Source organism: Sphingopyxis sp. H115 (assembly GCF_001468465.1).
Taxonomy (GTDB): domain Bacteria; phylum Pseudomonadota; class Alphaproteobacteria; order Sphingomonadales; family Sphingomonadaceae; genus Sphingopyxis.
In genome coordinates, this window is the sequence record NZ_LNSA01000026.1 from 1 (window position 1) to 53,675 (window position 53,675).

Annotated in this window: 62 protein-coding genes and 1 tRNA gene (1 of these 63 running past the window's edge); 30 read left to right on the forward strand and 33 right to left on the reverse strand. The window is 65.7% G+C overall.

Annotation, left to right across the window (positions count from 1 at the left end):
• From ATE71_RS16270 to ATE71_RS16285, 4 genes are all read right to left on the reverse strand, one after another.
• Positions 1–339: pseudouridine synthase (locus ATE71_RS16270; RefSeq protein ID WP_235588049.1), on the reverse strand; the 339-nt coding region annotated here is incomplete at its 3' end.
• 217 nt (positions 340–556) lie between these two features.
• The gene (typA, locus tag ATE71_RS16275; RefSeq protein ID WP_058804369.1) at positions 557–2,389 is read right to left on the reverse strand and encodes a translational GTPase TypA; all 1,833 of its coding nucleotides are present in this window, start codon (positions 2,387–2,389) and stop codon (positions 557–559) included.
• A 107-nt stretch (positions 2,390–2,496) separates the two neighbouring features.
• A complete protein-coding gene (locus ATE71_RS16280; protein WP_058804370.1) occupies positions 2,497–3,108 on the reverse strand; it encodes a D-Ala-D-Ala carboxypeptidase family metallohydrolase in 612 nt (203 codons plus the stop codon).
• On the reverse strand, positions 3,105–3,755 hold the full coding sequence (locus tag ATE71_RS16285; protein WP_058804371.1) for a purine phosphorylase: 651 nt from the start codon (positions 3,753–3,755) through the stop codon (positions 3,105–3,107). Before ATE71_RS16285 ends, ATE71_RS16280 begins: the two co-directional genes overlap by 4 nt.
• Positions 3,756–3,818: 63 nt before the next feature.
• On the opposite strand from ATE71_RS16285, the gene ATE71_RS16290 reads away from it, so the two are divergent.
• The 5 genes from ATE71_RS16290 to ATE71_RS16310 all read left to right on the forward strand — a co-directional run bounded on the left by ATE71_RS16290 (position 3,819) and on the right by ATE71_RS16310 (position 9,244).
• Positions 3,819–4,778: a bile acid:sodium symporter family protein gene (locus ATE71_RS16290; protein WP_058804372.1), complete on the forward strand. Its 960-nt coding sequence runs from the start codon at positions 3,819–3,821 to the stop codon at positions 4,776–4,778.
• Positions 4,779–4,841: 63 nt separating this feature from the next.
• The gene (locus ATE71_RS16295; RefSeq protein WP_058804373.1) at positions 4,842–6,053 is read left to right on the forward strand and encodes a toxic anion resistance protein; all 1,212 of its coding nucleotides are present in this window, start codon (positions 4,842–4,844) and stop codon (positions 6,051–6,053) included.
• A 14-nt stretch (positions 6,054–6,067) separates the two neighbouring features.
• Positions 6,068–6,781 carry a hypothetical protein gene (locus ATE71_RS16300; protein ID WP_235588050.1) on the forward strand — a complete coding sequence of 238 codons (714 nt, stop codon included), beginning with the start codon at positions 6,068–6,070 and terminating at the stop codon, positions 6,779–6,781.
• A gap of 63 nt (positions 6,782–6,844) precedes the next feature.
• Positions 6,845–7,471, forward strand: a complete 627-nt coding sequence (locus tag ATE71_RS16305) for an OB-fold-containig protein (protein WP_058804375.1) — start codon at positions 6,845–6,847, stop codon at positions 7,469–7,471.
• 63 nt (positions 7,472–7,534) lie between these two features.
• Complete coding sequence (locus ATE71_RS16310) at positions 7,535–9,244, forward strand: flotillin family protein (protein WP_058804376.1); 1,710 nt, start codon at positions 7,535–7,537, stop codon at positions 9,242–9,244.
• An 18-nt stretch (positions 9,245–9,262) separates the two neighbouring features.
• Here ATE71_RS16310 and ATE71_RS16315 read toward each other — a convergent pair whose 3' ends face one another.
• The 4 genes from ATE71_RS16315 to ATE71_RS16330 form a co-directional block, all read right to left on the reverse strand.
• On the reverse strand, positions 9,263–9,586 hold the full coding sequence (locus ATE71_RS16315) for a hypothetical protein (RefSeq protein WP_058804377.1): 324 nt from the start codon (positions 9,584–9,586) through the stop codon (positions 9,263–9,265).
• Complete coding sequence (locus tag ATE71_RS16320) at positions 9,583–10,164, reverse strand: RNA polymerase sigma factor (protein ID WP_268801436.1); 582 nt, start codon at positions 10,162–10,164, stop codon at positions 9,583–9,585. Before ATE71_RS16320 ends, ATE71_RS16315 begins: the two co-directional genes overlap by 4 nt.
• A complete protein-coding gene (locus ATE71_RS16325; protein ID WP_152998816.1) occupies positions 10,103–10,696 on the reverse strand; it encodes a hypothetical protein in 594 nt (197 codons plus the stop codon). Before ATE71_RS16325 ends, ATE71_RS16320 begins: the two co-directional genes overlap by 62 nt.
• A 475-nt stretch (positions 10,697–11,171) precedes the next feature.
• Positions 11,172–11,245 (reverse strand) — tRNA-Gln (locus tag ATE71_RS16330).
• Between the two features lie 155 nt (positions 11,246–11,400).
• Between ATE71_RS16330 and ATE71_RS16335 the strand changes: the two genes are divergently transcribed.
• Positions 11,401–12,693 (forward strand): FAD-dependent oxidoreductase, encoded by a 1,293-nt coding sequence (locus ATE71_RS16335; protein WP_058804379.1) that lies wholly within the window; start codon positions 11,401–11,403, stop codon positions 12,691–12,693.
• Positions 12,690–13,091, forward strand: a complete 402-nt coding sequence (locus ATE71_RS16340; protein ID WP_082665262.1) for a DoxX family protein — start codon at positions 12,690–12,692, stop codon at positions 13,089–13,091. Before ATE71_RS16335 ends, ATE71_RS16340 begins: the two co-directional genes overlap by 4 nt.
• A 3-nt stretch (positions 13,092–13,094) precedes the next feature.
• On the opposite strand, the gene ATE71_RS16345 is transcribed toward ATE71_RS16340, so the two are convergent.
• Positions 13,095–14,366 (reverse strand): dipeptidase, encoded by a 1,272-nt coding sequence (locus tag ATE71_RS16345; RefSeq protein WP_058804380.1) that lies wholly within the window; start codon positions 14,364–14,366, stop codon positions 13,095–13,097.
• A 93-nt stretch (positions 14,367–14,459) separates the two neighbouring features.
• Here ATE71_RS16345 and ATE71_RS16350 point away from each other — a divergent pair, with 93 nt between their 5' ends.
• Positions 14,460–15,635 (forward strand): acyl-CoA dehydrogenase family protein, encoded by a 1,176-nt coding sequence (locus ATE71_RS16350; RefSeq protein ID WP_058804381.1) that lies wholly within the window; start codon positions 14,460–14,462, stop codon positions 15,633–15,635.
• Here ATE71_RS16350 and ATE71_RS16355 read toward each other — a convergent pair.
• Both ATE71_RS16355 and ATE71_RS16360 read right to left on the reverse strand, forming a co-directional pair.
• The gene (locus ATE71_RS16355) at positions 15,632–16,228 is read right to left on the reverse strand and encodes an HAAS signaling domain-containing protein (RefSeq protein WP_058804382.1); all 597 of its coding nucleotides are present in this window, start codon (positions 16,226–16,228) and stop codon (positions 15,632–15,634) included. The genes ATE71_RS16350 and ATE71_RS16355 overlap by 4 nt on opposite strands.
• On the reverse strand, positions 16,225–16,551 hold the full coding sequence (locus ATE71_RS16360) for a PadR family transcriptional regulator (protein WP_058804383.1): 327 nt from the start codon (positions 16,549–16,551) through the stop codon (positions 16,225–16,227). The genes ATE71_RS16355 and ATE71_RS16360 overlap by 4 nt, the downstream gene beginning before the upstream one ends.
• A gap of 75 nt (positions 16,552–16,626) precedes the next feature.
• Here ATE71_RS16360 and ATE71_RS16365 point away from each other — a divergent pair, with 75 nt between their 5' ends.
• Positions 16,627–17,259: a ferric reductase-like transmembrane domain-containing protein gene (locus tag ATE71_RS16365; RefSeq protein WP_058804384.1), complete on the forward strand. Its 633-nt coding sequence runs from the start codon at positions 16,627–16,629 to the stop codon at positions 17,257–17,259.
• A gap of 12 nt (positions 17,260–17,271) precedes the next feature.
• Here the strand turns inward: ATE71_RS16365 and ATE71_RS16370 are convergent, their stop codons facing one another.
• Positions 17,272–17,586 (reverse strand): metalloregulator ArsR/SmtB family transcription factor, encoded by a 315-nt coding sequence (locus ATE71_RS16370; RefSeq protein ID WP_058804433.1) that lies wholly within the window; start codon positions 17,584–17,586, stop codon positions 17,272–17,274.
• Positions 17,587–17,673: 87 nt separating this feature from the next.
• Here ATE71_RS16370 and ATE71_RS16375 point away from each other — a divergent pair, with 87 nt between their 5' ends.
• The 3 genes from ATE71_RS16375 to ATE71_RS16385 are packed head-to-tail and all read left to right on the forward strand — an operon-like array spanning position 17,674 to position 20,061.
• On the forward strand, positions 17,674–18,645 hold the full coding sequence (locus tag ATE71_RS16375; RefSeq protein WP_058804434.1) for an acyl-CoA desaturase: 972 nt from the start codon (positions 17,674–17,676) through the stop codon (positions 18,643–18,645).
• A complete protein-coding gene (locus ATE71_RS16380) occupies positions 18,614–19,819 on the forward strand; it encodes a M20 metallopeptidase family protein (protein WP_058804385.1) in 1,206 nt (401 codons plus the stop codon). The genes ATE71_RS16375 and ATE71_RS16380 overlap by 32 nt, the downstream gene beginning before the upstream one ends.
• Complete coding sequence (locus tag ATE71_RS16385) at positions 19,816–20,061, forward strand: GlsB/YeaQ/YmgE family stress response membrane protein (RefSeq protein ID WP_058804386.1); 246 nt, start codon at positions 19,816–19,818, stop codon at positions 20,059–20,061. The genes ATE71_RS16380 and ATE71_RS16385 overlap by 4 nt, the downstream gene beginning before the upstream one ends.
• Positions 20,062–20,064: 3 nt before the next feature.
• Here ATE71_RS16385 and ATE71_RS16390 read toward each other — a convergent pair whose 3' ends face one another.
• The 3 genes from ATE71_RS16390 to ATE71_RS16400 form a co-directional block, all read right to left on the reverse strand.
• Entirely contained in the window at positions 20,065–20,838 is a 774-nt protein-coding gene (locus ATE71_RS16390; protein WP_058804387.1) for an AAA family ATPase, read from the reverse strand.
• Positions 20,839–22,425 carry an L-aspartate oxidase gene (nadB, locus tag ATE71_RS16395; protein ID WP_058804388.1) on the reverse strand — a complete coding sequence of 529 codons (1,587 nt, stop codon included), beginning with the start codon at positions 22,423–22,425 and terminating at the stop codon, positions 20,839–20,841.
• A gap of 98 nt (positions 22,426–22,523) precedes the next feature.
• On the reverse strand, positions 22,524–23,447 hold the full coding sequence (locus ATE71_RS16400) for an ABC transporter ATP-binding protein (protein ID WP_058804435.1): 924 nt from the start codon (positions 23,445–23,447) through the stop codon (positions 22,524–22,526).
• 135 nt (positions 23,448–23,582) lie between these two features.
• On the opposite strand from ATE71_RS16400, the gene ATE71_RS16405 reads away from it, so the two are divergent.
• The 13 genes from ATE71_RS16405 (at position 23,583) to ATE71_RS16465 (ending at position 35,310) form a co-directional block, all read left to right on the forward strand.
• On the forward strand, positions 23,583–24,110 hold the full coding sequence (locus ATE71_RS16405) for a DUF4402 domain-containing protein (RefSeq protein WP_235588051.1): 528 nt from the start codon (positions 23,583–23,585) through the stop codon (positions 24,108–24,110).
• A gap of 136 nt (positions 24,111–24,246) precedes the next feature.
• A complete protein-coding gene (locus tag ATE71_RS16410) occupies positions 24,247–24,444 on the forward strand; it encodes a zinc-finger domain-containing protein (protein WP_058804390.1) in 198 nt (65 codons plus the stop codon).
• Between the two features lie 123 nt (positions 24,445–24,567).
• On the forward strand, positions 24,568–25,122 hold the full coding sequence (locus ATE71_RS16415; protein WP_160328058.1) for a DUF4402 domain-containing protein: 555 nt from the start codon (positions 24,568–24,570) through the stop codon (positions 25,120–25,122).
• A gap of 39 nt (positions 25,123–25,161) precedes the next feature.
• Complete coding sequence (gene tldD, locus ATE71_RS16420; protein WP_058804392.1) at positions 25,162–26,604, forward strand: metalloprotease TldD; 1,443 nt, start codon at positions 25,162–25,164, stop codon at positions 26,602–26,604.
• Positions 26,605–26,819: 215 nt separating this feature from the next.
• Complete coding sequence (locus ATE71_RS16425) at positions 26,820–28,052, forward strand: hypothetical protein (protein WP_058804393.1); 1,233 nt, start codon at positions 26,820–26,822, stop codon at positions 28,050–28,052.
• 81 nt (positions 28,053–28,133) lie between these two features.
• Positions 28,134–28,535, forward strand: coding sequence for a hypothetical protein (locus ATE71_RS16430; RefSeq protein WP_058804394.1), 402 nt, complete (start codon positions 28,134–28,136; stop codon positions 28,533–28,535).
• Positions 28,536–28,626: 91 nt separating this feature from the next.
• The gene (locus ATE71_RS16435; protein ID WP_058804395.1) at positions 28,627–29,205 is read left to right on the forward strand and encodes a DUF924 family protein; all 579 of its coding nucleotides are present in this window, start codon (positions 28,627–28,629) and stop codon (positions 29,203–29,205) included.
• 28 nt (positions 29,206–29,233) lie between these two features.
• Positions 29,234–29,800: a pyridoxamine 5'-phosphate oxidase family protein gene (locus ATE71_RS16440; protein WP_058804396.1), complete on the forward strand. Its 567-nt coding sequence runs from the start codon at positions 29,234–29,236 to the stop codon at positions 29,798–29,800.
• Positions 29,800–30,030: a DUF2007 domain-containing protein gene (locus tag ATE71_RS16445; protein WP_058804397.1), complete on the forward strand. Its 231-nt coding sequence runs from the start codon at positions 29,800–29,802 to the stop codon at positions 30,028–30,030. The genes ATE71_RS16440 and ATE71_RS16445 overlap by 1 nt, the downstream gene beginning before the upstream one ends.
• Before the next feature lie 18 nt (positions 30,031–30,048).
• Positions 30,049–30,747 carry an endonuclease/exonuclease/phosphatase family protein gene (locus tag ATE71_RS16450; protein ID WP_058804398.1) on the forward strand — a complete coding sequence of 233 codons (699 nt, stop codon included), beginning with the start codon at positions 30,049–30,051 and terminating at the stop codon, positions 30,745–30,747.
• A 170-nt stretch (positions 30,748–30,917) separates the two neighbouring features.
• Positions 30,918–31,256 (forward strand): P-II family nitrogen regulator, encoded by a 339-nt coding sequence (locus ATE71_RS16455; protein WP_054590471.1) that lies wholly within the window; start codon positions 30,918–30,920, stop codon positions 31,254–31,256.
• Positions 31,257–31,274: 18 nt separating this feature from the next.
• Complete coding sequence (locus ATE71_RS16460; protein WP_058804436.1) at positions 31,275–32,639, forward strand: ammonium transporter; 1,365 nt, start codon at positions 31,275–31,277, stop codon at positions 32,637–32,639.
• A 313-nt stretch (positions 32,640–32,952) separates the two neighbouring features.
• Entirely contained in the window at positions 32,953–35,310 is a 2,358-nt protein-coding gene (locus ATE71_RS16465; protein WP_058804399.1) for a TonB-dependent receptor, read from the forward strand.
• Between the two features lie 233 nt (positions 35,311–35,543).
• On the opposite strand, the gene ATE71_RS16470 is transcribed toward ATE71_RS16465, so the two are convergent.
• A complete protein-coding gene (locus ATE71_RS16470) occupies positions 35,544–36,005 on the reverse strand; it encodes a hypothetical protein (protein ID WP_058804400.1) in 462 nt (153 codons plus the stop codon).
• A gap of 14 nt (positions 36,006–36,019) precedes the next feature.
• Positions 36,020–36,394: a VOC family protein gene (locus ATE71_RS16475; RefSeq protein WP_058804401.1), complete on the reverse strand. Its 375-nt coding sequence runs from the start codon at positions 36,392–36,394 to the stop codon at positions 36,020–36,022.
• Between the two features lie 96 nt (positions 36,395–36,490).
• Here ATE71_RS16475 and ATE71_RS16480 point away from each other — a divergent pair, with 96 nt between their 5' ends.
• Positions 36,491–37,036 (forward strand): winged helix-turn-helix transcriptional regulator, encoded by a 546-nt coding sequence (locus ATE71_RS16480; protein ID WP_058804402.1) that lies wholly within the window; start codon positions 36,491–36,493, stop codon positions 37,034–37,036.
• 24 nt (positions 37,037–37,060) lie between these two features.
• Here the strand turns inward: ATE71_RS16480 and ATE71_RS16485 are convergent, their stop codons facing one another.
• The 7 genes from ATE71_RS16485 to ATE71_RS16515 form a co-directional block, all read right to left on the reverse strand.
• On the reverse strand, positions 37,061–38,647 hold the full coding sequence (locus tag ATE71_RS16485) for a GMC family oxidoreductase (protein ID WP_058804403.1): 1,587 nt from the start codon (positions 38,645–38,647) through the stop codon (positions 37,061–37,063).
• A gap of 94 nt (positions 38,648–38,741) precedes the next feature.
• On the reverse strand, positions 38,742–39,047 hold the full coding sequence (locus tag ATE71_RS16490) for a hypothetical protein (protein ID WP_058804404.1): 306 nt from the start codon (positions 39,045–39,047) through the stop codon (positions 38,742–38,744).
• The gene (locus ATE71_RS16495) at positions 39,044–39,958 is read right to left on the reverse strand and encodes a sterol desaturase family protein (protein ID WP_082665264.1); all 915 of its coding nucleotides are present in this window, start codon (positions 39,956–39,958) and stop codon (positions 39,044–39,046) included. Before ATE71_RS16495 ends, ATE71_RS16490 begins: the two co-directional genes overlap by 4 nt.
• The gene (locus ATE71_RS16500; RefSeq protein WP_058804406.1) at positions 39,951–40,355 is read right to left on the reverse strand and encodes a hypothetical protein; all 405 of its coding nucleotides are present in this window, start codon (positions 40,353–40,355) and stop codon (positions 39,951–39,953) included. Before ATE71_RS16500 ends, ATE71_RS16495 begins: the two co-directional genes overlap by 8 nt.
• Complete coding sequence (locus tag ATE71_RS16505) at positions 40,352–40,786, reverse strand: TIGR01244 family sulfur transferase (protein WP_058804407.1); 435 nt, start codon at positions 40,784–40,786, stop codon at positions 40,352–40,354. The genes ATE71_RS16500 and ATE71_RS16505 overlap by 4 nt, the downstream gene beginning before the upstream one ends.
• A 126-nt stretch (positions 40,787–40,912) precedes the next feature.
• Positions 40,913–41,149, reverse strand: coding sequence for a hypothetical protein (locus ATE71_RS16510; protein ID WP_058804408.1), 237 nt, complete (start codon positions 41,147–41,149; stop codon positions 40,913–40,915).
• A complete protein-coding gene (locus ATE71_RS16515; RefSeq protein WP_058804409.1) occupies positions 41,149–42,201 on the reverse strand; it encodes a Leu/Phe/Val dehydrogenase in 1,053 nt (350 codons plus the stop codon). Before ATE71_RS16515 ends, ATE71_RS16510 begins: the two co-directional genes overlap by 1 nt.
• A 125-nt stretch (positions 42,202–42,326) precedes the next feature.
• Between ATE71_RS16515 and ATE71_RS16520 the strand changes: the two genes are divergently transcribed.
• A complete protein-coding gene (locus tag ATE71_RS16520; protein ID WP_058804410.1) occupies positions 42,327–42,791 on the forward strand; it encodes an Lrp/AsnC family transcriptional regulator in 465 nt (154 codons plus the stop codon).
• A 23-nt stretch (positions 42,792–42,814) separates the two neighbouring features.
• On the opposite strand, the gene trmB is transcribed toward ATE71_RS16520, so the two are convergent.
• From trmB to ATE71_RS16540, 4 genes are all read right to left on the reverse strand, one after another.
• On the reverse strand, positions 42,815–43,528 hold the full coding sequence (trmB, locus tag ATE71_RS16525; RefSeq protein ID WP_058804411.1) for a tRNA (guanine(46)-N(7))-methyltransferase TrmB: 714 nt from the start codon (positions 43,526–43,528) through the stop codon (positions 42,815–42,817).
• 84 nt (positions 43,529–43,612) lie between these two features.
• Complete coding sequence (metK, locus tag ATE71_RS16530; RefSeq protein WP_058804412.1) at positions 43,613–44,833, reverse strand: methionine adenosyltransferase; 1,221 nt, start codon at positions 44,831–44,833, stop codon at positions 43,613–43,615.
• A gap of 66 nt (positions 44,834–44,899) precedes the next feature.
• The gene (lnt, locus tag ATE71_RS16535; protein ID WP_058804413.1) at positions 44,900–46,663 is read right to left on the reverse strand and encodes an apolipoprotein N-acyltransferase; all 1,764 of its coding nucleotides are present in this window, start codon (positions 46,661–46,663) and stop codon (positions 44,900–44,902) included.
• A gap of 259 nt (positions 46,664–46,922) precedes the next feature.
• On the reverse strand, positions 46,923–47,474 hold the full coding sequence (locus ATE71_RS16540; RefSeq protein ID WP_058804414.1) for a hypothetical protein: 552 nt from the start codon (positions 47,472–47,474) through the stop codon (positions 46,923–46,925).
• A gap of 192 nt (positions 47,475–47,666) precedes the next feature.
• Between ATE71_RS16540 and ATE71_RS16545 the strand changes: the two genes are divergently transcribed.
• Complete coding sequence (locus ATE71_RS16545) at positions 47,667–48,803, forward strand: beta-ketoacyl-ACP synthase III (RefSeq protein WP_058804415.1); 1,137 nt, start codon at positions 47,667–47,669, stop codon at positions 48,801–48,803.
• A gap of 45 nt (positions 48,804–48,848) precedes the next feature.
• Here ATE71_RS16545 and ATE71_RS16550 read toward each other — a convergent pair whose 3' ends face one another.
• From ATE71_RS16550 to hisB, 5 genes are all read right to left on the reverse strand, one after another.
• A complete protein-coding gene (locus ATE71_RS16550) occupies positions 48,849–49,937 on the reverse strand; it encodes a calcium:proton antiporter (protein WP_058804416.1) in 1,089 nt (362 codons plus the stop codon).
• Between the two features lie 51 nt (positions 49,938–49,988).
• On the reverse strand, positions 49,989–50,753 hold the full coding sequence (hisF, locus tag ATE71_RS16555; RefSeq protein ID WP_058804417.1) for an imidazole glycerol phosphate synthase subunit HisF: 765 nt from the start codon (positions 50,751–50,753) through the stop codon (positions 49,989–49,991).
• 115 nt (positions 50,754–50,868) lie between these two features.
• Entirely contained in the window at positions 50,869–51,603 is a 735-nt protein-coding gene (hisA, locus tag ATE71_RS16560; protein ID WP_058804418.1) for a 1-(5-phosphoribosyl)-5-[(5-phosphoribosylamino)methylideneamino]imidazole-4-carboxamide isomerase, read from the reverse strand.
• A complete protein-coding gene (hisH, locus tag ATE71_RS16565) occupies positions 51,591–52,199 on the reverse strand; it encodes an imidazole glycerol phosphate synthase subunit HisH (RefSeq protein WP_058804419.1) in 609 nt (202 codons plus the stop codon). Before hisH ends, hisA begins: the two co-directional genes overlap by 13 nt.
• A gap of 9 nt (positions 52,200–52,208) precedes the next feature.
• The gene (hisB, locus tag ATE71_RS16570; RefSeq protein ID WP_058804437.1) at positions 52,209–52,796 is read right to left on the reverse strand and encodes an imidazoleglycerol-phosphate dehydratase HisB; all 588 of its coding nucleotides are present in this window, start codon (positions 52,794–52,796) and stop codon (positions 52,209–52,211) included.
• Between the two features lie 98 nt (positions 52,797–52,894).
• Between hisB and ATE71_RS16575 the strand changes: the two genes are divergently transcribed.
• Together ATE71_RS16575 and ATE71_RS16580 are read left to right on the forward strand one after the other, a co-directional pair.
• A complete protein-coding gene (locus tag ATE71_RS16575; RefSeq protein ID WP_058804420.1) occupies positions 52,895–53,377 on the forward strand; it encodes an SspB family protein in 483 nt (160 codons plus the stop codon).
• 4 nt (positions 53,378–53,381) lie between these two features.
• Positions 53,382–53,675, forward strand: partial view of a hypothetical protein gene (locus tag ATE71_RS16580; protein ID WP_152998817.1) — the 5' portion only. The gene runs 18 nt beyond the window's last position; the window shows 294 of its 312 coding nt (coding positions 1–294); it begins with the start codon at positions 53,382–53,384; the stop codon falls past the right edge of the window.

Genomic DNA, 53,675 nt, shown 5'->3' on the forward strand with positions numbered 1-53,675 from the left:
GCGGCGGACGGTCGCGGGGCGGGTCGGGCCGTCGTTCAGCGTGACGCCGCGGGCGAGCGCCGCCAGCGCGTCGTCGTCGGGCTCGCCCTCGACCTGCGCCAGATAGGTTTTGGGCGTCTTGTGCTTCGGCGACGAAATTCGCGCCTGCAGCGCGCCGTCGTCGGTCAGGATCAGCAGGCCTTCGCTGTCGCGATCGAGCCGCCCCGCGGGATAGACGCCGGGCACGTCGATATAGTCCGACAGCGTCGCGCGCGGGCCATCCGCGGGTGCGGTCATGCCCATGTCGGTGAATTGCGACAGCACGCCATAGGGCTTGTTGAACAGGATCAGGCGGCTCACGGCTTCGCTCCTCGCATGGGCCTTGCCCCTCTTCCTTCGTCACCCTCGAACGAGACAGGTGGCTCGGTCGACTTCATCCGGGGTCCATGACTTCAGCGCTGCGATGGATCCCGGGTCAACCCCGGGATGACGAAGGCGGGAAACGACCGGAACAAGCCGCCAGAAAGAAAGGGGGCGACCATCGCTGGCCGCCCCCCTCAATTCTTAACAGCGATCCTTACGCCGCTTCCTTCTTGCGCGACGCCTTCTTGCGTTCATGCGGGTCGAGCAGCGCCTTGCGGATGCGGATATTCTTGGGGGTCACTTCGACCATCTCGTCATCGTCGATATAGGCGATCGCCTGTTCCAGCGTCATGCGGCGCGGCGGGGTCAGGCGGATGGCGTCGTCCTTGCCGGTCGAACGAAAGTTCGTCAGCTGCTTCGACTTCATCGGATTGACTTCCAGGTCATCGGGCTTGGCATTTTCGCCGATGATCATGCCTTCGTACAGCGCTTCGCCCGGCGACACGAACAGGATGCCGCGCTCTTCGAGCGGGCCCAGGGCGTATGCAACCGCTTCGCCATTGCCGTTCGAGATGAGGACGCCGTTCTTGCGGCCCTCGATCACGCCTTTGTAGGGCCCGTATTTCTCGAACAGGCGGTTCATGATCCCGGTGCCGCGCGTGTCGGACAGGAATTCGCCATGATAGCCGATCAGGCCGCGCGACGGGCCGCTGAAGGTGATGCGCGTCTTGCCGCCGCCCGACGGGCGCATGTCGGTGAGGTCGGCCTTGCGGATCTGCATCTTCTCGACGACCGTGCCGCTATGCTCGTCGTCGACGTCGATGACGACGGTTTCATAAGGTTCGGTGCGCGCGCCGCTCTCGTCGGTACCGTACAGCACCTTGGGGCGGCTGATGCCCAGTTCGAAACCTTCGCGGCGCATCGTTTCGATGAGCACGCCGAGCTGGAGCTCGCCGCGGCCCGCGACGTCGAAGCTGTCCTTGTCGGCGCTTTCGGTAATGCGGATCGCGACATTCGTCTCGGCTTCGCGGTACAGGCGGTCGCGGATCATACGGCTCGTGACCTTGCTGCCTTCGCGGCCCGCCATCGGGCTGTCGTTCACGGCAAAGCGCATCGACAGCGTCGGCGGGTCGATCGGCTGCGCGGCGATCGGTTCGCTGACGCTGGTGTCGGCGATCGTGTTCGCGACGGTCGCGTTGGTCAGGCCCGCGATCGCGACGATGTCGCCCGCTTTCGCTTCCTCGACGGGCACGCGGTCGAGCCCGCGGAACGCCAGCAGCTTCGACGCGCGGCCGGTCTCGATGACCTTGCCATCCATGTCGAGCGCGTGGATCGGCTGGTTGACCTTGACCGTTCCCGACTGGACGCGGCCGGTCAGGATGCGGCCGATGAAATTGTCGCGGTCGAGCAGGGTCGCGAGGAAGGTGAAGGGCGCATCTTCGTCGAGCCCCGGCGAGGGCACGTGACGGACGATCGTCTCGAACAGCGGGGTCAAATCGCCTTCGCGCGCGTCGGGACTTTCGGAGGCATAGCCGCCGCGGCCCGAGGCGTAGAGGATCGGGAAGTCGAGCTGTTCGTCATTGGCTTCCAAGGTCAGGAACAGTTCGAACACTTCGTCGAGCACTTCGGCGGCGCGCGCGTCGCTGCGGTCGATCTTGTTGACGACGACGATGGGCTTGAGGCCCAGCGCGAGCGCCTTGCCGGTGACGAACTTGGTCTGCGGCATCGGGCCTTCGGCGGCATCGACGAGCAGGATGACGCCATCGACCATCGACAGGATGCGCTCGACCTCGCCGCCGAAGTCGGCGTGGCCCGGCGTATCGACGATGTTGATGCGCGTCTGCTCGGTGCCTTCGCCCCACTCGACCGAGGTGCACTTCGCTAGGATCGTGATCCCACGCTCTTTTTCCAAGTCGTTGGAGTCCATGGCCCTTTCCTCGACGCGCTGGTTGTCGCGGAAGGTGCCCGATTGGCGGAAAAGCTGGTCGACAAGCGTCGTCTTGCCATGGTCGACGTGTGCGATAATCGCAATATTGCGCAAAGACATGCGGAAATGGGCCTTTTGGAGAGGGCAGCGCCCGGAGCGCCGCGAAACGCCGCGCCCCTAACAGAAGTGGTGCTGCGGCGCAACATGATTGCCGAGATCAGGAAGCGTCAAGCGCAGGGCGAGGTCGCGCCGCGATAGTCGGCGCCCCAGCGGCGATAGCCCGCCGTATCGATGTGGAAGCGCGTGACATTATAGATGCCGAGCCCGACCGCGAAGCGCGAACCCGTCCGCGCGTGGAGCGGGCAAAGCGCCGCTATCAGTTCCTCGCGCTGCAAAGGCCGCTCTGGCATCAGGTCGAGCGCCGCGAAGCGCAGGTGACGGCTCGCACTCGCCCCCTTGAAACAGATATTGGCGGCCGGATCGCGATAGCCCGACACGACGCGCACCGGGCCGACCGCGGGGACGACATGATCGCGGACATAGCGCAGCGTCGGCACCATCGCGGGCCACAGGCGCCGCGGCGGCACGGCGAAAGGTTCGGCGGCTTCGCAGCGGCGCCAGCGCGCATCGCTGCGCAGGATATCGGCGATGGGCAGCACGTCGCCGACGCCTTCGCCCGTCAAATAGGCCTCGATCGCCGCGACGTCGGCCTTGGCGGTGCCGCCGCGCCATTTGGCGAACAGGTCGGCGTCGTGCGGCACGAAATGATGGCGGATCGGCGTCGATACGAACAGCAGCAGCAAGGCCGCAATCAGGCCGACGATGAGCCGGCGCCTCACAGCATCGCGACCAGCCGCTCGACTTCTTGCGCGGCGGCCCGCGCGGAGCGGCGCAGGTTCGCGTGGAAATCGCCGCCGCTCGCATCGTTCGCTTCGTCGGTCACCGCCTTGATCGCCGCCCACGGCTTGCCCATCCGCATCGCGGCCTGCGCCAACGCGCCGACCTCCATATCGACGAGTGTGGCGCCGAGCGCCTTCAGGTCCGCCGCCGCCGCAGGACAGGCGATGAAACTGTCGCCGCTCGCGATGCGCGCATGCGGCAGGCCGAGCCCCGGATCGGGCATCGCCGAAAAATGCGCCTCGCCGGGCTCGCCCATCGGCCAGTCGCCGGCACGATAGCGTCGGAAACGACCGGGCTCGTTCGCGCCATAATCATGCTGCAGCGCCTCGGTCAGCCAATAAGCGCCGGGCGCAGCGCCGAGCGATCCGCAGGTCCCCGTCATCAGCAGCAGGTCGGCATCGGCGCCGAGCATGCCCGCCGCGAGCGCGGCGTTGACCTTGCCGAGCCCGCAGGTCGCGACGATCAGCGCGTGGCGGTGCGCGTCGATCCGGCGCACGCCAAGCGGCCCGTCGGTTGGCACCCCGGCGCCGGGGCACAGCGCATCGGCCTCTTCGGGCAGCGCGGCGAGAATCAGTATATCGGCCATCGGGCCGGTCTATCGTTTCGTGCGCTCTTGCCAAGCGTGTGCGGCACCGCCATCGCTTGCCCAATGCTTGCGCGCATCTTTCCCGACCGCTTCGTCCCTATCCTGCTTGCGACGATCCTGATCGCCAGCCTGCTGCCGGTGCGCGGCCCTGCGGTGCCGATCGCGCAGGCCGTATCTACGGCCGCGATCGTCCTGCTGTTTTTCCTGAACGGCGTCCGCCTGCCGCGCGACGAAGTGCTGCACGGTATCCGCAACTGGAAATTGCAGGGCGGCGCCTTCCTGTTCTGCTTCGGCGCCATGGCGCTGTTCGGGCTCGGCGCGTGGCTTGCCGCCGCCCCCTTTCTTCCCGCTCCGCTTGCGCTCGGCTTCCTCTTTCTCGGCATCCTGCCCTCGACCGTCCAGTCGGCGACTGCGGCGTCGAGCCTCGCCGGCGGCAATGTCGCGGCCAGCGTCGTCGCCGCGGCGCTGCTCAACCTGACAGGCGTGATCGCCTCGCCGTTGTTGTTCGCCGCGCTGGCCGGGAGCGCGGGAGCGATCCACGGCGAGGCGGCGCTGCGCATCGTCGCCATATTGCTGCTGCCTTTCATCGCCGGGCAGATCGTCCAGCGCTGGCTCAGGCCGTGGGTACTCGCGCACCGCGGCCTTGCGACCCTGATGGACCGGACCGCGATCGCGGTCGCCGTCTATGTCGCCTTTTCGGCGGCGGTGGTCGCCGGGATCTGGCAATTGTTCGATGGGCGCGAGGTCGGCATCGTCCTCGCGCTGGTGGCCGCGCTGCTCGCGCTGTCGTTCGGCGGTGCGTGGCTATTCGGCCAGCTGCTCGGCCTCGCACGGCCCGACCGCATCACATTGCTCTTTTCGGGCGCGCAGAAAAGCATCGCGGTCGGTGCGCCGCTGGCGGCAACACTGTTTGCGCCCGCCATCGCCGGCATGGTGCTGGTCCCGATCCTCGTCTATCATATGGCACAGCTGATCCTGTCGGCGTGGATCGCGCCCGCACTCCAACGCGGCGGACAGGTGTAGTGCTTGAATAATACAGGCCTGCGTGCCATATGGGTATGCGGCATCGGGGTGGAAGGAAGACAAATGAGCGAAGTGACCGCAACGGCGACTGCAACCGACGATTTGAAATTGACGCCGCCCGAACCCGTGCCGTCCGTCGCCCCCGAAAAGGCCGCGGGTCTTGTCCCGCTGTCGACCGAGCAGAAATCCAAACTCGAAGAGCGCGTCGACGGCTTCATCGATGACCTTGTCGCGCAGGACGTCAATTCGCCTGCCTTCGGGCAAAAGGTCGATCAGATCACCAACATGGGCCGCAAGGAAATGCTCGAGGCAGCGAGCCATTCGAACCGCTTCCTCGACCGGCCGATCAAGGCGATGGACCGCGACAGCGACATCGGGATGAACCTGATCGAACTGCGCAACACCGTCGAGCGGCTCGATCCTTCGGCGAACGGCAAGCTGCTGTCGAAACGCGGCTTCCTCGACAAGATTTTCGGCAGCAGCGTCACCAATTATTTCGCGCAATACCGCAGCGCCCAGACGCATATCAGCGGCGTCCTCACCGCCCTGTCGAACGGCAAGGACGAGCTGTTAATGGATAACGCCGCTATCGACGTCGAACGCCGCAAGCTTTGGGAAGCGATGGGCAAGCTCGAACAGATGATCCACATCGCCCAGACGCTCGACGACAAGCTCGAGATGAAGGCGGCCGAACTCGACGGCACCGATCCGGCCAAGGCGAAGGTCCTTCGCGAAAATGCCCTTTTCTACGCTCGCCAGCGCACGCAGGACCTGCTCACCCAGATGGCGGTGACGGTGCAGGGCTACCTCGCGCTCGACCTCGTCAAAAAGAATAATGTCGAGCTGGTGAAGGGCGTCGATCGTGCTTCGACCACCACCGTCGGCGCGCTCAAGACCGCGATCACCGTTGCCCAGGCGATGACGAACCAGAAGCTGGTACTCGAGCAGATCACCGCGCTCAACACGACGACCGCGAACATCATCGACGGCACTTCGAAGATGCTGAAAGACAATACCGCGCGCATCCACGAACAGGCGGCATCGAGTACCATCCCGATGGAGACGCTGAGCCGTGCGTTCCAGAATATCTACGACACGATGGATGCGATCGATACCTTCAAGCTCAAGGCGCTCGACAGCATGAAGACCACGGTCAGCGCGCTTGAAGGCGAGGTTGCGAAGTCGAAGGGCTATATCGCGCGCGCCGAAGGGGCGAGCCAGGCGCAGGCGAGCGTCGGCGGCGCCGACAGCCCGCTGGCGTCGATCGAAGGCTAAGGCGCGCTATGACAATGAGCGAAGTCGACAAGATCCGGCTGTCGGCCGAATCGGCGATCGAACGGTCGCGCGAGCGCCGCCGCCCGATCGGCACCAAGAGCGTCGCGCTGCGCCGCCAGCATCTGTTCAAGAAGCTTGGCCGGATGCTGATCGCAGGCGGCGTTGTCCTGCTTGGCGCCGCGCTTTTCGGGACGCTGATCCAGCCGCTCGGGTTCACCGGGCTGCTCGCGCTGTTCGTCCTGCTGGTCGGCGTCGCGGTGCTGTTCGGCCGGTCCCCCTTCCCCGAACCGCGTCAGGCGGATCTGCCGAAAACCGACCTCAGGCAACTCGCCGGCCGCACCGAAATCTGGCTCGAAGCGCAGCGTCCGGCGCTCCCCGCGCCGGCACGCCAGCTCGTCGACGGGATCGGCGTCCAGCTCGACCTGCTTGCGCCGCAACTCCAGACGCTCGACGCGTCGAGCCCCGCAGCCGCCAATATCCGCAAGCTCGTCGGCGAAGACCTGCCCGAACTCGTCGCGGGCTACCAGCGCATCCCCGCTGGGCTGCGCGGCGAAGCACATGCCGGGCGCACCCCCGACGAAACGCTCGTCGGCGGGCTCAAGATGCTCGAAAGCGAGATCGGCAGCGCCGCGCGCAGCCTAGCGGCGGGCGAACTCGACAAGCTCGCGACGCGCGAACGCTATCTCCAGCTCAAATATCAGGGCGTCGACGGCGAAGACCCGGTTTAACCGATGCACGCCGCGGCGCCGGACAGCTTGCCAATGCCTGCGGTCGCGGTCACATAGGCGCTGATGCTCGACCTGTTTCTGGCCCCCGAAAATATCGTCTTCAGCGCGGCGTTGCTGTTGATGCTGTTGATCAGCGCTGTCCAGGCCATCGGGCTTGCTGGTGACATCGATGCCGACCTAGATGCCGACGCCGATGGCGAGGTTGGATTTGCCGATACGCTTCTCGCCTGGGCCGGCATCGGGCGAATACCCTTCCTCATGTGGCTCGTGATCTTTCTTGCACTGTTCGGCGCGCTGGGGCTGGGCCTGCAGCACTTGCTGACCGCACTCACCGGCGGCCCGGGCACCAATCTTCTGGTGGTGCCCGTTACCGCGATAGCCGCCACTCCGGTTACCGGCGCCGCCAGCCGCCTTGTCGCCCATATTCTCCCGGGCATCGAGACCACCGCGATCGAACGCGAAGAACTGATCGGCCTCTATGCCGAGATCAGCATCGGCACCGCCAGCGTCGGCAACCCGGCGCGCGCGCGGGTCACCGACCGACACGGCCAGCCGCATCAGATCATGGTCGAACCCGACTCCGCCGACCAGCATTTCCAGACCGGCGAGAAAGTGCTGCTGGTAAAAATCGAAGGCGACATCTTCAAAGCCTTCACGCGCGGCGATTTTTATTTACCGCAGCTCGACTGACCCTAATATCCATGTCGGGGTTTCCAATCACGGAAGCGCGAATCGACAGCAACGGGTGGGTTCATGATTGAAATTGCGATTTACGCCGGCATCGGGCTTGCCGCGCTCCTGATTTTGGGATTGATCGTCACGCGGCTTTATCATCGCGCGACCAAGGAAATTGCCTTTGTCCGGACAGGATTTCGGGGCGAACGCGTGATCATGAACGGCGGCGCGCTCGTTCTTCCGGTGCTCCACGAAACCATGCCGGTCAATATGAACACCGTCAGGCTCGCCGTCGAACGCAAGAATGTGGACGCGCTGATCACGCTCGATCGTCTGCGCATCGACGTGAAGGCGGAATTCTATGTCCGCGTTCGTCCCGACGCGGGGTCGATCGCAATGGCGGCACAGACGCTCGGTCTGCGCACGATGAACCCCGAGGCGCTCAAAGACCTTGTCGAGGGCAAATTCGTCGACGCGCTGCGCTCGGTCGCTGCGGGCATGACGATGAACCAGCTCCACGAACAGCGCGCTGACTTCGTCCAGAAGGTGCAGCAGGTCAGTTCGAACGATTTGTCGATGAACGGGCTCGAACTCGAATCGGTGTCGCTGACGGGACTCGACCAGACGTCGATCGAGCATTTCAACGCCAATAACGCCTTCGATGCCGAGGGTTTGACCAAGCTCACCGAGCAGATCGAACTCCGGAAGAAAACCCGCAACGATATCGAGCAGGACACACGCGTCCAAATCGAGACCAAGAATCTGGAAGCCGACAAGCGCAGCTTCGAAATCGCGCGTGACAATGAATTCGCGAAGCTCGGCCAGCAACGCGAGATCGAGATCCGCCGCGCCGAGCAGGCCGCCGAGGTCGCGCGCGAACAGGCGCAGCGCAATCAGGAGGCCGAGAACGCCCGCATTCAGGCCAAGCAGCTGGTCGACGCCAAGCAGATCGAGGCCGACCGCGCGATCGAGGAAGCGCGCATCGCGCAGGAGCAGGCGATTGAACTCGCGCGGCAGGAACAGCAGATCCTGATCCAGAACAAGAGCCGCGAGGAAAGCCAGGCGCGCGGCGAAGCCGACGCCGCGCGCGCGGTCGCCGTCGCGGCCGAGGAACAGGTCGCCACCGCCCGCGAGACCGAGGTCGCCGAACGTTCGAAGCGCATTGAGCTGATCGAGGCCGCGAAGGAAGCCGAACGGCAAGCAATTTCGGTCAAGGTCGAGGCCGAGGCTGAAAAGGAAGCCGCAGCGAACCGCGCCGCCGCTCTGCGGCTTGAAGCCGAGGGCGAGGCCGAAGCCGAAAAGCTGCGCGCCGAGGCCGCGCGCATTCGCTTCGAGGTCGAGGCGGCGGGCCAGCGCGCGATCAACGAGGCGGCGAACCTGCTGTCGTCGAACCAGATATCGCTCCAGACCAAGATGGCGCTGCTCAAAGTACTGCCCGAGGTTGTGCGCGAAGCCGCCAAGCCGATGGAGGCGATCGATTCGATCAAGATCATCCAGGTCGACGGGATCAACCAGAACGGCGGCGGCGCTGCGGCGAGCGGCGCGAACGGCGACGGCGGCAACCTTGCCAGCAACGCCGTATCAGCGGCGCTCGCCTATCGCGCGCAGGCGCCGGTGATCGACAGCCTGATGAAGGAACTCGGCTTCGACGGCGGGTCGCTCGACGCGCTGGTCAAGGGTGCTGCCGCGACAGAAGCGGCAGAGGAGCCCACGATCCCGGCGCCGCGCGGGCGCAAGCCACGCCCGGCCGCGCCAGCCGAGGACGAGGACGGTAAGGAAGACGCTTGATAGGAGCGCTGGCGCCGGTCAGGCTTGGCGCCAGCGCTGCGTCCCGAACCAGAGCAGCAGGATGAGCAGTAGCGGCGGCGCGAGGCCCCAATGCGACGCCCCGGCCAGCGGTGCCAGCAGCGGCGCCGAAGACAGAAACCAAATCGCCGCGAGCAGCGCGCCGATGGCCAGCGCCTCGAATGCAAAACTGCGCCAGAAGCGTCGGCGCGCGCTGGCATAAGCGACGCGAGCGTCGATCGCGCGCTCGACGCTCGCTGCGAAGCCGCGGTCGCCGCCGCGAGGGGGCGGCGCCAGCAAATCGGCAAGCATTGCATCGATGCCGGGATCGTGCGGGACCGTCATGCGTCCATTCCTCCGCCGCTCATCTTCTGCGCTTTTGCGCGGCCGCGCAAGACCAGCGATTTGAGCGTGCCAAGCGGTACACCCATGATCCCGGCCGCCTCGCCGTGCGACCAGCCATGGCCGAAACACAGGATGAGCGCGGCGCGTTCCTGTACCGACAACCCCGCGAGCAAGCGGTCGGCATCGATCGCGGCGTCGCTGGCTGGCTGCGGGTCGGTCGCATCGACGGGCGCCTCGCCCGCCGCGAGTCCCTCGCGCCGCTGCGCCGTGCGCCGCTGGTCGAGGAACAGGCGCCAGCCGATCCCCATGACCCATGCGGCATAGCTTCCCTGCCCCCGGAAATCCCCCGCCCGCTGCCAAGCGCGGACGAAGGCCTCCTGCGCCAGATCGTCGGCGTCGCTCCCTGCGGCACGCGCGAGAAAGGCGCGGAGCCGACCCTCGTGGCGCAACACGAGAAGCCGGAAAGCCGCGCGATCTCCCCCGGCAACGCGCTGGTTGAGGGCCCAGTCCTCCTCATCACGCAGCGCTGTGCTCCCCGGTAGTCCGCGCAAGGCGGCGGCGGACGAAAAGCGCGACACCGACAAACGCGGGGAACAGAGCCGCGCCGACCGCGACGCGGATCAACTGCTCATGTCCCTGGATCAATCCAAAGCCCGCCATCGCAAGGCCGATCGCGATCAGCACCAGCGCGTTTCGGTCGTCGGCCGGGGCCTCGGCGCTCTGCGCCCCGATATGTTCATAGGGCTTGTTGAGCTTGTCGATCAGCGGACCGACTGCGTCCGACTTGCCTTCGAGGGCGCGCCGGATCGACCGATGCAGCATCCATGCATGGAGCAGCCGCGCGAGCAGGAAAAAGCCGACGACGAACAGCGCGACCATCGTGATATTTTCGATCAGATGGAAAAAATGGGTGCTCACCGCGACCAGTTCGGTGGTTGGCGGTGGCGCCGGCAGGTAAGCGGCGATGTCGCGCGGATCGATATAGGCGGCGACGTCCGCGGGATTGATCGTCTGCGGCGGCAACGTGACCGGTGCCGCAGCGACGGCCTGCGGCACGGCGGCGGGCGCCGGCGCGGCGGCGGTGGCCGCCGTGGCTATCAATTGGTTCAAAATCTCTCACTCCTTCACGCCGCGCAGGGCCGGTGAAACCACAGGCGGCGACGCCGGGCAAGCAAGGATGATCCGCACCGGGGAGAGCCGATCAGCCGCCGCACGATGTCGCCGCCGGGACCGGCGCAAAGGCCGGTCATCGACTGGACGGCGCCAGCGGCGGGGATGGATGCACGGCCGCGAAAGATTTATTGAACCATGTGTGGGCGGCCCATCAGGCCGGTGCCGTCCTGGCCAGACGCCCGCGACCGACGGGCCTATCACCCGGTCGCGCCCGCATAATGGCGCCCGACAATCGGCGTCGTCGGAAGGTCGCGCAAACGTGTCGGTATGGTCATCCTTGTCGCGCGCGGCAGCCGCGACGGGGCGGGGCCGGCCGGTAAAACGGAGGACGCGCCAGTATTCGCAACATAATCGCCGCAGAAAGACGCCGGCCCTCTACATCAGATAACGCGCTGGAAAATGTGAAGAAAAATGGATGCCCCGTGAGGATTCGAACCTCAATAGACGGAATCAGAATCCGTAGTCTTACCATTAGACGACGGGGCAATGAGGCGGGCGCAATATGATTGCGAGCGGCTGCTGTCAAGGCCGCTGGGGCCGTCCGAACAAGTCCGCTTGCCCTGGCGCATTTCGCCGCTAGCATCGCGCCAACAACAAAGGGGGCTGCGCCCCGGCGCAGGACACCCGCAAGGAGTGGGCTGATGCGTCATGTCGCAATCGTCGGGTCGGGTCCCGCGGGTTATTATACCGCCGAAACATTGCAGAAAGCCGACGATATTGCGGTCGATGTCATCGATCGCCTGCCCGTCCCCTATGGCCTGATCCGCACCGGGGTCGCCCCCGACCACCAGTCGATCAAGGCGGTCTCGCGTCGCTACGAGGGCACCGCGCTCACCGACAATGTCCGCTTCGTCGGGCATGTTTCGGTCGGCAGCGACGTGACGATCGACGAACTGATAGACCTCTACGATGCGGTTGTGCTCGCGACGGGCGCGCCGAACGACCGGCCGCTCGACATCCCCGGTGCCGACCTTCCCGGCGTGATCGGCAGCGCCGCCTTCGTCGGCTGGTATAACGGCCATCCCGATTTTGCCGATCTCGATCCGCCGCTGGAAGCCCCGGGCGTGGCGGTGATCGGCAACGGCAATGTTGCATTGGACGTCGCGCGTATCCTCGCCAAGACTCCGCAGGAATTCGCCGGCAGCGATATCGTCGCTCATGCCCGCGAAGCGCTGTCACACAGCGCGGTGCGCCATATCCACATCCTCGGGCGGCGCGGCCCGCACCAGATCGCGATGACGCCGAAGGAACTCGGCGAACTCGGCCATCTCGAACGCGCGAGCCCGCGCGTCGACCCCGCCGACCTGCCGGGCGAGGGCGACGACGCGCTGCTCGAGCCCGGGATGCGCAAGTCGGTCACCCACCTCCGCCAGTTTGCCGCCAATCCGGTCGCCAAGCCGGTAACGATCGACTTCGATTTCTTTGCGATGCCCGTGGCGATCGAGGGGGACGGCAAGGTGCAGCGCGTGATCGTCGAGCGCACGACGCTCGATACCGACCTCCGCAGCCATGGCACGGGCGAAACCTATGCGGTCGACGCCGGCCTCGTGATCAGTTGCATCGGATACCAGACCCCACCGATTCCCGGCGTGCCCTACGAACATGGCCGCGGCCGCTTCGCGAGCGACGAGGGGCGCATCCTGCCCGGCCTCTACGCGGTCGGCTGGGCGCGGCGCGGGCCGTCGGGGACGATCGGCACGAACAAGCCCGACGGCGCGCGCATCGGCGAAATGGTGCTCGAGGATATCGGGCGCGGCGCGGGCAAGGCGGGCCGCCCTGGTCTCGACGCGCTGCTCGCCAGCCGCGACATCGTGCCCGTCACCTTTCGCGACTGGCGGCGCATCGAGGAGGCCGAGGTTGCCGCCGCGCTCGATGGCCATCCGCGCGAGAAATTCACCAGCGTGGAGGCGATGCTCGCCGCGATCGGACGGTGAGCGAACGATTTCGCCCTGCGCTGCGCTGGCTTCTCGCGCTCGCCTATGGCTATGCGGGCTATCTCCATCTCGTGCGGCCCGCACCCTTTCTCGCGATCACTCCGCCATGGGTGCCCGCGCCCGGGCTGATCGTTACCGCAACCGGCGTCGCCGAAATCGCCGGAGCGATCGGCTTGATGATCCCGTGGACGCGCAAGGCCGCCGGCTGGGGCCTCGCGCTCTATGCCCTGTGCGTCTGGCCCGCCAATCTCCATCACGCGCTCTCCGATATCGCCATAAACGGCGAGACCTTGAGCTGGTGGTACCACGGCCCGCGCCTTGCCGTGCAGCCGCTCATCATTTGGTGGGCGCTGTGGGCGAGCGGCGCGACCGACTGGCCGTTCCGCCGCCGCGCCTGATCCCTATTTCGCGACCGGCGTTTCGATCGGCGGCTGTCCCTTCTGGCTCGCGGCATAGGCCTCGACCGCCTTCAGCACGCGCAGCATGTTGCCGCTCGCGATCTTCTCGAGTTCGGCCTGGCTGTAGCCGCGCTTTGCAAGTTCGGTGAACAGCGCCGGATAGCCCGAGACATCCTCCATCCCGACGGGCGCAGAATCCATCCCGTCATAATCGCCGCCGAGCCCGATATGATCGACGCCGATCATTTTTTTGAGATGGTCGATATGATCGGCCACCTTCGCGACATTGGTCGTCGGGACGGGGTTTGCCGCGTCCCATGCCTTGAGCGCCGCCGTCTCGGCCGCCGGGTCGCCCGGATACATCGCCTTCAGCCGTGCCTGTTCGGCGGTCCGCGCGAGCCCCTGCGCGCGCACGTCGGCGTCGAGGAAGCCCGGCAACAGCACGATCATCACGATGCCGCCGTTCGCCTTGACCGCGGGCAGCACGCTGTCGGGGACGTTGCGCGGGTGCGGATTGATCGCGCGCACCCCCGAATGGCTGAACATCACCGGCGCGTGCGAAGTTTCGAGCGCGTCCTTCATCGTCGCTTCGCTGACGTGGCTCAGATCGACGATCATCCCGATGCGGTTCATCTCGCGAACGACCTGCCGCCCGAATTCGGTGAGCCCGTCGTGCGCCGGCGCGTCGGTCGCGGCGTCGGCCCAGCTCAAATTCTTCGAATGCGTCAGCGTCATGTAGCGCGCGCCAAGGTCGTACATCTGGCGGAGAACGGCAAGCGACGAGCCGATCGAATGGCCGCCCTCCATCCCGAGCATCCCGGCGATCTTGCCGGCCTTCATCGCCTTTTCAAGCTCGGCCGAAGTCGAGGCGAGCGCGAGGTCGTTTGGATAGCGCTGGGCGAGCCGCTTCATCACGTCGATCTGTTCGATCGTCTGCTGCACCGCCTCTGCCTCATCGGGGTTGCTCGGCACATAGACCGACCAGAATTGCGCGCCGACATGCCCCTTGCGCAGCCGCATCAGGTCGGTGTGCATCGCGATTTCGGGCGGGGTCGCATCGGGCTTGGCGGTGTTGGTGGTGTCGCGGAAATCGAAATCGTTGATCATATTGCTCTCGCGCCCGCGCAGCGCCCACGGCACGTCATTATGTCCATCGAACACCGGCGCCTGTCTGAGCGCGGCTTCGGCCGTGGCCTCGGGCGATTTTTGCGCCATGCCGGGAGTGGAAACAAGGGCGAGCGCGGCGAGGCCGGTGAGCAGGACGGGTTTGTTCATGGCGCGCGACCTTAAGTGCTTGGCGCCGCGGCGCAAGTCTCCGCCTCATGCGCACGACTTGACGTGCGCGTTAACCCCGCGCAGCATCGCGCCATGACAGCTTTCGACGACTGGCGCGCACGTTCGCCCTATTATAACGAGACTCACGAGGCGCTGGCGCAGAGCGTCCGCCGTTTCGTCGCGCGCGAGATCGCGCCCAACATCGACCGCTGGGAGGCCGAAGGCGAACTGCCGCGCGAACTCCATCGGAGAGCCGCCGAAGCGGGCATTCTCGGCCTGCGCTACCCCGAAGAATATGGCGGGCACAGCGAGGGTTTCGACAATTTCCACGGCCTCGTCCTGACCGAGGAACTCGCCGCGGTCGGCGCGGGCGGGCTCGGCGCGTCGCTTATGACGCACGGCATCGGCCTGCCCCCGATCCTCGCGCTCGGTTCGGACGAGCTCAAACAGCGCGTCGCGCCGCCGGTGCTCGCGGGCGAGAAGATCATCGCGCTCGGCATCACCGAGGCGGGCGGCGGCAGCGATGTCGCGAACCTCAAGACCACGGCTGTGAAGGATGGCGACAGCTACGTCGTCAACGGCGGCAAGATGTTCATCACCAGCGGCATGCGCGCCGACTGGCTGACCTGCGCCGTGCGCACAGGCGGGCCAGGCGCCGCGGGCATCTCGCTGCTACTGATCGACATGGATGCGCCCGGCGTCGAGCGCACGCGGCTCGACAAGATGGGCTGGCGGTGCAGCGACACTGCGGCGATTCACTTTAGCGACGTGCGCGTCCCCGCCGCGAACCTGATCGGGCCGGAGAACGGCGGCTTCATCGGCATCATGCGCAATTTCAACAGCGAGCGGCTCGGCATGGCAATGGGTTGCTGCGCTTATGCGCGCGTTGCAATGGCCGAAGCCGCCGAATGGGCGCAGAACCGCGAGACCTTCGGCAAGCCGCTTGTCGGCCACCAGTCGATCCGCATCAAGCTCGCCGACATGGAACGCCAGATCGAGGCGACACAGGCATGGGTCGACCTTTGTGCGTGGCAGGTGAAAGAGGGCAAGGACCGCCCCGCCGATTTCGCGATGCTGAAGGTTCAGGCGACGCGCATGCTGGAAGCCGTCGCGCGCGAGGCCGCGCAGGTGCTGGGCGGCGCATCCTATATCACCGGCAGCAAGGTAGAGCGCATCTACCGCGAAGTGCGCGTCAATGCGATCGGAGGGGGCAGCGAGGAAATCATGCTCGACCTCGCTGGCCGGCAATTGTTCGGGGGGAAGCGTTAAGCCGCAAGCCGCCGCGCGTAGCGATCGAGCCGCGCGAGCTGCGCCATCAGCACGCCGATCAACACGAGCTCCACCAGCGCCGTCCCGACGATCAGTGCCTGCGCCGAATCGCCGCTCGCACCTTGAAACGCGCGCACCACACTGGCCCCGACCGACAGCGCCAGACTGCCCGCGGCGAAATGCAGCCAGCGGCGCACCAGCGCGATCCGGCGCCGCGACGCCATACACCAAGCCGCGCCGATGCACGCGAGCGCCGCGAGCAGCCCGCCGCGGTCGAACCAGGTCAGCGGATCGCCGCCGCCCGGAAGGTCGAGAATGACCGTGCGCAGCCGCATCAGCAGCAAGGTTACGCCGCCGAGCAGCGCAGCGGCGACACACGAACGCCGCAGCCGGTCGGGCAGTGCCGCCTCGGCATATGCGCGCGCAATGTCGGCGGGCCGTCCAAAGCGGCGCACCGCATCGGCCTCCCCCACCTGTTCGGCGGTGTCGCACAGATGCGATTCGATCTCGTCGCGCACCCGTCGCGACAGGCTTGGATCGAACGCCAGCACGTGGTCGAGCTCGTCAAGATAGGCGGCGATCGGCCCGCTCATGTCCGCGCCCCCAGCACCAGATCGATGCCGGAGGCAAAGCTTTGCCAGCCCGCGCGCCGTTCGACCAGCGAACGCCGACCGCTGTCGGTCAATGAATAGACCCGGCGTTTGCGCCCGCCATCGGGCTGAACCCAGCGACTCGCAAGCAGCCCGGCGAGTTCGAGCCGGTGCAGCGCCGGATAGATCGTCCCTTCAGGCAGGTCGAAATGGCCGCCGCTGCGCGCGCGGATGGCCTCGATGATCGCATAGCCGTGCAACGCGTCGTCGCCGATCGTGGCGAGCAGCACGGCATCGAGGTGCCCCTTGAGCATTTCGGCAGACATGCCGACCGATTTAGCTTTGCAACGCTAGGTATGCAAGCTATGCCTAGTGTTGCTAGGCTTAAATCGGAGGATGCGATGACCGCGACGACAACCGGAACACCGGCGAAAACAGGCTGGGCCGAGGGATGGGGGCTGTTCCGAACGCTGACTCTGGCGCTCTCTGCGATGGCGCTTGGCTTCCTCTTCGCTATCGGCTGGGACACCGAGGGCTATCGAATGGTGATCCGCGCCACCGCGCGCACGTCGCTGGTGCTATTCCTCGCCGCCTTTGCCGCGTCGGCGGCCTTCAAGCTGTGGCCCGGCTCCTTCACCCGATGGCTCCGTCGAAACCGCCGCCAGCTCGGGCTCGGCTTTGCGATGTCGCACTTCATCCATGCGCTCGCGATCATCGCGCTGTGGAGAACCGATCCAAGCACGTTCTGGCTGCTGTCCAATCCAAGATCGATCGCCACCGGGGGCGCCGCCTATGTCTTCATCGCACTCCTCGCCGCGACGTCGTTCGACCGCATGGTCAAGCTACTCGGTCCCAGATTGTGGTCGCGGCTGCACTGGTGGGGGGCGTGGATCGTCGCGCTCAGCTTCATCTTCACCAACGGCAAGCGCATCCCGGTGAGCGGCTGGTACGCACTGCCGGTCACGCTGGTCATTGCGGTGATCGTGCTGCGGGTGGTCGGGGGGCGGAAGCAACGGCGGGCGGCGGCGCCCTAGTGCGCCGCGGAGCTATTTGCTGCCGCGCTTGTCCGCCAGCGCACGCGATTCGGCCTTGAGCGGGCGTGACACCGGGCAGACCTCCTGCACATAGCTGTTGAGCACATTGGTCAGCGTGTCCGGGATCAGGCGGTAAAAGACGAACTGTCCGCGCTTCTCGCTGGTGATCAGCCCGGCATTTTCAAGCACCGACAGATGCTGCGACACCGCCGGCTTGCTCATCTCGAAGCGCGCCGCGATGTCGCCCGCGCTCAGTTCCGCATGCGCCAGATAGGCTAGAATCTTGCGCCGCGGCGTCGATGCCAATGCCTGAAAGACCCGTTCCATGGCCCCGAAATGGGCATCGCAGGCCGACTTGACAAGCAATAATTTATTTAAGTAATTACTTATATTATTTGAATGAGGAATCGGGCGATGCGCAGCGAACTGGATCCCCATGCGGTCAATTTCCTGATCGACGAAGACGGCCCCGATCCGCGCGAGGGCCGCGTGCGCGCCGACATGCCGAGCATCCTCTGGAACGGCGGCATGGCGGCGACCGCTCTTGTCGCCGGCCCCTTCTTCGTTACTCCCACGGCGATCCTGCTCTTCCTGGTCACTACCGGTGCCGCGCTGCTGCTCGGGCACAGCGTGGGCTATCACCGCATGATGATCCACGGCAGCTTCGCCGCGCGCCGCTGGCTCGCCCGCACGCTGATCTGGTTTGGCGCCTTCGTCGGCATGGCGGGCCCCTATGGCATCGTCCGCGCACACGACACGCGTGACTGGGCGCAAAGGCAGGCGGACTGCCACCCCTTCCTGCGCCACGGCACGCATATCGCACGCGACGCCTGGTGGCAGACCTATTGCCGGCTCGACTTAGACCGGCCGCCGCGCTTCGACTTCGCGCGGCTCGACCGAGACCCCTTCATCCGCTGGCTCGAGAAGACCTGGCGCTGGCAGCAATTGCCCGTCGCCCTGCTCTTCTTCGCGATCGGCGGCTGGGGCTGGGTCATATGGGGCGTCGCGGCGCGCGTCGCGGTCGCCAACCACGGGCATTGGCTCGTCGGCCATCTCGCGCATAATCGCGGGCCCCAGCACTGGACCGTCGATGCGCATGGCGTGCAGGCCTTCGACGTCCCATGGGCTGCGATCCCGACGATGGGCGAGGCGTGGCACAACAATCATCACGCCTATCCGGGCTCGGCGCGAATCGGCCTCCACCCGGGGCAGAGCGACTGGGGCTATGCCGTCATTCGGCTCTGCGCGCGGCTGGGTCTGATGTGGGATGTCCGTACGCCGGACACGATGGGTATCCGCTCCGGACTCTCCGAGGTCCCTCGACAGGGCGATGGCTTCGCGGCACAGTCACGGAATGGACAATCTGACGCACAGCTGGCCCACTGAGGCCGACACCATCCTTCCCGACCTCGTCGATTTGCGCCGCGCGATCCACCGCGAACCCGAACTGGGCCTGCAGAACCCGAAGACGCTTGCGAAGATCAAGGACGCGCTCGCCGGGCTGCCGCTCGAGTTTCGCGAGGGACCCTCGACCACAGGCCTCATCGCTACCTTACGCGGACCCGCCAACGGACGTACCGTGCTGCTGCGCGGCGACATGGATGCGCTGCCTTTGCTCGAAGAAACCGGGCTCGACTTTTCCTCCGAGATCAGTGGCGCGATGCACGCGTGCGGGCACGACACGCATGTCGCGATGCTCGTCGGCGCGGCGAAGCTGCTGTGCGCCGCGCGCGACCGCCTGCCCGGAACCGTGATGTTCATGTTCCAGCCGGGCGAAGAGGGCCATCACGGCGCGCGCTTCATGCTGGGCGACGGGTTGATCGACCCGCTGCCCGATGCGGCCTTCGCGCTCCACATCATGCCCAACGCGCCGCACGGCATTTTCGCCGGGCGCGCGGGCCCGCTGCTCGCCTCGTCCGATGTGCTGAACATCTCGGTCAAGGGCGCCGGCGGCCACGCCTCGATGCCGCACGACGCCATCGACCCGATCCCCGTCGCCTGCGCCATCGTCACCGCGATCCAGACGATGGTCACGCGGCGCATCTCGGTCTTCGACCCCGCGGTCGTCACCATCGCAAAAATCGCTGCGGGGACGACCAACAACATCATTCCCGAGAGTGCCGAGATGCAGGGCACGATCCGCACCCTGTCGCCCGAACGCCGCGCGATGGTGGCGCGCGAGCTGAAGCGCCTCGCCCCGGCGATCGCAGAGGCGCATGGCTGCACCGCCGAGGTCGAGATCATCGAGGGTTTCCCCGTCACCGTCTGCGACGCGCGCGCGGTCGCCTTCGGCCAGTCGGTCGTCGAAGAGACCTTCGGCGAACAGGCCTGGCTGACGATGGACAATCCGGTGATGGGCGCCGAGGATTTCTCCTATGTCCTCGAAAAGGTCCCCGGCGCGATGTTCTGGCTCGGCGCGAGCGAAGCGGGCAGCGACTGGCGCCAATGCTGCGGGCTGCATAGCAACCATATGGTGCTGGACGAAAAGGTGATGGCACGCGGCGCCGCCTTGCATGCGGCGCTGGCAGAACGGTTTTTGAACGAAGGATTCAACGCATGATCAACATCATCGGCGCCATTCTCTCGGGCCTCATCATCGGGGCGCTTGCGCGCTTCTTCTATCCCGGCGCGGTCGAGATGGGCTGGCTCGCAACGATCCTGCTTGGCATCGGCGGTTCGCTGCTCGCGGGGCTCGTGACGTCGCGCGGGCAGCGCGATTTCAGCCGCGCCGGCTGCCTCGCCTCGGTGATTGGCGCGATCGTGCTGATCTTCGTCGGACGGCTGCTCGGCGTCGGCGGCTGATGCCTATTCGGTCATCGCCTCGACGGTGTCGTGCGGGTAGAGGATGAATTCGCGGTAGAGCCGGTAATGCGCCGTCTCTTCGAGGGTCGCCGGCTGGATCGCGAAGGGATCGATCTGCCACAGGTCGGCGTCGGGCAGCGCCATCAGGATCGGCGAGTGCGTCGCCATGATGACCTGGCAATTCGCCGCACGCTGCATCCGGCGCAGTATCTTGAGGAAATCGAACTGGCGCTGCGGTGACAAGGCGGCTTCGGGTTCGTCGAGGATGTAAAGGCCCTGCTCGCCAAGGCGCTCCTCGAAAAAATCGATAAACCCCTCGCCATGCGATGCCGCCAGAAAATTGGCGCGCGGCGAGCCCGCTTCGTCCAGATAGCGCGCCACCGAAAAGAAGGTCTCGGCACGAAAGAACCAGCCGCGCTTGACCTGCGGCAGCCACGCGCTCCGCAACACATGGCCGAGCGCGCCGCCGTCGGCGCCCGAGGCATAGCCCTCGCCGACCGCCGCCATGCCCTGCGCGCCGCCGCCCTCGTTGAACCCCGCCGTCGTCGCAATCGCCTCGAGCAGCGTCGATTTGCCCGAACCATTCTCGCCGACGACGATCGTCACCGGACGCTCGAACCGCAGGTCGAGCCCGTCACGAAGCAACGGCATGCTGAAGGGATAGTCCTCGGGATCGGCCCAGTCGGGCCAGTCGACCCCGCCGGCTCCGCCCTCGGGCAACCAGACGCGCTTCAGGAAAGGCGGCGGAAGACGCGTATCGCGCGGCCGCCGCGCCATTTACGGCACCAGCACCGTATCGACCGCCTGCGGCAGCAGGTCGGGATAGTCGAGCGTCGAATGCAGCCCGCGGCTTTCCTTCCTGTGCAGCGCGCTGCGCACGATCAGCTCGGCGCACTGGAGCAGGTTGCGGAGCTCGATCAGGTCGGTCGTGACGCGGAAGTGGCCATAATAGTCGCCGACCTCGTCGGTGAGCATCTTGATCCGATGCTGCGCACGTTCCAACCTTTTGGTCGTGCGCACGATCCCGACATAATTCCACATGAAGCGGCGGATCTCGGTCCAGTTCTGCTTGATCACGACCTCTTCGTCCGAATCGGTCACGCGGCTTTCGTCCCAGGGGCGGATCGGCGGCGGCGCGTCGAGTTCGTCCCAGCGCGCGACGATATCCTTTGCCGCCGCTTCGCCGAAAACGAAGCATTCGAGCAGCGAATTGGACGCAAGCCGGTTGGCGCCGTGCAGCCCGCTCTCGGTGCATTCGCCCGCCGCATAGAGGCCGGGCAGGTCGGTTCGTCCGGCAAGGTCGATCAAGATGCCGCCGCAGGTATAATGCTGCGCGGGGACCACCGGGATCGGCTGCTTCGTCATGTCCAGCCCAAGCGTCAGCAGCTTGTCATAGATGTTCGGGAAATGGCCCGCGACGAAATCGGGGTCCTGATGGCTGATGTCGAGGTGGACATAATCGAGGCCGTAACGCTTGATCTGGTCGTCGTTGGCGCGCGCGACGACGTCGCGCGGCGCGAGTTCGGCGCGCGCGTCATAATCGGGCATATAGCGATGCCCGGTGACCGGGTGCTTCAATATGCCACCCTCGCCGCGCACCGCCTCGGTGATCAGGAAATTCTTGACGTCGAGATTATAGAGGCAGGTCGGGTGGAACTGCATCATCTCCATGTTCGAGACGCGGCAGCCCGCGCGCCAGGCCATCGCGATGCCGTCGCCGGTCGCGCCGCGCGGCGCCGTCGAGAACTGGTAGACGCGTCCCGCCCCGCCGCTCGCGAGGATCGTCGCGCGCCCGACATGCGCGCGCACCGTGCCGCTCTTCTCGTCGAGCGCATAGACGCCCCAGACGCGGCCCGATCCCGAATAGCGTTCCTCGTGCCTCCCCGTGATCAGGTCGATGCACGCCTGCCCCGGCAGCAGCGTGATGTTCGGATGCGCCTCGGCGGTCTTGAGCAGCGCTGCCTGCACCGCCCAGCCGGTCGCGTCGTCGACATGGACGATGCGGCGGTGCGAATGCCCGCCCTCGCGGGTGAGGTGGAGCGCTTCGGCTTCCTTGTTGAATGGGACGCCCATCTCGATCAGCCGCTCGATCGCGGTCGGGGCGTTCTCAACGACGAACTCGACGGTCTCGCGGCGGTTGAGGCCGCCCCCCGCGACCATCGTGTCCTCGATATGATTTTCGAACGTGTCGCCCGCATCGAGCACCGCGGCAATCCCGCCCTGTGCCCAGGCGGTCGACCCGCCGGTGAGTTCGCCCTTCGCGAGCACGAGCACGCGACAATGGTCGGCGAGCGCGATCGCGGCGGTGAGCCCCGCAGCGCCCGAACCGACGATGATGACGTCGTGAGAGAGGTTTTCAGCCATTCCATGTCCGTTCGTGTCGAGCGAAGTCGAGACACCCCGCGACCTTGCGCCACATCGATAGGTATCTCGACTTCGCTCGATGCGAAGGGAAAGAAACGCTATCCATTCGCCGCGCGCGTCAGGTTGAGGAACACATCCTCCAGATCGGCTTCGCGGGTCGAGACGTCGACAATGCCGTGCCCCATCGCGTTCACCGCGGTCAGCACTTCGCCCGCGTTGGTGCGGTCCTTGTTGTAACTGATCGCAAGGCCCCGTTCGCCCTCGCGCTCGACCTTGTCGAATGCGGGGTGCGTCGGCAGCACCGTGACATCGGCGTCGAGCGTCACCACGACGATCTTCTCGCGCGCCATGTCGACCAGCTCGCGCGTCGGCTTGTTCGCGATCAGCTTGCCATGGTTGATTATCGCAATCCGGTCGCACAGCTCCTCGGCCTCTTCGAGATAATGCGTCGTCAGCACCACCGTCACGCCGCGGTCGTTGAGGCTCTGCACATATTCCCAGAGCTGCTGTCTGAGCTCGATATCGACGCCCGCGGTCGGCTCGTCGAGGACAATGATCGGCGGCGAATGCACCATCGCCTTGGCGACGAGCAGGCGGCGCTTCATGCCCCCCGAGAGCGTCCGCGCATAGGCGTCGCGCTTGTCCGAAAGATGCACCGCGGCGAGCAGCTCGTCCGAAATGCGCTTGTCCTTGGGCACACCGTAAAGCCCGGCCTGATTCTCCAGCGTCTCGAACGGCGTGAAAAAGGGATCGAAGACGATTTCCTGCGGCACGATGCCGATCGAATATTTGGCGTTGCGGGGGTCGGCGTCAATGTCGAAACCCCAGATGCTCGCATGGCCGGCCGTCTTGTTGACGAGCCCCGCGAGGATATTGATCAACGTCGATTTTCCCGCGCCGTTGGGCCCGAGCAGCCCGAATATCTGCCCGCGCGGCACGTCGAAACTGACGTTGTCGAGCGCCTGCTTGCCGCCGGCATAAAGTTTGGAGACGGCGTCGATGCGGATGGCGGCTTCACTCATGGCCGCCTCCATAGCCGCGCGTCGCCGCCCGCGAAAGCCCGCTAATTTTTCGTCAGGGCCGCGTTAACGCTATATTGGAAACTCGCCGCTAGACCGAAATGCGTGAGGACCAGCCACATCTCTTGCCCGCTGCCCGTGCAGCGCGGCCTAGCCGCCTTTGCGCTCCTGATCGCTCCCGTCGCCGCTTCGCCGGCGCTGGCGCAGGGCAGTGCGCAGAGCGAGGCCGAAGCCATCGTGCTTCGCCCGCTTTCCTTCTTCAAGGTCAACGATCTCGATTTCGGCGACATCATCCCGTCGAATACCGCGGGCACGGTCACGATCGGTCCCGACGGATCGCGCAGCCGCACCGGCGGCGTCACGCTCGCCGGAGACGGCGGCGAGCCCGCGCGCTTCGCCGGGCTCGGCAGCTTCAACCGCCAGGTCAATATTTCGCTGGGATCGAACAGCATCTGGCTGACCGGTCCCGGTACGCGAATGCGCGCGCGCACTTTCGAAATCGGCAGCACGCCGACCGCAATCCTGTCGACCTCGCCGACCCGCTTCCGCATCACCTCGTCGCTCGGCAACTATAATTTCCCGGTCGGCGCAACGCTCGAAGTCGGCGCCAATCAGGCACCGGGCGATTACAGCGGCACTTTCACGATCACGCTCAATTATCTTTAGGCCTTCCTGTGGGGGGAAGACGGCACCGGGGGACCACTTGCGCCAATATGGCGCCTGCACCGGTGCCGTCACGGCCCTCCCGTCTTCGCGCAGATCCGATTGCCGAGCGTTTCCGGCCTTGCTATGGGCGCCGTCGATGACCCAGCCCGCACCCGAAACCATCCGCACGCCCAAGACCCGCATTGCCTGCGACGGCACCGGCGACGGGCTCGCGAACGCCGCCCTCGGCCATCCCCGCGTATGGCTGGAGATCGATCCCGACGAAGGCTTCGTCGATTGCGGCTATTGCGACCGGCGCTTCGTCCTCATCGGTGGGATCGCCGATAAAGTTTGAACCCCGGCGGGATCGCCGATCCGGGCTGAGGTCCGGACCGCCAGTAAACAGCCCCTTTACCAAACTTCTGCATCAACGACTCATGCCCCTCTGGCACAAATGTGCCAGACAGGAGCAGAATCTGTGGGGATTCAAGGGACCAGAAACTGTCGGGGCGCACTGCGCGTTCTGACCATCGCTGCGGCAGCGGCAAGCACCACATGGTGCGGCGCGGCGCATGCCGCCGACATGAACGGCATCGTCAATGCGGCCGTCGTTCGCCCCAACACGCTGATCAAGACCGACGATCTCGATTTCGGCACATTGGTCAGCGGACCGGCCGGCGGTACGGTGACGATCAACCCCCTCACCAACGCGCGGAGCGCGACCGGCGGGACGACGCTCGTCGGCAACGACTCCCGCCGCGCGGTGTTCCAGGGCACGGGCGGCATCCTGCTGATCCTCGTTTCGGGCAGCACATCGGTCACGCTGACGCGCGCCGGCGGCGGAGCGCCCTCGATGACCGCAAGCCTCGTCCGCGCCGCCAGCACCAGCGGCGGCGGCATCACGCTGCTCGGGTCGACCCTGCTGCCCAGCGGGGTGCAGACCTACTATATCGGCGGCACGCTGACCGTTCCGGCGAACCAGCCCCCGGGCGACTATAGCGGCACCTTCACGCTGACCGTCAATTATCTCTGAGCGCTGGCGCCGCGGCACGGGCGTCCCTATATCGGCTCCATGACAAGCCCGACCGATCCCCGCCGCTTTCTCTACCGGGCCGACGCGCTCGACCCCGATCTGGCGCAGAAGCTCGCACGCGAAGCGCTCTCCAAGGCCGACGACGGGGAGCTTTACCTGCAATATCGCGCGACCGAGAGCTTCGGCTTCGATGACGGGCGCCTCAAGACCGCCGACTATTCGACTGACGCCGGTTTCGGCCTGCGCGCCGTGTCGGGGGAGATGACCGGCTTTGCCCATGCCAGCGACATCAGCGCGGGGGCGATTCGCCGCGCCGCCGAGACGCTTGCACTGCTCGATCCCGCCAAACAGGCGCCCGCCGGCCCGCCGCCGCGCACCAACCGCCACCTTTACGACGAGGCGAATCCGCTCGACCTCATCCCCTTCGCGAAGAAGGTCGCGCTCTGTCAGGAAATCGACGCCGCCGCGCGCGCGCGCGATCCGCGCGTCGTGCAGGTCTCGGTCGCTCTCGCGGGCAGCTGGTCGGTGGTCGAGATCGTCCGCGCCGACGGCTTCCTCGCGACCGACATCCGCCCGCTCGTCCGCCTCAACGTCTCGATCGTGGTCGAGGAGAATGGGCGCCGCGAATCGGGCTATTTCGGGCTCGGCGGCCGCTATATGTACGACCATCTGTTCGAACCCGCACAGTGGAACCGCGCGGTCGACGAAGCGCTGGCGCAGGCCCTCGTCAACCTGCGCGCGGTCGACGCGCCCGCGGGCGAGTTCACCGTGCTGCTCGGCCCCGGCTGGCCCGGAGTGCTGCTCCACGAAGCCGTCGGTCACGGGCTCGAGGGCGATTTCAACCGCAAGGGCACCAGCGCCTTCTCGGGCCGGATCGGCGAGCGCGTCGCGGCGCCCGGCGTTACCGTGGTCGACGATGGCGCGATGGACAGCCCGGTCGGCGGCGGCCGCCGCGGCTCGCTCAGCATCGACGACGAAGGCACCCCGACGGGCGAGACCGTGCTGATCGAGGACGGCATCCTCAAGGGCTATATGCAGGACCGGCTCAACGCGCGGCTGATGGGGGTCGAACCCACCGGCAACGGTCGCCGCGAGAGTTTTGCGCACGCGCCGATGCCGCGGATGACCAACACCTTCATGCGCGGCGGCAACGACGACCCCGCCGAGCTTCTCTCGCGCGTCAAGACCGGCATTTTCGCCAAGAGCTTCGGCGGCGGACAGGTCGATATCGTGTCGGGCAAGTTCGTCTTTTCCTGCACCGAGGCGTACAAAATCGAGAATGGCAAGCTGGGCGATTCGATCAAGGGCGCGACCCTGATCGGCGACGGTCCGAGCGTGCTGACCAAGGTCGCCGGCATCGGCAACGACATGGCGATCGACGAAGGTATCGGCATCTGCGGTAAGGCGGGGCAAAGCGTGCCCGCGGGCGTCGGCCAGCCGACCTTGCTGGTGAGCGGGCTGACGGTGGGCGGGACGGCCTAAGGCCGACACCCCTTCATCATGCCGGACTTGATCCGGCATCCAAACAGCGGCGGCGTCATGGACCCCGGATCAAGTCCGGGGTGACGAAAATATGGCTTTACTTCCCTGTGATCGCCCTCACTTGGCGTTCGCCCGATCCACGCATATAGAGGCGCAAACAAGAACAGATTTCGGTCGCATCATCCGCGGGGGCACTCCGCAACAGGGAGGTTTGCATGCGTTCGAGTCTGCGTTTCGTTTCCGTCGCCGCCATCGCCGCGATGCTCGCCGCCGTTCCGGGCTCGGCGCAAAAAACCACCGGGCCCAAGGAACGCTATGAAATGGACGTCGCGACCGCGTCGGGTTTTGCCGCGATGACCGCGGGCGGGCGCAAGCCCGGCGTCGGCGGGATGATGGGGATGATGTTCGGCGGCGGCCCCGACAACCAGGTCGCGCGCACGATCGAACTGCGCCTCGGCGCGAACCAGCCGCCGACGAAGCCACCCGTGCGCGCCGATCATTTTTTCCAGCCGCAGGCGAAGCTCGGCGCGTCGCTGCCGCTGTGGGGCCCCGAGCCAGGAAAGCCCGCCCCGCACGACGATGGCAACGAAATGCCCGACAATTTCGAGCGCCCGAAGGGCCGCCTGCTGCTCTATTGGGGCTGCGGCGCCAAGGCCGGACCGGGGCAGCCCGTCGTGATCGATTTCGCGAAGGTCGCGGCGGGGCAGGTTCCGCCGAACCTCTTCACCTCGACCGTCCCGCGCATCCGCGAGGTGATGGCGTCGAACAGCGCCTCCTACGCCGGATGGCCGAATAGCAAATCGTCGAAGGCGGTGCCGAAGGACAGCTCGCTCATCGGCGCGCACCGCATCGCCGGCAATGTCGGACCCGAGATCAATTTCACGCTGGCGCAGGATTATATGCCCGCGCTGAACGCATCGACCGCGATGCAGGGCGACGGGTCGGTGATGATTCGCTGGAACGCGCTACAGCCAGCGACCGGCTATGTTGCCTGGGCCTTCGGCGGGATGGACCGCGGCGGCGGGAATAGCGACATGATATGGTGGACAAGCAGCGCGTCGCAGCAGTTCGGCGGCGGCCTCTGGGACTGGCTGCCACCCGCGACGGTCGGCCGGCTCGTCACGCAAAAGATCGTCATGCCGCCCGCGCAGACGAGCTGCCAGATTCCGGCGGAGGTCAAGAAAGCGTCGGGCGAGATGATGTTCGGCAACCTCAACGCCTTCGGTCCCGAGGCGAGTTTCGCTTATCCGCCCAAGCCCGCGGGCAATGCGGTGTGGAACATCGACTGGACCGCGAAGGTCCGTTTCCGCTCGCACACCATGCTGATGATCGGCGCCGATTTCGGCGGCATGGGGATGCCGAACGACGGCACCCCCGCCGAACCCGCGAAAAAGAAGAAGAAGTGCAAGGGACCGCTGGGCATTCCGCTCCCCGACGGAGCGTGCTGAAACCGCAATAGTCAGCCCCCGTTCACGCGCGATGGCCTAGAAGGGCGCCGGGTAGGGTATGATGAAGACAGGAGTCGAACCATGCGTCACCTAATCCCGGCGCTCATTGCCGCCGCAGCCGTAGCAGCCGCCCCCGCCGCCACCGCGCGCGAGAAGCTCGCGCCCGAAGCCGAGCTTGCCAAACTGCTCGAAGGCCGCGTCGCGGGCGAGCCGCAGCATTGCATCCCGCTCGCCACCGCACGCAGCTCGCAGATCATCGACAAGACCGCGATCGTCTACAAGGTCGGAAGCACCTATTGGGTCAACCGGCCCAAGGCCGGCGCCGAATCGCTCGACGACGACGACATCCTCGTGCTCAAGACGTCGGGCAGCCAGCTGTGCAGCATCGACACGCTCGAACTGCACGACCGAGCCAGCCGGATGTACAGCGGCTTCGTGTCGCTCGGCGAATTCGTGCCCTACCGCAAGGCGAAGGGCGAGTAAGAGCCATCCGTTCCCGCATTGCGAGGAGCCGAAGGGACCCGGCAATCCAGAGCTTGCATAAATCGCTCTGGATTGCTTCGCTTCGCTCGCAATGACAAATGACTTGGACACACCGCCCGCCTCGCCGCCCGCCGACTGGGCCAAGCAACTGCTCGCCTTCTGGTTCGACGACCATGACAGGGACGACTGGTACGGCGGCGGGCCGGACTTCGACGCCGATGTCCGCGATCTGGCCGAAGAATGGCACCAGGCGCTTCGCTCGCAACCCGCCGAGACCTTCCTGACCGATCCCGACACCGCACTCGCGGCGACGATCCTGTTCGACCAGGTGCCGCGCAACATTTACCGCGGCCATGCGGACGCCTTTGCGACCGACAGCCTCGCACGCGCGATCGCGCAGGGCATCGTCGCACGCGGCTGGCACGAAAGCTGGCCCGACGAGCGCCGCCAGTTCGCCTGCCTGCCCTTCCAGCACAGCGAGGACATCGGCGACCAGCGCGAATCGCTGCGCCTGTTCGCAGCGTTCGATGACCCGATGTTCCAGGATTATGCCAAGAAACATTTCGACATCGTCGACCGCTTCGGCCGCTTCCCCCACCGCAACGACGCGCTCGGCCGCGCGACCCGGCCCGACGAGGAAACCGCGATAGAAGAGGGCAAGAATTGGTGATAGGCACGTCGCGATACGGAGAGCAGCCATGGCCGAATTCACCGATACGCTGACCGACAAGCATATCGCCTTCATCGAAAGGCAGCCGGTCTATTTCACCGCGACCGCTGCCGACGGCGCGCGCATCAACCTGTCGCCCAAGGGCTATGCCGACAGCTTCCGCGTCCTGTCGGATACGCAGGTCGCCTATCTCGACCTCGGCGGGTCGGGGAACGAAACCCACGCGCATCTCGCCGCCGACGGGCGGATCACGATCATGTTCTGCGCTTTCGACCGTAGCGCGCTGATCCTGCGCATCTATGGCCGCGGGCGGCCGGTGCTGCCGCAGGACGGAGAATGGGACGCGCTCGCGGCCAACTTCACGCTGCTTCCCGGCACACGCCAGATCTTCGTGATCGATGTCGAAAGCGTGCAGACGAGCTGCGGCTGGGGCGTGCCGATGATGGAATTGCAGACCGAACGCGAGACGCTGCAGAAATATCACCGTCAGGCCGATCCCGTGCTGTGGGTCGAAAAATTCCAGGAACGCACGAAGAGCATCGACGGACTGCCGACGCGACCGACCGACCGCTTCATTGCGGGCGAACCCGTCTGATGCCATTGGTCGAGCTTGTCAGGCTTCCCAACGGCGCCGAAGCCGAATTGCTGCGCGGCCGGCTCGAAAGTGCCGGCGTCCACGCCGTTTGCTTCGACGCGGGCATGAATATTGCCGAAAGCGTCGGGCTGCTCATCCCGGTGCGCATCATGGTGCTCGACGAGGATCTGGACGAGGCGCAGGCGCTGATGGCCGAATTCGAGGGCCGCGGGAACGGAAACGCGGCCTGAGCGCTTGAAAAGCACATCATGATCAAGGTCGCCAGTTACAATATGCGCAAGGGCATCGGGCTCGACCGCCGCCGCGATCCCGGCCGGGTGCTGTCGGTGCTCGGCGAACTCGACGCCGACATCGTCGCGTTGCAGGAAGCCGACCGGCGTTTCGGCACGCGCGCGAGCGCGATCCCGCCGCACATGTTCGAAGAGCATAGCGATTACGTCCCCGTCGACCTCTTGAGCGGCCGCCCCTATGCGATCGGCTGGCACGGCAACGCGCTGCTCGTCCGCAAGGGCGCCGAGGTCGAGGAGAGCCACGCGCTCCATCTGCCGACGCTCGAACCGAGGGGCGCCGTCGCGGCGACGGTACGCATCGGCGACACGCGACTCCGCGTCGTGGGCATGCACCTCGATATTTCAGGGCTCCGCCGCCGCCAGCAGGCGCGCGCGATCCTGAACCATGTCGCCGAGGGCGAAGTGCTGCCGACCATCCTGATGGGCGACTGCAACGAATGGCGCGCGAACGGCGGTTGCCTTGCCGATTTCGGCGCGCAGCACCGCCCAGTCGATACCGGCCACAGCTTTCACAGCCGCCGCCCCGTCGCCCGGCTCGACCGCATCTTCGCTACCCCCGATCTCGAAGCGGTCGAGGCGGGCGTGCACCGCAGCGCGCTTGCAGCGCGCGCATCCGACCATCTGCCAGTCTGGGCTAGGTTCAGGGCAACAAAATAGCAATCTTTGCCTAAAATTTAGGCACGGCACTGCCTGCGTTGCCCATCGCACGACCGATCAGGCGCGTTGCAAGGGCCAAAACCGTCACAAAATGTTAACTTTCAGGCGCCCCGCGCAATCTGGCACGCCCGTTGCAGTGCAACATGGTGCCATTAGCAAAAGGGGGCGTCATGAAGCTGATCCTGGCCATCATCAAACCATTCAAGCTCGACGAGGTGCGCGAAGCGCTCACCGGATTGGGCATCGCCGGCATGACCGTGACCGAGGTCAAGGGCTTCGGCCGGCAAAAGGGGCAGACCGAAATCTACCGCGGCGCCGAATATGCCACCAACATGGTGCCCAAGGTGAAGATCGAACTCGTCTGCGACGACGCGCTTGCATCGAGGGTCGTTGAAACGCTGCAGCAAAGCGCCGGCACCGGTTCGATCGGCGACGGCAAGATTTTCGTCCTCGACGTCGGTCAGGCCGTGCGCATCCGCACCGGCGAGACCGGCGAGGCGGCTCTCTAAATGACGAAGGGGGAAATTATGACGTTCGCAAACAAATTTGCGGCGGGCGCCGGGGCCGTGGGCCTTTCGCTGTTCGCCGCCCTGCCCGCCTGGGCGCAGGAAGCGGCGCCCGCCGTGGCGGAAGCCGCCGCGCCGACGCCCGACAAGGGTGACACCGCCTGGATGATGATCTCGACCGTGCTCGTCATGGCGATGATCGTTCCCGGCCTCGCGCTCTTTTACGGCGGGCTAGTCCGCACCAAGAATATGGCGTCGGTCCTGACGCAGATCCTGGCGGTCGCAGCGCTGGCGATGATCATGTGGGTGATGTTCGGCTACAGCCTCGCCTTTGGCGGCGATGCCAACCGGTTCGTCTCGGCGGGCAAGTGGTTCCTGGAAGGCGTCACCGCCGATTCGACCGTCGCGACCTTCACCGACGGCGTCGTCATCCCCGAATTCGTCTTCATCGCCTTCCAGATGACCTTCTCGGCGATCACCGTCGCGCTGGTACTCGGCGGGCTTGTCGAGCGGATGAAATTCTCGGCGGTGATGGTCTTCGCGATCGTCTGGCTGACCATCGTCTATTACCCGATCGCGCATATGGTCTGGTATCTCGGCGGTGACGATGCCTCGACCGGCCTGATCTTCGGCTGGGGCGCGCTCGACTTCGCGGGCGGCACCGTCGTCCACATCAACGCGGGTGTCGCGGCGCTCGTCGGCGGCTTCATCATCGGCAAGCGCAGCGGCTATCAGAAGGACATCATGGCGCCGCACTCGCTGACCATGACGCTGATCGGCACCGGCCTCCTCTGGGTGGGCTGGTTCGGCTTCAACGCCGGCTCGGCGCTCGAAGCCAATGGCTCGGCCGGCCTCGCGCTGATCAACACCTTCACCGCGACCGCCGCCGGCGTCCTCTTCTGGATGCTCACCGAACGCGCGCTCGGCCACAAGGGCTCGCTGCTCGGCGCCTGCTCGGGTGCGATCGCCGGCCTCGTCGCTGTCACCCCGGCGGCGGGCAATTCGGGTCCGTTCGGTGCGATCCTTCTCGGCGCGGTCGCCGGCATCGTCTGCTGCTGGTTCGTGATGAAGATGAAGCCCAAGCTCGGCTTCGACGACTCGCTCGACGTCTTCGGCATCCACGGCCTGGGCGGCATCATCGGCTCGGTCGGCACCGCGGTGACGATGCTCGCCGCGCTCGGTGGCCCGGCGGGCGACGATTATGTCCTCGGCACGCAGCTCTGGATCCAGATCAAGTCGGTCCTCGTCGCGATCCTCTGGTCCGGTATCGGGTCGGCCATCGCCTTCTATATCGCGAAGCTGGTTACCGGCGGCCGCGTCTCGGAAGAGGTCGAACGCGAGGGCCTCGACCTCGGCGAACATGGCGAACGCGCCTACAACTACTGACAACGAGACAGGATACCCGCCGCCGCACGCTCTCTCTCCTTTCAAACGGCGGCGGCGGGATCCTCACCAGGTTCCTCCTGCGAACCACTGGCCGGGGTTTCACCCCGGCCTTTTTTTGAACTGTGGCCCGGACGGCCACGGTTCGGGGGCTCGCTTCGGCTTTTTTGCCCGCGATACCCACTGTGGCTGGGGTGCAACATGTCGCAGCAATTTTGTTGCGCAAGATTCACCCCCCATTGCGAATTGATGACAGGAGGCGCACTCCTCGCGCCGGACCAACGAAAAGATTGGCCACATCAGGAGGAGGATTATCATGCATTCACGTGCATCCATGCTCGCGGGCTTGTCGCTGCTCGCGCTGACGATCGGCGTTCCCGCAGCCGCGCAGGACGCCGAGGACGAAGGCAATATCATCATCGTCACCGCGACGAAGCGCGACGCCAATCTTCAGGACATTCCATTCTCGATCAACGCCCAGACCGCCGAGGATATCCAGAAATCGGGCGCCGTGACGCTCGAGGATCTGTCGCGCAACGTCGCGGGCCTTTCGGTCCAGAATCTCGGCCCCGGACAGAGCCAGGTGTCGGTGCGCGGCGTGTCGGCGGGCCAGGTCGTGCGCGACCAGCCGGGGGTCAAGGAACAGGTCGGCGTCTATCTCGACGAAAGCGTGATTTCGCTCTCGCTCTTCACCCCCGACATCGACCTTTACGACCTCAACCGCGTCGAGACGCTGCGCGGCCCGCAAGGCACGCTCTTCGGTTCGGGCTCGGTCGGCGGCACGATCCGCTACATCACCAACCAGCCGAAGATCGGCGTGATGGAGGGCAGCGTCGAGGCGAATCTGAACCTTGTCGACGGCGACGACCTCGGCGGCCACCTCAAGGGCGCGATCAACATTCCGATGGGCGACAATGCGGCGCTCCGCGCGGTCGGCTATTACACGCGCTACGGCGGCTTCATCAACGCGATCGGCCCGGCGGGGAAAGAGGATATCAACAGCGGCGAACGCTATGGCGGACGTCTTGCACTGACCTTCGAGCCCACCGACAATCTCTCGATCACCCCGCGCATCGTCTATCAGAAGGTCAAGGCTGACGGCTTCAACCGGCAGGATGTCTACAACCTCTATGCCAATGAATTCACGACCACACGGCCGCAGGTGACGTTCGACGAGCGCGAGCAATATCTGCTGCTGCGCGAAGGCTTCGACGACGAAACGCTGATCGCCGACCTCAACATCAACGTCGGTCTCGGCGGCGCCAAGCTGACCTCGGTGACGAGCTATATCAACCGCGACATCCTCGTCAGCCGCGACGCGAGCGCGCTGTCGGGTTCGGTGTCGGTCGACCTCGGCTTCCCCGATGCGGGCGTGCTGTTGCCGTCGAACCTCGTGGATACCACCGACCTCGAAACCTGGACGCAGGAAGTCCGGCTGGCGTCGGACAATGACAGCCCCTTCCAGTGGGTCGTCGGCGGCTTTTATTCGAAGGTCGATCGCGTCTATACCCAGACGTTGCCGACGCCAGGTTATGATGCGGTAACCGACGCGACGCTGGGCGAGGGAACCTCCGCCAGTGTGCGCAACGGCTTCGGCCCCGATTCGCCCTACAACGCGTTCCTGCCCTACGACATCAAGCAGTTCGCGATCTTCGGCGAGGTCAGCTACGATATCAGCGACGCCTTCACCGCGACCGCGGGCGGGCGCTATTACGACTTCAAAGAGACGCGCAGCTTCGTCTCGGGCGGCCTGTTCGCCAACGGCGACAACCGCACCGACAGCACCAAGTCGAGCGGCTTCACCCCGCGCTTCCTGTTGTCCTACGACGTCAGCGACGACGTCACGGTCAATGCGCAGGCGTCGAAAGGCTTCCGCCTCGGCGGGGTCAACGATCCGCTCAACCTGCCGCTCTGCTCGGACGAAGACGAGGCACTGTTCGGCGGATTCCAGGATTATGACGACGAAACGCTGTGGAATTACGAACTGGGCGTGAAGTCGCAGGGACGCGGCTTCACCTTCAACGCCGCGGGCTTCTATAACGACATCAAGAATCTGCAGGTGACGCTCGATGCTGGCACCTGTTCGTCGCGCGTCGTCTTCAACGTTCCCAAGGCGCATTCGATGGGGGTCGAATTCGAACTGGGCCTGCAACCGGTCGATGGGCTCGACCTCAGCCTGTCGGGCAGCCTGATCGAAGCCGAATTCGATTCGACGCTGCCCGGCGTCCTTGCTGCAACGACGGGCATTCGCGAAGGCAATCGCCTGCCGTCGGTGCCGAAGTTCCAGCTTTCGGCAGCGGGCAGCTACGAATGGCCGATCGGCGACGCCGCCAGCATGTATGTGTCGGCATCGTTCCAGCATGTCGGCACGCGCTATACGCAACCGGCGGACCAGGAAAATAATCCGCGGACCTTCGTCCACGGCCTGCCGTTCGGCGGCGCCCCCGCCGACGCCGCGACGACGATCGACCTGCAACTACCCGATTACCAGCTGGTCAATCTCAGCGCCGGGGTCGATTTCGACAATGGCCTGTCGCTGATCGCCTATGTCAACAATCTCTTCGACGAAAATGCGCTGCTGTCGTTCGACCGCGAACGCGGCGGGCGGGCGCGGCTCGGCTATACCGTCGGCCAGCCGCGGACCTTCGGCATAACCGCGCGCAAGACCTTCTAGGTCTATAGGTCAGGGACCGGTCGAGGCGTCGACCGGTCCCATTTACCGCATGCTGCGATGCACAAAAATCAGGCAGCGCTGCCGCAAATTTAGGCCTTTTCAACATGACATTAATGTGGCATTCATTGCGTCAACAGTTTCAGGAGGGGAGAGCCTGAAAGGCTGGGCCGGGACGAAAGTCCCGGCCCTCTTTTTTTGTGCGCAGCATGCGCACACTCCAAAACCCTTGGATTTCAGCCTTTGTTGCGGCGATAGTGCAGCACGGCAAAGACGCGCCAGCTGCCATCGTCCTGCAGCACCGAATCGCTGACGATCAACCTGTCGGGCGTTTCCAGCCGATAGGTCGACCGGCCGATTTCGACGTCGGCGCTGCCCCAGTTTGCAGTCCATTCGCGCGGCCCGATGCGACCCGAAACCGGGCGTGTACGGCCATGGCTGTCGGTCCAGTTTCCGCATACGCGGCTCTTGCCGTCGACGCGGCAAATCCCCTCCGCCGCATAGGCCGCAACCGGCGCGCCGGCGATCGACAACCGATAGACGAGCTGCGTCGCGCCGGCGTCGGGCGCCTCGCCTATGTCGAGCGTCGCCGTTGCGGGCTCGCCAAAGGCCTCGCCCTCGCCAATCCAGTTGCCATGCCACGCGGCAAGCGGCGGAGACTCGGTGGGCGCAGCCGGCACGACGAGTGCCGCCGCCACCCACCAGAGCGATGTTATGCCGCCATCTCGGACTGCGAGAACATGAAGGCGTTGCCGTCGGGATCGTAGAAGGTGATCAGCTTCACCAGCCCCGGGATATGCTGGATGTCGCCGTCCTGCCGCACCCCTTCGGCATCGAGATGCGCTTTCGCCGCATCGATGTCTGCGACCTCGAACACATTGGTCGCCCCGCCCCCCTGCACCACCGCCTCGACCTGGCTCAGCCCGATATTCACCCCCGCCATCGGGGTCTTGAGTTCGCACCAGCCGATGTCGTCGGCGCGGTAGAGCAGTTCGCACTGCATCACCCGCTCATACCAAGCGATCGATGCGGTCATGTCCTTCACCCCCATCGAACAGGTGAGTTCGGATCCGATCTGAAGCGCCATGCCATTCCTCCCGTCTGGTGCAGCGGCCGGCCAAGGCAGGAATCACCCAGCTCAAGTCGCTTGCCTCTATAGTCCGGTTTATATATTTAGTTGCAAATGCAGTCAATCACGCCCGACCTCCTGCTCGTCCAGCTCGGCAGCCATCGCTGGCTGATCCCGCTGCTCGCCGATCTGGCGGCGCATAAGGGCGCCCGGTTCGTCGAGCTGGTCCACCGGCTCGGCCTCTCGCGCGACAGCCTGGTGCGTACACTCGAAGCCGCACAGACGGTCGGCTGGGTGCGGCGCAATCCCGGCCACGGGCACCCGCTCCGTCCCGAATATATCCTCACCGAAAAGGGACAGGCGGCGGCGGCACGCGCGGCGACGATCGCCGAGGCGCAGGATGCGATCGGCCTGCCTCCGGGTGCCGCCACGCGATGGGGCCTGCCGCTCGTTGCCGGAATCCATGCGGGGCACGACCGTTTCAACGCGCTCTCGCGGCTGCTCGCGCCCGCGACACCGCGCGCGCTGTCACAGGGGCTGACCGCGCTCGGGCGGCATGGGCTGGTCACGCGCGAAATCCTCGACCAGCGGCCGCCGGCGAGCCGCTACGGCCTGACGAAAAGCGGCGCGCTGCTCGCCGTTGCCGCCTGCGCTGCATGATTCCCGGCGAAAGCCGGGGCCCGTTCAGTTCAACGCCGCCCTTACGAAATCGGCCGCGCGTTCGCCGATCATGATGCTCGGCGCGTTGGTGTTGCCGCTGACCAGCCGCGGCATCACGCTCGCATCGGCCACCCACAGCCCGTCGACGCCGTTCAGCTTCAGCGCCGGATCGACCACCGCATCGGCGTCACTGCCCATGCGGCACGTCCCGACCGGGTGATAGACGGTGTCGGCGCGGCTGCGGATCAGCGCATCGAGCGCAGCGTCGTCATCCAGGTCGACCGGATGGCGATCGACCCCCGCATAGTCGGACAGCGGCGGCGCCGCGGCGATCCGGTGCATCATCCGCACCCCCGCACGCAGGGTCGCGATATCGCGATCGTCGGTCAGGAAACCCGGATCGATCGCGGGCGCCGCAGCCGCGTCCCCCGATGCCAGCCGCACCGTGCCGCGGCTCTCGGGCCGGAGCACACAGGCGTGGCACGAAAACCCGTGCCCCTTCACCTTGGTGCGCCCATGATCCTCGAGCATCGCGGGCACGAAATGATATTGAATGTCGGGCGCCGGCAGGTCAGGGCGCGATTTCCAGAAACCACCCGCCTCGGCGAAACAGGTGGTCATGATCCCCGTGCGCTGCCGGCGATGCTCGAAGATCGCCTTCACCATCCGCCACGTCCCGCCCGCACTGTCGCCGAACGGATCGGCCGAGCGCGTTTCCCAGCTTGACACATAATCGATATGGTCCTGCAAATCGGCGCCGACGCCCGCACGATCGGCGACGACATCGATGCCCTTGTCGCGCAAGTGCGCGGCCGGCCCGATGCCCGACAGCATTAGGATTTGCGGGCTGCCGAACGCGCCCGCCGACAGCACCACGCCGCCGCGCGCATGCAGCGTCTCGCGCTTCGATCCGCGGCGGATCACCACGCCGGCCGCGCGGCCGTCCGCAACGACGATCTTCTCGACCAGTGCCCCCGTGCGCACCGCGAAATTGCCGTGCTCGCGCAGCGGCTCGACATAGGCGCGCGCCGCCGACCAGCGTTCGCCGGCTTTCTGCGTCACCTGATAGAGGCCGAATCCTTCCTGGCTCGCACCGTTGAAATCGGGCGTGCGCGGCAGTTGCAGCGCCGCGGCGCTTTCGACGAAGCGCCGGCTCGTCACATTGGGCCAGCGCTGGTCCATGACGTTCAGCGGCCCGTCGGCGCCATGATATTCGTCGGCGCCCCGCTCGTTACCCTCGCTGCGCTTGAAGTAAGGCAGCACGTCGGCATAGCTCCAGCCGGTGGCGCCGAGCGCCGCCCACTGGTCGTAATCGAAGGCGTGCCCCCGGATATAGACCATCGCGTTGATCGCGCTCGACCCGCCGAGCCCGCGCCCGCGCGGCTGGTATCCGGTGCGCCCGTTCAGCCCCTTTTGCGGCACCGTCTCATATTTATAGTTCGACGCGTTGCGAATGAACGGCATGAAGCCCGGCGTCTTGATCAGCATATTGTCGTTGCGGCCGCCCGCCTCGATCAAGCAGACGCTGCGCTTGCCGTCCTCGGCCAACCGTCCCGCCGCCGCGCTCCCCGCGCTGCCCCCGCCGATGACGATGATGTCGAACTGATCCATGCGACTCTCCCTCGCGCCGCCTCATGGCGGTCGCCCCGGGTGCTTACATGAATGTCATTAGGAAGCGAAGCAAGGGGACATCGGTACCCGCCGATCAGATGCAATCGCCCATCAAGCAGGCGCTCAGCATCAGAATCAGCCGCGACGCGATCAGCGTGGCGAGCAAAATCAGCAAAGCACCCGCCGCCGCCAACCGGCCGTCGCGCTGACGCCAAGCAAAGAATGTGGCTACCGGATAGATCATAAGCGCAGCGACGAGCAGAACCGTATTGAAGGCCGCTGGCGCCACATCGGTGTAAAAGAGGGTCAGCACCAGCAAGGGGACCGCCCCCGCGCCGAAGGCCGCGGCATCCCAATGCCGCCAGCGCGCGACACCCCGCGCCTCGCCTCCTTCGCTCACTCCGCCGCTTCCTCGGCCGACCGTCCCGCCGCCCAGCGCTCCTTGATCATCGTGCTCGTCGCGCGGCTGCCGTCGTGGCTCCAGCCGGGTTCGCGCCACATGTAGCTGAGCTTGTGCTTCCACGGCGCGTGCCACACATCCTTCGCGATCCCGACCCATTCATGCACCGCGGCCCACAATATGTTGAAGCTGCCGAGCTGCTTTACGATGCCATAGCGCACCGGCTCGTCGTCGCGTTCGGGGACGAAGCTGCCGAACATCTTGTCCCAGATGATGAAGACCCCGGCATAATTGGCATCGAGATAGCGCGGGTTCACGCCATGATGGACACGGTGGTGCGACGGCGTGTTCATCACCGCCTCGAACCATTTGGGCAGTCTTTTGATCGCCTCGGTATGAATCCAGAACTGGTAGATAAGGTTGAGCCCCGCGCAGAAGAATACCATCGCGGGCGGAAAGCCGATCAGGAACAAAGGCAGGCGGAACAGGAAGGTCAGGCTGAAAAAGCCCGTCCATGTCTGCCGCAGCGCGGTCGACAGATTATAATGCTGAGAGCTGTGGTGGATGACATGGCTCGCCCAGAACCAGCGCACGCGATGCGCGCTGCGGTGAAAGGCGTAATAGGCGAGGTCGTCGAGGAAAAAGCAGAGGATCCACGCCCACCACCATTCGGCAAATTCGATGCCGATATCGAACAGGCGATATTGATAGACCCACACCGCCATGCCGACGACCGTGGCGCCGACGAGCGCACCCGCGACCTGGCTCACCGTGCCGAGCATCAGCGAGGTCAGCGTATCGCGCGCCTCGTACCGGCTCTTGTCCGCGCGCAGCGAAAAGACCATCTCGGCGATCAGCAGCAGGATGAAGGCCGGGACCGCATAAATGACGGGATCGGGAAGCTCAGGCACGCACGATCTCCCGCATGCGCGATGCCCACATCCCCGCATCCTTCCCCAGTTGCAACGTCACCGCGCCGAATGTTCGCTCCGGCATCGTCAATGTCAGGAAATCCTTGTCGAGCCGTCCGATCACGCTGGCATCGATCGGGCGCGCGGCAAAGAAATTGCCATGCGCCCGCAGGAGCATCATCCGTCCCTCGGCATTTCGCACGATCGCCGCAAATCCCGCGCGGTCGCGCCCGACCTCGATCGCGCGAAAGCCCGCCTCGGCCTCTTCGGCAAGGCGGATGGCATGCGCCTCGTCCTCGATGCGCGGATCGGCGCCGAGCCCGATCCGGCCGACCAGCCAGGCAACGAACAGCACCGCGACGAGCGACGCGCCCGTCTGGACGATCAGCGCCGTCATTTTTCCCCCGCGAGCGCGTCCAGCATCGGCCGCAGGCCCGTCAGGTCATAACCCGCCTTTGCGGCCGCATCGACGATACCGCCGACATCGTCGCCGGCGCGCGCCCGCGCCAGGGCCCAAAGGTGCGTCGAGCGTGTCCCCGACCGGCAATAGGCGAGGATGGGGCCCGTCGCATCGTGGAGCAGTTTGTCGAGCGCGTCGATCTGCGCATGGCTGAACCCCGCATGGCCGATCGGGATCGCTGCATAGGCAAGCCCCTCGGCCGCCGCGGCGTGTGCAATATCGTCGCCCTGCGGCGCCGATGGCTCCTCGCCGTCGGGGCGATTGTTGACCAGCATCGCAAAACCCGCCGCCCTCGCCTCGGCCACATCCTCGATGCTGATTTGCGGGGCGACGCTGAAGTCGGCGGACAGGGGACGAAAATCGCTCATGCCAGCGATCTACTCCCGCCGCGCATTGGCTGACAAGCGTGAAGGTGCGTGCGCGATCGAAGGACGGCGGCTTTGGGGTGGGAGGCGGACGGTGCGGCCTCCAGCTTCGTCATCCCGGCAGGGGGCTTACGCTGCCATCTCGTGCAGTTCGGCGACGATCACCGTCACCGCTTCGTGCAGCTTTGCCGCGATTGTCGCGGCCTGCGCCGCGCCGAGGCCATCGACCGTCACCTCGATCCGCATCAGCCCGCGCTCGACCCGCATCTGCATCGCTGCGGGCATGATCGCCCGCTGTGCGAAGAACCCGGCGACGCGCGGCAGCGAATGCGGGTCGGGCGTCGCGTCGATCCGGAACCGGTGCATCAGGCGGCGACCCGTTCGGCGCCGGCGATCACCGCTTCCGCCATTTCGTCGGCGACGATCGCGGGCGATCGGGCTTCGCGCGCCGCGCGTTCGAGCAATGCCCCGACCCGCGGGGCGATCGCCGCCACCCGCGCTTCGACCTCCGCCTCGGTTTCGCCCAGATATTCCGCCGATACATTGATGATCCCGCCCGCATTGACGACATAGTCGGGCGCATAGGCAATGCCGCGCTCGAGCAGCAGCGCCGCGACATCGGGCGCCGCGAGCTGGTTGTTTGCAGCGCCGCAGACCAGCTTTGCCTTCAGCTTGCCGACCGTTTCATGGGTCAGCGCACCGCCGAGCGCACAGGGCGCGAAAATGTCTGCGTCGACCCCGGCGATGGCATCGGTGTCGACAACCTCGGCGCCGAGGATCGCGCGCAGCCGGTCGCGGCGCGCGGGGTCGGGATCGGCGATTACCAGATGCGCCCCGGCATCGGCGAGACGGCGGCAGAGGTCGGCGCCGACATTTCCCGTGCCCTGTACCGCGACGGTCAGCCCCTCGAGGTCGCGGCCGAGCGCGAAGTCCGCGGCGACGCGCATCGATTCGAACACGCCTTTTGCAGTCCAGGGCGACGGATCGCCCCCGGCGCGGCCTTCGGCGGACGGCAATCCGGCGACATGGCGCGAGACGCTGGCGACCTCCTGCATGTCGGCGACCGTTGTCCCGACATCCTCGGCGGTGACATAGAGCCCGCCGAGATTTTCGACCGCGCGGCCAAAGGCGCGGAACAGCGCGACGCGGTCATATTCGCCCTCGGGACGCCGCAGCACCGCCTTGGCCCCGCCGAGCGGCAGTCCGGCGAGCGCATTCTTGTAGCTCATGCCTTCGGCGAGCCGCATGGCATCGCCGAGCGCGTGGCGCATGTCGGGATAGGACCACAGCCGACAGCCGCCGGCGCCCGGCCCGAGCGTCGTCGAGTGGATCGCGATGAAGCCGTCGAGCCCGGATTCGAGATCATATAGGCGCACGCATTCGAGCGGCGGGGCCAGGCGGGCAAGACGAACGACCATGAGACACTCCTTCGAACAAGGAATGCATGATCGCATCGAAGCGCAGGACGATCTTGCCTTGAATCGCGGGGCAAGGCGATATTTTGAGGATTATCTATCCCCATTATTCACGATATAGGGAACAGATGACCGACCTGGACCCATTCGAGATAAAAATCCTCCGCGAATTGCAGCGCGACGCGAATCAGACGACGGCCGAGGTCGCCGAACGGGTGGGCCTGTCGGTGTCGCCGTGCTGGCGGCGGATCGACCGGCTTGAACGCGACGGCTTCATCCGCAAGCGCGTCGCGATCGTCGACCGGCGCAAGGTCGGGCTCAACGCGCATGTGTTCGCGCAGGTCAAGCTTAACGCCCATGGCCGCGCCAATCTTGACGAGTTCAGCGCGGCGATCCGCGGCTTTCCCGAAGTGCTCGACGCCTATGTACTGATGGGCACGACCGACTTCATGCTACGGATCGTTGCCAGGGACATCGACGCTTATGAAAGCTTCTTCTTCGACCAGCTAAGCAAATTGCCGGGAGTGCAGGAAATCAATTCGACCGTCGCGCTATCCGAAATCAAGGCGACGACCGAACTGCCGCTGGGATAGGGGCCGGGGTTCCCGCCGCGGCGCTATTTGCGGCGATAGCGGAAATACCACACCTCGTGTCCCTGCGCGCGCGCCTTGGCTTCGTAGCGCGTTTCCGGCCAGCCGCCGGGACGGATCTGGAAGTCGCGCGCATCCTTCGCCAGCCATTCGAACTGGTTGCGGTGGCGGCGCATCACCATCAGCGCATGCCGGAGGTAGACCGGATGGTCGGTGCCGAATCGGAACTCACCGCCGGGCTTCAGCTTCGCCGCGATCAGGTCGAGCGGCCCATCGTTCATCATCCGCCGCTTCGCGTGGCGCGCCTTGGGCCAGGGGTCGGGGTGGAGCAGATAGGCGAAGGAGAGCGCGCCGTCGGGAATCCGCCGCAGCACCTCCAGCGCATCGCCATGGTGGATGCGGACATTGCCCAGCGGCAACTTCGCGCCATGATCGCCCGCGACATGGACCAGTGCCTGGGCAACGCCGTTGATGAACGGCTCAGCGCCGATAAAGCCATGATCGGGCAGCATGTCGGCGCGTCCCGCCATATGCTCGCCGCCGCCAAAACCGATCTCGAAATGGAGCGGACATGCCTGCCCGAACAGACGCTCCGCCGAAACTTCGCCAACTTCCGGCACCGCGATCTGCGGCAGCAGCGTGTCGACCAGATCCTGCTGGCCGGCGCGCAGGGGCTTGCCCTTCGAGCGGCCGTAGAGGCGGTTGAGGGTCGTCGGGTCGCCGGGTTTGTGCGCAGTCATGGCGCGCCCGTTAGCGTGCCGGGGCGGGGGCGGCAAGCGCCCGCGCTCTCCGTGGGCGGGGGCGGCAAGCACCCCCGGCTCGCCTCAGGCGGCGAGTGCCGCCTTCAGCTTGTCGACCAGGTCGGTGCGTTCCCAGGGGAAAGCGTCGCCTTCGGCGGTGCGGCCGAAATGGCCGTAGGCCGCGGTCTGCTTGTAGATCGGCTTGTTGAGGCCGAGGTGGGTGCGGATGCCCTTCGGCGTCAGGCGCACGAGCTGCGGGATCGCGGCTTCGATGCGGCTTTCCTCGACGGTGCCGGTGCCGTGCAGGTCGACATAGATCGACAGCGGCTCGGCCACGCCGATCGCATAGGAGAGCTGGATCGTGCAGCGGCGCGCGAGCCCCGCAGCGACGATATTCTTGGCGAGATAGCGCGTGATATAGGCCGCCGAACGGTCGACCTTGGTCGGGTCCTTGCCGCTGAACGCGCCGCCGCCGTGCGGGCTGGCGCCGCCATAGGTGTCGACGATGATCTTGCGGCCGGTCAGGCCGGCGTCGCCGTCGGGGCCGCCGATTTCGAAACGCCCCGTGGGGTTGATGTGATAGACAGTGTTCGCGGTCAGCAGCTCGGCGGGCAGCACATCGGCGATCACGCCGAGCACATATTTGCGCAGCTCGGTATATTTTGCCTCGTCGCCTTCGCCCTTGTGAAAGAAGTAACCCGGCGCATGCTGGGTCGACACGACGATCGCGGTCGCCTCGACCGGGCGCTCGTTGGCATAGCGCAGCGTGACCTGGCTCTTGGCGTCGGGCTCCAGGAAGGGCGCGGTGCCCGCCTTGCGGTCGGCGGCCATGCGCTCGAGGATCTTGTGGCTGTAATCGAGCGTCGCGGGCATTAGGTCGGGGGTTTCGTCCGACGCATAGCCGAACATGATGCCCTGGTCGCCGGCGCCTTCGTCCTTGTCGCCGCTTTCGTCGACGCCCTGCGCGATATGCGCCGACTGGCCGTGCAGATTATTCTCGAAGCGGAAGGTCTTCCAGTGGAAACCGTCCTGTTCGTAACCGATCTCGCGCACGGTGTTGCGGACGGTGGTCTCGATTTCCTCGAGCGCACCCGGTGCCCATTCGTCATTCTCGAACACGCCCTTGCAGCGGATTTCGCCCGCCAGCACGACGAGTTGCGTCGTGGTCAGCGTTTCGCACGCGACGCGCGCTTCGGAATCCTTCGACAGGAACAGGTCGACGATCGAGTCGCTGATCTGGTCCGACACCTTGTCGGGATGTCCTTCGGACACGCTTTCGGAGGTGAAGAGGAAGCTGTTGCGCATGGAGAGCCTTCTTGGATCGGGTAAGAGGGGAGTCGAATATAAAGGAAGCTTTATGTGAGGGTGCTGTTAGCGCCCGCGCCGGCGAAAGGCAATGGCCAGCGCGAGCAGCAGCAGGCCGAATGCGACCGGCAGCATGTTGCCAAAGCGCGCAAAGGGCGTCGGTGCATGGGCGCGCGGGACCGTCGTATCGATGCGCCCGGCGGCATGCATCGGCAGCGATTCGAGTATGCGGCCGTTGGCGTCGATCACCGCGCTGATCCCCGTCGGTGTGGCGCGGACGACCGGCAAACCCTCTTCGATCGCGCGAAGGCGGGCCTGCGCCAGATGCTGCGGCGGGCCCCATGCGCCGAACCAGGCGTCGTTCGACGGATTGAAGATGAAATCGGGTCGGTGCGCGCGGTCGACGACCTGGCCCGAAAAGATGATCTCGTAGCAGATCTGCAGCCCGATTTTTATCGCTGGGCGCAATGTTTCGATGGAAGGAGGAGGCATGACGGAGGGAGGCGCGTGCCTTAGCCGGTGCCGAACTGTTTCGGGATAATAGCTGCGTGTTACGGCTGGCAACGACAGCGTGCGCGGCCCCGGTCCCGGCCAGAAATCGATATCGCCGGGGGCAAGCCGCGACAGGCCGATCGCCGACAGGATCGGCCGCATCGGCAGATATTCGCCATAGGGGACGAGGTGCGACTTGTCGTAACGCGGGCCGAGCGTGCCGTCGGCATGGATGGTCATCACCGCATTGCGCGCGCCGACGACCTCGCCCGTACGGTCGAGTTCGAGCTTGAGCGCGCCGAGCAGCATGACATCACCGGAATTCATCAGGCTCGTGATCCGGCCGCGCGCCTCGGCGGGCGAGCGGTCGTAATAGACGGACGGATATCCGGTCTCGAGATAGTCGGGCACCGCCGCTTCGGGCCACAGGATCAGGCGCGGCGTGTCGTCTTGCGGTGCGGTCAGCCGCGCGAGTTTGGCGAAATTGGCATCGGCCTTGCTGCCCTCCCACTTGTCCTGCTGCCCGACATTGGGCTGGACGACGGTGATGGGGACGGATTTGCGCGCCGCTTGTGCCGCATCGTCACCGGGTGAGCCGGTCAGAATGCCGACCTGGGCCATATAGAAAAAGGGGACGGAAAGAATAAAAATGGCCGCGAGCCCCCCGCCAAGAATGACGGTCGGAAAGGTGCCTTCCCGCAAGGATGAGCCCAGCGCCTGCCACCATGCCGGCACCCATCTTATAGCTTGCACCAGAATGAAGCTCGCGATCAACATGACGACCGCCGACATTCCATAAGAACCGACAAACCGGGCGGGCGACAGGAGAATCATATTCGGCGTCAAAATGGCGCTCAAGGGATTCCAGGCGAAACCGGTGAACACCCAGCTGCGCAGCCATTCGGTGAGCGTCCACAGCGCAGCGAAGGCAAGAATGGAGGAGAGCGAGATGGCGGTGCCGGTGCCGCCGCGGAACCGCGCGACCATCCAAGTCCCCCACGCCGCGAGCGCTGGATAGACCGCAAGATAGAGCGCCAGCAGCAGCACCGCGATCCACCCGAGCCACGCTGGCATCGCCGCCTGATAGGTGAAGGCGGTGGCGATCCAGTTCAGACCGATGGTGAAATGCCCGACCCCAAAGGCCCAGCCAACGCTGAAGGCGTGTCGCCCCTTGGCACTGCGCGTGACAAGCGTCATCCAGCCCGCCAGCGCGAGCAGGGTCAACGGCCACAAGCCCAGCGGCGCGAAACCCGTCGCCGAAACGGCACCTAGCAGCAGGGCGAAAAGCTTGGGCCTGCGGTCGGCGAAAGCAGCGATGCGGAGAAGGGGCGCGGTCACGTGCGCTGCCTTAGCTCGCCCCGCGCGCGCTCACAATGGCGCTTGGCTCCCGGCGGCTTTCATCCGATTGCAGCCCACCGATGCGCAAGGACGAAGGCGAACGCCGCCTTCGCAACCAGTGCCGGCGGAGCGGGGATTGGCGTCCAAGGACAGCTAGCGACCGATTGCCGACATTCTCTTCGTCGTCATCCCGGACTTCATCCGGGATGACGAAGCTGGGAGGTGCACCGTCCGCTTTCCACCCCAATGCCGCCGTTGTTCAATTCGCGGGCTTGGTCTCGTCGATCTTGTCGACCCATTCAGGATAGAAGCTCGGCTCGCGCGCCGACCAGCCAGGGGCGGTGGCGGCGGCTTCGCTGATCGACTGGAGCAAGACCTTGCGCTTGTCGGGATGCAGGTGCGGCAGCGAGGCCGCGGCGCAAAAGGCGCCGGGCAGCCACGGCCGCGCATGCGCGCCAAGCAGCCGTTCGTAAAGGAAGCGATAGGAGGCAAAACCGGGCAGGCGATCCTGTCCCAGGTCGAAAGCCGACACCGCGATGAGCGGGGCCATGAAACCTTCGAGCGCGTCGAGCCCGCTGTCGTCGGGGATATGATCGCGAATCTCTTCGAGCCGCTGGTAAACGCGCGCCTGAACGCGGATCGCGGTTTCCTCAACCATGTCGCGCGACCAGCGCGCGATCGCGTCGTCGCGTTCGAGCCCGATGTCGAGCGAACGGCGGATGTAGCGCTGGGTGGCTGCGGGAAAGCCCGCAAACTCCTTGATTTCGGAAAGGGACAGGTCGCCTGCGGCCGGTCCTGAACGCGTCGCCATGGTCATGCTCCCGCACGGCGCCCGGGGAGCCATCCCCCCGGAGGCCTGCATCTGACAGTCTGCCACCAAATTGGTTAGTGACAGGTTAACCATGATGTCGGGACGCGTTCAGCTAATCACGGGGCGTTGCGCGATGCCGCGACGGGGCCTAATCAGCGTGTCTTGAAACCATAAGACACACGCAGGTCCATCATGTCCAACGCACCGCAACCGGTCATTTCGGCAACCGGCCTTTTCACCCCCGCCGAAGCGATCTCCAACGAAGAACTTGTCGCCAGTTTTAACGCCTATGTTGCACTGCACAATAGGGAAAATGCGGCCGCGATCGCGGCGGGCGAAGCGCCCGAACTGACGGAATCGAGTGTCGAATTCATCGAGAAGGCGAGCGGGATCGGGTCACGTTTCGTCGTCGACAAGGCGGGCATTCTCGATCCGCATCACATGGCGCCGCGCATTGCCGAGCGCAGTAACGACGAAATCTCGATCCTCGCCGAAATCGGCGTTGCGGCGGCGAAAGACGCGCTGGCACGCGCCGGGCGCGACGCAGAGGACGTCGATGCGGTGCTGTGCGCCGCGTCGAACATGCAGCGCCCCTATCCGGCGATGGCGGTCGAAATCCAGGACGCGCTCGGCATCGACGGCTTCGGCTTCGACATGAATGTCGCCTGCTCGTCGGCGACCTTCGGCATCCAGACCGCCGCCGACTATATCCGCGCGGGGCATGCAAAGAGCGTACTCGTCGTAAACCCCGAGATCTGTTCGGGGCATTTGAACTGGCGCGACCGCGACAGTCATTTCATCTTCGGCGACGTCGCGACCGCAATCCTTGTCGAGGCCAAGGACATCGCGCCCAAGGGCCATTGGGATATCCTCGGCACCAAGCTGAAAACGCAGTTCAGCAACAACATCCGCAACAATTTCGGTTTCCTCAACCGCGGCCACGGCGGCATCGACCAGTCGGGACCGAAGAGCGACAAGCTGTTCGTTCAGGAAGGCCGCAAGGTATTCAAGGAAGTCGTGCCGTGGGTCGCGAACCTGATCGTCGAGCAGATGGACGTGCTGAAGCTCCAAGGCAGCGATATGCGCCGCCTGTGGCTGCATCAGGCGAACACCAACATGAACCGGCTGATCGCGCAGCGCGTGCTCGGCCACGAGGCCAGCGACGACGAAAGTCCAACGGTGCTCGACACCTATGGCAATACGTCGAGCGCGGGATCGATCATCGCCTTTCACCTGAACCATGAGGATATGGCGGCAGGCGATACCGGGCTGATCTGTTCGTTCGGTGCGGGTTATAGCGCGGGGACGGTGTTCGTTCGCAAGACTTGATGTTCGAGGCCGGTGCCGCCTCCTTTCAGCAAAGCTGAAACCGAATTATGGCACGAAGGTCGTGAAAAGGTATATCGCGAACAACATCAGGTGAATCACCCCCTGCAGCACCGTGGTGCGGCCGTTCGCCAGCGTCTGCACCGACACGATCAGCGACAGGAACAGCAGCACGGTCGACTTGGCATCGAGCCCGAGACCGATCGGCATGTTGGCGGCGATCGAGAGGATCGCGACCGCCGGAATCGTGAGCCCGATGGTCGCGAGCGCCGAGCCCAGGGCGAGGTTGAGGCTGGTCTGGAGGCGGTCGGCCTTCGCTGCGCGCACCGCCGCGAGTCCTTCCGGCGCGAGGATCAGCGCCGCGATCAGCACGCCGAGCACCGCTGGCGGCGCGCCCCAGTCGGCAAGCAGCGCGCCCATCACCGGCGAAAGATTTTTGGCGAGCAGCACGACCGCGACGAGGCTGGCGAGGAGCAGCGCGCCCGAAATGGCAGTGCGCTGCACGCTCGGCGGCGGGGCGTGCGCGTCGGGCACCCCATCACCGTCGGCATCGCCGTCGGGAAGGAAATAATCGCGGTGGCGCACTGTCTGGACGAGCGCGAAGGTCGCGTAGAGGATCAGCGACACCACGGCGACGAAACCGAGCTGGGTTGCCGAATAGAAGGGGCCCGGCACGCTCGAGGTAAAATTGGGCAGCACCAGCGTGACGACCGTCAGCACGGTCAGCGTCGCAAGCGCGGCGCCCATGCCGGTGCGCTGGAAACGCTGTTCGTGATGGCGGATCGCCCCGCTCAAAAGGCAGAGCCCCATCAAGAGATTGAGGATCACCATGACCGCCGCGAACACCGTATCGCGCGCGAGCGTCTGGGCCTTTTCGGGTTCGGCCTGCATCAGCGTAAGGATCAGCCCGACCTCGATCACCGTCACCGCGAGCGCGAGGATCAGCGTGCCGAAGGGTTCGCCGACGCGGTGCGCGATCACCTCGGCATGATGGACCGCGGCGACGACCGCACCGCAGAGGATGAAGGCAACGAACCAGGGGTTTAGCGGCATCGCAAGGCTCGCCATTGCCGCAACAAAGCCGAGGATCGGGAAGATGTCGTTGGTGCGATCGGCGAGGCGGAGCTTTGCGGTCATCGGGCTTCTATTGCAGCCGCTTTCGCGCCTGAATACCCCTTGGGACACAATTTAATGCGCGCGAACGGGCAATCCCGCGGCCGCCAGCCGCGCGTGCGCGTCGGCGATCGTCGCTTCGCCAAAGTGGAAGATGCTCGCAGCGAGGACAGCGCTGGCGCCGCCTTCGACCACGCCGGCGACCAGATGGTCGAGATGGCCGACGCCGCCCGATGCGATCACGGGCACGCTGACCGCGTCGGCGATGGCGCGGGTAAGCGCGAGGTCGTAGCCGTCCTTGGTGCCGTCGCGGTCCATGCTGGTGACGAGCAATTCGCCCGCGCCAAGAGTGGCGAGGCTCACGGCGTGGTCGAGCGCGTCGATGCCCGTGGGGTTGCGACCGCCATGAGTAAAGATTTCCCACCGGCCGTCCCCGACCCGCCGCGCGTCGATGCTGCCGACCGCGCATTGGCTGCCGAAGCGGTCGGCGATGTCGGCGACGAGTTCGGGGCGCGCGACGGCGGCGCTGTTGACCGCGACCTTGTCGGCGCCCGCGAGCAATAGCGCGCGCGCATCGTCGGCGCTGCGCACCCCGCCGCCGACGGTGAGCGGCATGAAGCACACCTCGGCGGTGCGCGCGACCATGTCGAGCAGGGTGCCGCGACCCTGGTGGCTCGCGCTGATGTCGAGGAAGCAAAGTTCGTCGGCGCCCGCGGCGTCATAGGCGCGTGCGGCCTCGACCGGATCGCCCGCGTCGCGCAGGTCGACGAAATTGACGCCTTTCACGACGCGCCCGTCGGCGACATCGAGGCAGGGGATGACGCGGACGCGGACGGTCACAATACCAACCTTTCAACCCCGTTCGTGTCGAGCGAAGTCGAGACACATTGAACGGTAGCGACCAACCAAGACGTGTCTCGACTAAGCTCGACACTAGTGAAGAAGGAGGCGTTTCTCACGCCCGCCCCGCCGCGATCGCTTCGGCGAGGTCGAGGCGGCCGTCGTATAGCGCCCGGCCGGTGATGACGCCTTCGATCCCGTTTGCGACATGCGGGCGCAGCGCGTGGATATCGCCGATATCGGCGACGCCGCCGCTCGCGATCACCGGGATGGCGACCGCCTGCGCAAGCGCAACCGTCGCCTCGACATTGCAGCCCTTGAGCAGGCCGTCGCGGCCGACGTCGGTGAAGAGCAGCGCCGCAACCCCGGCATCCTCGAAGCGGCGCGCGAGGTCCTCGACGCGCACGTCGGAGACGTCCGCCCAGCCCTCGGTCGCGACCATGCCGTCACGCGCGTCGACCCCGACGACGATCCGGCCGGGCAGGTCGCGCGCGGCGGACTTCACGAATTCGGGGTCCTTGAGCGCCGCGGTGCCGATGATCACGCGCTCCACGCCAAGCGCCAGCCAGCGGTCGACGCCGGCACGATCACGGATGCCGCCGCCGACCTGCACCTTGCCGGGGAAGGCCGCGACGATCGACTCGACCGCGGCGCCGTTGACGCTGGCACCCGCGAAGGCGCCGTCGAGATCGACGACGTGGAGGTGGTCCGATCCGGCTTCGGCGAAGAGGCGCGCCTGCGCCGCCGGGTCGTCGCCGTAGACGGTGGCGCGCGCCATGTCGCCCTCGGCAAGCCGCACCACCTGCCCGCCCTTGAGGTCGATTGCAGGGAAGATGGTCAGGGCCGCCACTGGAGAAACCTTTCAAGCGTTGCGAGGCCGTAGGCCTGGCTCTTTTCGGGGTGGAACTGGACACCAACGATATTGTCCTTCGCCACCGCCGCGGTGAAGGTCGAACCATGGCTGCTGGTCGCGGCGACATGCGCGGCATCGGCGAAATGATAGCCGTGGAGATAATAGGCCTCACCCGCAGCGATCACCGGATGCGCGAAGGTTGGCACCACGTCGTTCCAGCCCATGTGCGGGATGCGGAGGCCCGGCGCGGGATCGAACGCGCGCACCGTACCGCCGATCCAGCCGAGCCCTTTGTGCCTACCGTGCTCCTCGCCCGCGCCGGCGAGCAATTGCATGCCGACGCAGATGCCGAGGAAGGGCGCCCCTTCGCCACGCACGCGCTGGTCCATCGCCTCGATCAGACCCGCGATCGCCGACAGTCCGCTCATGCAGGCCGCAAAGGCGCCAACGCCGGGCAGCACGATGCGGTCGGCTTTCGCGATGGCGTCGGGATCGGCAGTGACTGCAACATTCGCGGCGCCCGCCGCAACGAGCGCGTTATGCACCGAGCGAAGATTGCCCGCGCCATAGTCGATCAGGGCAATAGCACTCATAGGCTGGTCCTAGAGGACCCCCTTGGTCGAGGGGATAGCGTCACCCTTGCGCAGGTCGATCTCGACCGCCTGACGCAAGGCACGCGCCAGCGCCTTGTACATGCTTTCGGCAATGTGATGGTTGTTCTCGCCATACAGCATTTCGATGTGCAGCGTGATCCCCGCGGTTTGCGCGAAGCTGTGGAACCAGTGCGGAAACATCTCGGTGTCCATCTCGCCGAGGCGCGGCTGCGAGAAGCTGGACTTATAGACGCAGTGCGGACGTCCCGAAATGTCGAGCACGCAGCGCGTCAATGTCTCGTCCATCGGCGCATGCGCCTCGCCGTAACGCGCGATGCCGCGCTTGTCGCCGAGCGCCTTGGCAACCGCTTCGCCGAGCGCGAGCGCCGAATCCTCTACCGTGTGATGCTGATCGATATGAAGGTCGCCCTTCACCTGCATCGAAATGTCGATCAACGAGTGGCGCGACAATTGTTCGACCATATGGTCGAGGAAACCAATGCCGGTGGACACCGAATAATCGCCCGTCCCGTCGAGATTGACGGTGATCGCGATGTCCGTTTCCTTGGTCGTGCGCTGGACGGTGGCGGTTCGCATGAAATGCCCCATAGCAGCGACTTTTCGCGTTGCAAGGCCGCTCTCCCCCGCTTGACCCCCCTTGACCCGCACGCGGCGCGCGTTCATCCCGTCGCCCCATGAGTGACGATGTACGCGACAGCCTGATTCCCTACGACGAAATCGTGCAGGACGCGCTGCGCGCCGTGGTCGGCCGCGTGCTGAGCCAGATCGAAGGCTATGACAGCCTGCCCGGCGAGCATCATTTCTATATCACCTTCAAGACGCAGGCAGCCGGGGTCGATATTCCCGCGCACCTGATCGCCAAATTTCCCGACGAAATGACGATCGTACTGCAAAACCGCTTTTGGGATCTGAAGGTCGAGGAGGATCATTTCAGCGTCGGCCTGTCGTTCAACCAGACGCCGTCGATCCTGACGATCCCCTATGCCTCGATCACCGCCTTCGTCGATCCATCGGTCGATTTCGGCCTGCAATTCCAGGTCAGCGACGACGAGACGGTGCAACCCGAACCGCATGACGAAGCCGACAACGACCGGCCCGAGGTTACGACCGAGGATGGCTCGAATGTCGTGACGGTGGACTTCGGCAAGAAGCGGTAGCGCGGTGGGTGCCAACTGGCCCCCCAGCCGTTTCTGGCAATTTTGGGCAATCGCGGGGATGGTCGTGCTGACCGGTGCCTTTTGGTGGGGCGTCGAGGGCTATGCCCTGTTCGAAGGCCAATATGCGCGCGGACAGATCGCCGACGGGCTGCTTCGCTTCAGCCTGCTGGTGCTGACACCGGCGCTGGTCCTCGTCTGGCTTGCCGCCGCATGGCTGCGCCGCCGCATCGGCGAGGGCGGCTATTGGCAGTTGCTCGGCCTCGTCGCGATGATCTGGGCCGGGGCGATTTTGGTGACA

Bases quoted from the DNA above. Each gene is read 5' to 3' on its own strand.
- typA (WP_058804369.1), bottom strand. From the start codon at position 2,389: ATGTCTTTGCGCAATATTGCGATTATCGCACACGTCGACCATGGCAAG.
- ATE71_RS16285 (WP_058804371.1), bottom strand. From the start codon at position 3,755: ATGGCCGATATACTGATTCTCGCCGCGCTGCCCGAAGAGGCCGATGCG.
- ATE71_RS16290 (WP_058804372.1), top strand. From the start codon at position 3,819: ATGCTTGCGCGCATCTTTCCCGACCGCTTCGTCCCTATCCTGCTTGCG.
- ATE71_RS16295 (WP_058804373.1), top strand. From the start codon at position 4,842: ATGAGCGAAGTGACCGCAACGGCGACTGCAACCGACGATTTGAAATTG.
- ATE71_RS16300 (WP_235588050.1), top strand. From the start codon at position 6,068: ATGAGCGAAGTCGACAAGATCCGGCTGTCGGCCGAATCGGCGATCGAA.
- ATE71_RS16305 (WP_058804375.1), top strand. From the start codon at position 6,845: ATGCTCGACCTGTTTCTGGCCCCCGAAAATATCGTCTTCAGCGCGGCG.
- ATE71_RS16310 (WP_058804376.1), top strand. From the start codon at position 7,535: ATGATTGAAATTGCGATTTACGCCGGCATCGGGCTTGCCGCGCTCCTG.
- ATE71_RS16315 (WP_058804377.1), bottom strand. From the start codon at position 9,586: ATGACGGTCCCGCACGATCCCGGCATCGATGCAATGCTTGCCGATTTG.
- ATE71_RS16335 (WP_058804379.1), top strand. From the start codon at position 11,401: ATGCGTCATGTCGCAATCGTCGGGTCGGGTCCCGCGGGTTATTATACC.
- ATE71_RS16345 (WP_058804380.1), bottom strand. From the start codon at position 14,366: ATGAACAAACCCGTCCTGCTCACCGGCCTCGCCGCGCTCGCCCTTGTT.
- ATE71_RS16350 (WP_058804381.1), top strand. From the start codon at position 14,460: ATGACAGCTTTCGACGACTGGCGCGCACGTTCGCCCTATTATAACGAG.
- ATE71_RS16355 (WP_058804382.1), bottom strand. From the start codon at position 16,228: ATGAGCGGGCCGATCGCCGCCTATCTTGACGAGCTCGACCACGTGCTG.
- ATE71_RS16360 (WP_058804383.1), bottom strand. From the start codon at position 16,551: ATGTCTGCCGAAATGCTCAAGGGGCACCTCGATGCCGTGCTGCTCGCC.
- ATE71_RS16365 (WP_058804384.1), top strand. From the start codon at position 16,627: ATGACCGCGACGACAACCGGAACACCGGCGAAAACAGGCTGGGCCGAG.
- ATE71_RS16370 (WP_058804433.1), bottom strand. From the start codon at position 17,586: ATGGAACGGGTCTTTCAGGCATTGGCATCGACGCCGCGGCGCAAGATT.
- ATE71_RS16375 (WP_058804434.1), top strand. From the start codon at position 17,674: ATGCGCAGCGAACTGGATCCCCATGCGGTCAATTTCCTGATCGACGAA.
- ATE71_RS16380 (WP_058804385.1), top strand. From the start codon at position 18,614: ATGGACAATCTGACGCACAGCTGGCCCACTGAGGCCGACACCATCCTT.
- ATE71_RS16385 (WP_058804386.1), top strand. From the start codon at position 19,816: ATGATCAACATCATCGGCGCCATTCTCTCGGGCCTCATCATCGGGGCG.
- ATE71_RS16390 (WP_058804387.1), bottom strand. From the start codon at position 20,838: ATGGCGCGGCGGCCGCGCGATACGCGTCTTCCGCCGCCTTTCCTGAAG.
- nadB (WP_058804388.1), bottom strand. From the start codon at position 22,425: ATGGCTGAAAACCTCTCTCACGACGTCATCATCGTCGGTTCGGGCGCT.
- ATE71_RS16400 (WP_058804435.1), bottom strand. From the start codon at position 23,447: ATGAGTGAAGCCGCCATCCGCATCGACGCCGTCTCCAAACTTTATGCC.
- ATE71_RS16410 (WP_058804390.1), top strand. From the start codon at position 24,247: ATGACCCAGCCCGCACCCGAAACCATCCGCACGCCCAAGACCCGCATT.
- tldD (WP_058804392.1), top strand. From the start codon at position 25,162: ATGACAAGCCCGACCGATCCCCGCCGCTTTCTCTACCGGGCCGACGCG.
- ATE71_RS16425 (WP_058804393.1), top strand. From the start codon at position 26,820: ATGCGTTCGAGTCTGCGTTTCGTTTCCGTCGCCGCCATCGCCGCGATG.
- ATE71_RS16430 (WP_058804394.1), top strand. From the start codon at position 28,134: ATGCGTCACCTAATCCCGGCGCTCATTGCCGCCGCAGCCGTAGCAGCC.
- ATE71_RS16435 (WP_058804395.1), top strand. From the start codon at position 28,627: ATGACAAATGACTTGGACACACCGCCCGCCTCGCCGCCCGCCGACTGG.
- ATE71_RS16440 (WP_058804396.1), top strand. From the start codon at position 29,234: ATGGCCGAATTCACCGATACGCTGACCGACAAGCATATCGCCTTCATC.
- ATE71_RS16445 (WP_058804397.1), top strand. From the start codon at position 29,800: ATGCCATTGGTCGAGCTTGTCAGGCTTCCCAACGGCGCCGAAGCCGAA.
- ATE71_RS16450 (WP_058804398.1), top strand. From the start codon at position 30,049: ATGATCAAGGTCGCCAGTTACAATATGCGCAAGGGCATCGGGCTCGAC.
- ATE71_RS16455 (WP_054590471.1), top strand. From the start codon at position 30,918: ATGAAGCTGATCCTGGCCATCATCAAACCATTCAAGCTCGACGAGGTG.
- ATE71_RS16460 (WP_058804436.1), top strand. From the start codon at position 31,275: ATGACGTTCGCAAACAAATTTGCGGCGGGCGCCGGGGCCGTGGGCCTT.
- ATE71_RS16465 (WP_058804399.1), top strand. From the start codon at position 32,953: ATGCATTCACGTGCATCCATGCTCGCGGGCTTGTCGCTGCTCGCGCTG.
- ATE71_RS16475 (WP_058804401.1), bottom strand. From the start codon at position 36,394: ATGGCGCTTCAGATCGGATCCGAACTCACCTGTTCGATGGGGGTGAAG.
- ATE71_RS16480 (WP_058804402.1), top strand. From the start codon at position 36,491: ATGCAGTCAATCACGCCCGACCTCCTGCTCGTCCAGCTCGGCAGCCAT.
- ATE71_RS16485 (WP_058804403.1), bottom strand. From the start codon at position 38,647: ATGGATCAGTTCGACATCATCGTCATCGGCGGGGGCAGCGCGGGGAGC.
- ATE71_RS16500 (WP_058804406.1), bottom strand. From the start codon at position 40,355: ATGACGGCGCTGATCGTCCAGACGGGCGCGTCGCTCGTCGCGGTGCTG.
- ATE71_RS16505 (WP_058804407.1), bottom strand. From the start codon at position 40,786: ATGAGCGATTTTCGTCCCCTGTCCGCCGACTTCAGCGTCGCCCCGCAA.
- ATE71_RS16510 (WP_058804408.1), bottom strand. From the start codon at position 41,149: ATGCACCGGTTCCGGATCGACGCGACGCCCGACCCGCATTCGCTGCCG.
- ATE71_RS16515 (WP_058804409.1), bottom strand. From the start codon at position 42,201: ATGGTCGTTCGTCTTGCCCGCCTGGCCCCGCCGCTCGAATGCGTGCGC.
- ATE71_RS16520 (WP_058804410.1), top strand. From the start codon at position 42,327: ATGACCGACCTGGACCCATTCGAGATAAAAATCCTCCGCGAATTGCAG.
- trmB (WP_058804411.1), bottom strand. From the start codon at position 43,528: ATGACTGCGCACAAACCCGGCGACCCGACGACCCTCAACCGCCTCTAC.
- metK (WP_058804412.1), bottom strand. From the start codon at position 44,833: ATGCGCAACAGCTTCCTCTTCACCTCCGAAAGCGTGTCCGAAGGACAT.
- ATE71_RS16540 (WP_058804414.1), bottom strand. From the start codon at position 47,474: ATGGCGACGCGTTCAGGACCGGCCGCAGGCGACCTGTCCCTTTCCGAA.
- ATE71_RS16545 (WP_058804415.1), top strand. From the start codon at position 47,667: ATGTCCAACGCACCGCAACCGGTCATTTCGGCAACCGGCCTTTTCACC.
- ATE71_RS16550 (WP_058804416.1), bottom strand. From the start codon at position 49,937: ATGACCGCAAAGCTCCGCCTCGCCGATCGCACCAACGACATCTTCCCG.
- hisH (WP_058804419.1), bottom strand. From the start codon at position 52,199: ATGAGTGCTATTGCCCTGATCGACTATGGCGCGGGCAATCTTCGCTCG.
- hisB (WP_058804437.1), bottom strand. From the start codon at position 52,796: ATGCGAACCGCCACCGTCCAGCGCACGACCAAGGAAACGGACATCGCG.
- ATE71_RS16575 (WP_058804420.1), top strand. From the start codon at position 52,895: ATGAGTGACGATGTACGCGACAGCCTGATTCCCTACGACGAAATCGTG.